A 57,671-nucleotide genomic window follows, 5' to 3' on the forward strand; every position below is an offset into this window, starting at 1 on the left:
TTTTTTCATGCTCTTGCCCTGGAGTTCATCTTTGCTTTATTATGATGGCTTCGTACATATCTAGTTTATTTGTGGACATAACTACTGCAGCTCCACATTTAAAGTTGTTTATATTTGATGTACTAACAATTGCCGCTATTCTTATGTGGCGTATTTTTTTAGGACGTAAAATACCGTACGGATTTTATTATCTTATTGTAGGGCTTTGTATCAATGCCTCACTGTTTATGGGCATGTATATTGATAATACTCTTTATGGCAATTGGGACTTTTGGTGGCTGTGGATGCTGTATGGTTTCTTTATGCTTGTTATTGATATTACGATGGCACTAATATTAATTATCAATAAAGACTTACTGAAGCTGGTTTGGTTAATTAAAAAATTAAAGACATCATCTATATCAAAGCTAAATTAGCGCATACGAGTTATGCGCTAACGCAGTAAATTACTATTGGGCACCACAGCCCAATTTAGTTTTTAGCGCTTTGACAATTACAGGGTCCACAAACTCGCTTACATCACCATTGTGACGTGCTACTTCTTTAACGAGTGTTGATGAAATAAATGAATTTCGCTCTGCGGGCGTTAAAAATACACTTTCTAAATCGGGGTTTAGGCGACGGTTCATATTTGCGAGCTGAAATTCATAATCGAAATCAGATACAGCCCTAATACCACGAATAAGCACATTAGCATTATGAGAGCGCGCAAGGTCAGCCAGCAAGCCTGAAAATCCGATAACTTTAACATTACCTAAATGACTCAAAATGGTATTAGCAAGTTCAACACGTTCTTCTAGGGTAAAGCAGGGTTTTTTACTTGGGTTGTGGGCAACAGCAACTAATACGGTATCAAACATTTTTGCAGCACGATGAATCAAGTCTGTGTGCCCATTGGTAAGCGGATCAAAAGTGCCTGGGTAAATTGCAGTAACGTTCATAATATTCACTATTTATTATTTTAGCGTTAGTTTAACAGTGTTTAGGGCACAAATCAGCTTTGCCCAAATAGATTATTTATTCAGTTCCTAATGATGGTTAAGGAGTAAGTGTGTTTTAATCGATAATATTTGTTTATACTGCGTGGTCTATTTTTAGTGTAATGTAGTGCATAAGATAATTAGAGTATTAGCGTATGAATACCAAGGATAAAATAATACACACCAGTATTTCGTTATTTAATGAGCAAGGTGAGCGTGCAATATCAACCAATCATATAGCGTCGCATTTAGGGATGAGCCCCGGTAATCTTTACTACCATTTTAAAAATAAAGAAGACATTATTCGTCATATATTTGCGTTATATCGCGATCATTTAAGTACGCAATTTAAACCTATCAACAAAAATGACGATGCATTTAACCACTTAACAGCTTATTTAGATTCGTTGTTTGAATTGATGTGGCGCTATCATTTTTTTTACGACAACCTCGGCGATATACTCGCCAGAGACGCTGATTTGAAGCAAGCTTACATTGATTTCCAACTCGAATTATTAGAACAAGTGCGAAAAATTATACTGGGGCTTCGCGACAGTGAAATGATTGCAATTGATGAGCAAGATGTCATTGATTTAGCCCATACGCTTAAGCTAACGGTTAGCTTTTGGACGCCTTATATAAAAGCCCGCAGGCCAAGCGGTACCCTTGCTGAGCAAGATATATATCACGGTATTTTAAAAGTACTTACATTGTTTAGAGCGTATAGTACTGATAAAAGTATCGATAAAATGAACCTGCTACGCGAAAAATACACCGAATTAGCACAACACGCGCAAACTGTTGCCTAATCGCTAGTCATTGGCTGTTTCCTAGACGCTGAATTTTTTGCTATAATCGCGCGCCAAATGCCTGGGAGCGCGAATTCCCGCAGTCTAAGAGTGAACTATGCTTAAATTTATCGTCAAACTACATCCTGAAATAGCCATTAAAAGCCGTTCAGTCCGTAAACGCTTTACTAAAGTGTTAGAAAATAACATTAAAATTGTATTGCGCCGTGTTGACGAAAAAGTACAAGTTAGAAATAACTGGGATAATATTTCAGTTGTTACAAAGCTTGAAGATGCGCAAGTTCGTTTAGATTTTATCGATAGCCTTAAACGCATACCTGGCATCGTTCAATTTATTGAAGTAACCGAAACACAATTCGAAACTCTTGATGATATTTACCAAAAAACAATAGCGTTAGTTGGGCATACAATTATAGGTAAAACCTTTTGTGTTCGTGCTAAGCGTATAGGTCAACATGACTTTACCTCAACTGATTTAGAGCGTTATGTTGGTGGTGGATTGAATCAACATATTGAAGGCGCAAGCGTTAAACTTAGCCGTCCAGAAGTAACAATACGTTTAGAAGTAAAAGACGACAAAGCTTACATTGTTTCGCAAACGCATTTTGGTATGGCTGGTTTTCCACTACCAACGCAAGAAGATGTGTTGTCGCTTATGTCTGGTGGTTTTGACTCTGGCGTAGCAAGTTATCAAATGATTCGTAAAGGCGCACGTACGCACTTTTTATTCTTTAATCTAGGTGGCGCAGCGCACGAAATTGGTGTTAAGCAAGCAAGTTACTACTTATGGAAAAAATACAGCTCTACACATAAAGTTAAATTTGTAACGGTTGATTTTGAACCTGTTGTTGCTGAAATTTTAGAAAACGTTGAAAACAGCCAAATGGGTGTTGTGCTTAAACGTATGATGATGCGAGCTGGAAGTGTAGTGGCTGAAAAGTTAAACATTCAAGCACTTGTCACTGGTGAAAGTATTGGCCAAGTATCTAGTCAAACATTAGCGAATTTAAGCGTGATTGACCGTGTTACTGAAACGCTTATTTTACGCCCGCTAATTCAAAATGATAAACAAGAAATTATTAATCTTGCTCGCCAAATTGGTACAGCTGAAATGGCAGAAACAATGCCTGAATACTGTGGTGTTATTTCTAAAAAACCGACAGTTAAAGCCAAGATTGAAGTAATAGAAGCCGAAGAAGAAAAGTTCGATTTTGATGTGCTAGATACCGTAGTAAATAACGCACGTATAATGGATGTGCGTGATATTGACGTTGAAGCCAAACAAGAACTTAAAGAAGCTGAATCGGTTGCTGATTTACCTGTAGGCTCTGTGGTAGTTGATATTCGTTCACCAGAAGAAGAAGAAGCTGCACCGCTAGAAATCGACGGTGTTGAAGTGGTGCATTTACCGTTCTTTCGTCTGGCGACTAAGTTTGGTGATTTACCAAAAGACACCGACTACTATTTATATTGTGACAGAGGCGTAATGAGCCAACTACAGGCACTTATGCTGCACGAACAGGGCTTCGAAACTGTAAAAGTTTATCGCCCGTAAAGTTAAAGCTTATGTAAGCGTGGTTTATACCACGCTTTTTTTTGCCTTAATTTTGACAAGTAACTCATCGTTGTAAGGCGTTGGAATACCGTGAAGTTTACCTTGCTGGCTAATATAGCCGCATATAGCTGAGATTTCAGTTTCTCTTTTATACGTTAGATCTTGCTGCATTGATGAGTAATTATTTGCGGTTAACTCCATTATTTTATAAGCGGTATTGAGTGCTTTAATTAATGGAATATTAAGCCCTTGAGCCTTTGCAATATTACATGCTTCAGTGAGTGCATTAAAAATTATTGTGTTGTACTTAGGTGCACGTAATTCGCCATTTCTTACATTACTTAAAGCGCTTAATGGGTTAATGGCAATATTTACGAGTAGTTTTTCAAAACGAAGCTGCTGAATGTTATTAGTAAATGTTAGGTTGGGTATTACTTTAAAAATATCAGCTATTGGCGCACTATTTTGAAGTGCTAGCTCATTACAGCCACCAATAACGCTTTGTCCTTCACCAGTGTGTTGCACAATATATTGGTTTGATTTAAAGCCCGCTATGCTTGTCGTTAAAAAGTAGAGTGCTTGATGGGTGTTTAGTTGGCTATTTACCTCATCAACATTACCCATTCCGTTATGCGAAAGTACAATAGAGCAATGAATTGGTAAAAATGGCTTTATTTGTGAAAACGCATCAAGTACTTGAAAAGCTTTAACAGTAAATAAAACAACATCAAATTCAGCAGCTTTATTTAGCTGATTTAATGAAATAAATTGAGCGTCAATTTTTTTAGAGGTCCTTTTACCTCGACTATAAAAGCGGGTATTTTTTGGGCTTTTACGAGTTAAAACACTGACATTATGCGATGCGCTTAAAAAGTGGCTAAGTAATAAGCCAATAGCACCATCGCCAACGATTAAAATATTAGCCATATGGGTTCTTTTTTCGAGATGTAAAAATTACTCTAAGTAAAAAGTAGCTTGCAGCACCTGCAAAATCAGCAAAAAAATCACCGAGTGATGCCTGCCTATACGGGAGTGCGTCTTGCATTATTTCTATAGATGCGCCATAGCCTGCCAATAAAAGTATTTGCGCATATAAAGGAAGTTTAAACGCTTTATCCATTATTATGGCTAGTATAAAAAAAATCCCAAAATGAGCGACTTTATCAACGTGAGGGAATAAATTTACAACGCCACCTTTTATTTCTTTAGCAAATAAAAGGGTAAAAGCCACAATGCTAATTAAAAAAATTGCTTGGTAAACACGCCTTGTCACGACAAATCCTAAAATCGCTTAAAAAAGAGACCGCAGTATATCAAACTAATTTAGTATCGCACCTGAACAAGATGCAGAAAAATGTAAAGAATTATAATTTTAGCGTTATAATTGCCACATAAAATTAAGATTAAATAGTTAGGAGAAACCAATGCCTTCATTTGATATTGTATCTGAAGTAGAAATGAACGAAGCTAAAAATGCGGTTGACAACGCCAACCGTGAGCTAGAGACCCGTTTTGATTTTAGAGGTGTTGATGCATCTATTGAATTAAATGACAAAACAATTAAATTAAAAGCTGAAGCTGATTCTCAAGTTATGCAATTGTTTGATATTTTGGCAAACAAAATCTCTAAGCGTGGTATGGATGTATCAAGCTTAGAGCTTCAAGATATTACTCGTGCAGGTAAAAATGTATTTCGTAACGTTGGCTTAAAGCAAGGTATCGAAAAAGACATGGCTAAAAAAGTAGTTAAGGCCATTAAAGACTCTAAAGTTAAAGTTCAAGCCGCTATTCAAGGCGAAGAAGTACGCGTTACTGGTAAAAAGCGTGACGATCTTCAAGAGGCTATGCAAGTAGTGCGTAGCGCTGAGCTAGGTCAGCCTTTTCAGTTTAAAAACTTTCGCGACTAAAGTACACCAGCTAGAACCTAGCTAACGAGTGTGTAAAATGTATTAATAAAAGCTAAGCAGCAATGTTTGGCTTTTTTGTGAGGTTATTTTTCGTATTTATCATAGATGAATCTATCTTTAGCTGTATAGACGTCCATTGACATTTATAAACAAAATACCCACAATAGCGGCATATTTTCAAGGTGCTTGCTAGCCACTTCATGTAATGATTTTTTTAGCAGGATAATCGGGAAGTTGGTGAGTTTTCATGATGACTACAAGCCCAACACTGCCCCCGCAACGGTAAAGTATTGCATGTTTTTATATGCTTACTGAGTCCGGAGACCGGCCTTGATGCAATCTTACTTACTTAAATCTTTGCGGTGGGCAAAGGTAGGGGACCTCATGTTAAACAAAACAACTCTAGGCGTTGCAATTTCTGCTGCGCTTTCATTTTCTGTGTCTGGTGCAGAGCAATCAATTGAAAAAATAACCGTTACAGCTAATAAGTTTGAGCAATCAATTAACGACGTTTTAGCGAGTGTAAATGTTATTGAACGTGCTGAAATAGAAGCTAGTAACGTACGCGATTTACCTACACTTTTAAGCACGCGAGTGGGTTTTCAGGTTAATCCAAACGGTGGTTTTGGTCAAAATACAGGTGTGTCACTTCGTGGTACGGGCTCTGGCGATACGTTGATTTTAATTGACGGTGTACGTACAGGCTCAGCAACACTAGGTCAAAAAGCATTAAATAATGTCCCTCTAAATAGTATTGAACGCATAGAAATTATTAAAGGCTCTCGCGCGGCTGTTTATGGCTCTGATGCACTCGCTGGTGTTATTAATATTATTACGCGTGAGTCAGATAACTTATCCCTAAGCGCTACATTTGGTTCTGACTCTTATCAAAATTATCAAGTTGCAGGCTTTGTAAAATCAGATGATATAACAACAGCATTTAACGCAGGCTTTGAAAAAACAGATAACTTTGATGTACTGCAAGGCGTAGCACCTGATGAAGATGGCTATGAAAATAAAAACCTTGGTTTTAAAGTTAACTACACCGATGCACATTACGGCGACTTTAAGTTATTAGGCCAATACAGTGAAGGCTATGCAGATTACGACAGTCGCTTTAGCCCAGCAGACAGTACGATTGAACGAGATGATTTTAAAAACTATCAACTTTCTGCAGGTTGGAGTAAAAACTACACTAACCAAACGCATAGTATTGATTTAGCGCTTTCAACAGATGATTCAGATAACACTTATGTTGATTTTTCGGTTGGGCCAACAATAAGTACATTTATAACTAAACGCACACAAATTGATTATAACGGCCAGTACCTGTTATCTAATGAACTTAACATTAGCGGTGGTATTAATTGGTACAACGATGATGTGTCGCATAGTTCGCAACTATTTGTTGAAGACAGCCGCGATGTACTTGCTGTGTTTGTAGGTGCTTACTACGATGCAGATAAAGTACTGGCTAATTTAACAGTTCGCCAAGATGATGACGAGCAATTTGGCGATGAAACAACGTATACCGCCGCTGCGGGTTATCATTTATCTGAAGATGCAACATTTCGTATAAGCCAAAGTACTGGCTTTAAAGCTCCTACATTTAACGATTTATATTATCCACTTTATGGTAACCCTGATTTACAACCTGAAAAATCAGTAAACCGTGAGTTAGGTTTGAGTGTAGATTTTGATATCGCGCAAGTTGATATTGCAGTATTTAGAAACGATATAGAAGATAAGATTGATTACGATGCAAACTTTGCATTGGCTAATATCGATGAAGCACGCTACGAAGGGGTTGAATTTAGCTTATCTCAGCAGTTTTTTGGTTTTGATAGCAACCTTAACTTTGCTTACTTAAGCGCTGAAGACGAAGAAACGGGCGCAGAGTTGCGTAATGTTGCTAAACGTACTTTTAACTGGGAACTTGCAAAACAGTTTGGTGCTTTTGATGCAAGCTTAGACATGCAATACCGTAGCGACCGACAAGGTGCTGTGACGCGCTTAGGCTCTTATACACTTTGGAACTTAGCGGGTAATTATCAAGTAAATGAACATATTGAAGTTTCGCTTCGTGTAGAAAACTTATTTGATAAAGAATATAACGCTGTTGATTCAAACGCTGATTTTACAACGGGTGAAGTGTATTACTACAACACGCCAGAGCGTCGCTTTTTTGCAGGCGCAAGCTACCAGTTTTAACGGTATTTATTAATATTAGAAAGCCCGACATATGTCGGGCTTTTTAATATTTAGCTAAGTTTAACTACTAAAATTAGCTAGTCAGCTAAGAACTCTTTAAATACGGTTTCAAACTTGTGTAACTTAGGTGCTATTAAAATACTACAGTAACCCTGCTGTGGATTTTCGTTATAGTAATCTTGGTGATAATGCTCTGCTGGGTAATACGTAGTGGCAGGGCTGACTTCTGTCACAATTGGCTCAGCGACATGGCTTTGCAGTTGAGCTATCACTTCGTTGGTTTGCTTAAGTTGAGCTTCATCGTGATAGTAAACCACACTTCTATATTGTGTGCCTATATCGTTACCTTGGCGATTCAATTGTGTTGCATCATGCAGTGTGAAAAACATTGCTAAGAGTGTTTCAAAGCTAACTACAGTCGCGTCAAATTCAATTTTAACAACCTCAGCGTGACCGGTTGTGCCTGAGCATACAGAATCATATGTTGGGTTATTTGTTTCACCGCCGGTGTAGCCAGAGCTTACGGTTAGTACGCCATTTACACGTCTAAATGCAGCATCTATACACCAAAAACAGCCGCCACCAAATGTTGCTACTTGCGTTGTTGAGCTCATAAGTATTCCTAAAATGTATATGGGGTTTAAAGGCGAGCATAAATTGTATGCGCCGCAACAACAAGGTTACGGCGCAATTAAGAGGCTAGATCTCTTCGAAAGGTTTTTCAGCGGCTTGTTTGTCTAATTTTTGCTGTAAAAATTCAGGTGATTGAGTGTTACGTGCAAGTGCATAATATGCAGCAGGTACAACAAAAAGAGTTAGTAGGGTCGATACAATAACCCCAGTAAACACGACTACACCTATCACCATACGGCTTTCAGCGCCGGGACCTGAAGCAAGTACTAAAGGTACCGAACTCATAACCGTAGTCAGCGAGGTCATAATAATAGGGCGCAAACGCTGAGTTGCTGCTTGCAAAATAGCTTCACTAAATTCAACGCCTTTATCGCGCAGTTGGTTAGTAAATTCTACAATCAAAATACCGTTTTTAGCACTTAACCCAATGAGCATGACAATACCTATTTGGCTGTAAATATTTAAGGTAAGTCCTGTAGCCCAAAGTCCGAACATAGCGCCCATTAAACCAAGTGGTACGGTAAGCATAATGACGAACGGATGCATAAAGCTTTCAAACTGCGCTGCCAGTACTAAAAAGGTAACGGTGAGTGCAAGTATAAATACGTAGGTCATCGCTGATGCGCCTTCGTAATAAAGTTGTGACTCGCCTTTGTAATCTACGGCGCCATCTATATCGTTTTCTTGCGCGGCTACTTCGTTTAAAAAGTTAAGCGCTTGCTCAAGCGTATAACCGTCGGCTAAGTTGGCGCTTAATGTAATTGCGCGCATACGGTTGTATCGGTTTAAGCGCGATGCGGTTGCTTCTTCTTTTAAGCTGATAAGGCTATCAAGTGGGACTAGTTCACCGCTTCGTGATTTAAGATATATATTTGAAATGTCAGTAGGGTTAGTAAAGTCTTCTTTAGTCCCTTTTAAAATTACATCGTATTCTTCACCACGGTCAATAAAGGTTGTAACACGGCGCTGGCCAAGCATTGTTTCAAGTGTACGGCCTACATCAGATACTGAAACGCCTAAATCAGCAGCCTTGTTTTTATCTATGCTGACTAAAAATTGCGGAAAGGTTTCTTTATAATCATGATCGATTCTCACTAAACCTGGGTTTTGTTCGGCACGCTTAATTATACGGTCACGCCAATCGGCAAGTTGAGCGTAATCATTACCTTGCAATACAAACTCAATAGGGCGAGATGAACCACCACCGCCAATACCACGGCGCATAATGGCAAATGCACGGACATCGGTAACTTCTTGCATTTTACCGCTTATTTCGTCCATTACTTCCCATGTTGAGCGTTTGCGTTTATCCCAATCGGCCATGCCAACAATTGCTACACCGCCGCTGCCACCCCAACCAGGTACTCGAACAAGTACGCGACTTAGCTCACCTGCTTGCGAGTAAGGCATTAAGCGTTCTTCAATTTTAGCCATATTAGCGGCGTTATTTTCATAACTTGCGCCCTCAGGGCCGCTCATCATAATAAAGAACGTGCCACGGTCTTCTTTTGGCGTTAGCTCAGAGGGAACTTGTAAAAACAACGAGTAACTAACAAAGCCCGCTAATAATAAGCTCACCATTAAGCCCCATTTACGGGTTATGTTGGTGGAGAGCGAATTACGGTAACTTACTTCAATTTTAGTAAACTGGCGGTCCATCCATTGGCTAAATTTATTTGGTTTGTCTGATACTTTAAGTACTTTAGAACACAAGGCTGGTGCAAGAGTAAGCGCTGTAACACTTGAGAAAAATACGGCAGCACTTACCGCCATTGCAAACTCAGTAAATAATGCCCCTATACGGCCATCCATAAACACCAATGGCACAAACACCGATATTAGTACAAGCGTGGTTGCGACAATGGCAAAACCAACTTCACGCGCACCTCTATATGCAGCTAGTAATGGCGGCTCACCCAGTTCAATACGACGGTGAATGTTTTCAAGCATTACAATGGCATCATCTACTACTAAACCAATAGCCAGTACTAAGGCAAGTAAAGTGAGTAAGTTGATTGAGTAGCCCATTGCTAATAAAAACATAAAGCTACCAACAAGTGCGACCGGTACGGTAACCGCAGGAATAAGCGTTGCTCGTATATTGCCTAAAAACAAAAATATAACGAGTACGACTAAACCCATAGAGATGGCAAGTGTGCTGTAAACTTCACTAATTGATTCTTTAATAAATACTGATGAATCGTAGCTGTCTTGAATTGTGGTGCCTTCAGGTAGGTTACGTTTGATTTTTTCAAGTTCACTGCGTGCGTTATCTACTACGGTAAGCGTGTTTGCTTTAGCTTGTTTTACAATTCCTAGGCCAATCATGTTGCGCCCGTTACCACGAAATAAGCTTTCGTCATCGGCAGCTTCTAATTTTACGTCGGCAACTTCACCTAAACGCACTAAATAACCTTCTTCACCGCGTTTAATAACAAGGTTTTTAAAATCGCGCTGATCTTTATAACTACGTGCAGTACGCACGGTAAAGTCGCGATCTATTGATTCTATTTCGCCGGCAGGTAATTCAACGTTTTCTGTACGCAGTGTATTTTCAATATCGCTTGAGGTAATACCGCGTGCAGCCATTGCTTGGCGGTTTAGCCAAATTTTCATAGCGTATTGGCGCTCACCACCAATACGCACGTTAGATACACCATCTACTACGGCTAAGCGGTCAACAATAAAGCGCTGCGCGTAATCAGAGAGCTGTAACGAGTCCATTGTTTCACTGTTTAATACAAACCAGGCGATTGGGCTTTCATCACTATTTGATTTAGACACTTCTGGTGGGCGTACCTGATCGGGTAAACTATCAAGTGCACGTGCTACACGTTCACGTACATCGTTAGATGCAGCATCTATGTCGCGGTTAATATCAAACTCAATGGTAATGTTTGAGCGCCCATTACGGCTCGAAGAGTTAATACTTTTAATACCTTCAATACCGGAAATTCGATTTTCTATTATTTGCGTTATTTTGGTTTCTATAATTTCGGCAGAAGCACCAGTGTATTCAGTGCTGATATTTACAATCGGTGTTTCAATATCAGGGTATTCACGAAGCGGTAACATCGTAAACGCAACTATCCCAAAAGTGAGAAGTAGTAAATTAATTACAATGGCAAAAACGGGGCGTTTAACGCTAGTATCAGTAATTTTCACGTATTACCCCTTTACGCTTACTTTACTTCCAGAGCGAATTTTTATTAGCCCTTCAGTAACAATTTGCTCGCCATCAGTTAAACCTTCGTCGATAGCAACCCAGCCATTATTTCTGCTTGCAACATGTACTTCAACTTTATTGGCTACTCCGTCTTGAATTTGAAAAACAAAGTGTTTGTCTTGTAAAGGGATAACCGCTTTTTCTGGCACCATTAAAGCTTGGTTGCTGCTTAGCTCAAGTGCTGTATTTAATAACATGCCAGGGCGAAGTAACCCTGATTTATTCGCAAAACTTGCAGTTACTTCAACACTGCGTGTTACCGAATCAATACGCGAGCTAATATGCGTTACCTTGCCGTTAAATGTCTGCCCTGGGTAGGCATCGTTTTGGGTAAGTACTTTCATGCCCATGTTTAATTGTGCTAAATATTTTTCAGGCACTTTAAAATCAACTTTAATAATACTAATATCATCAAGTGTGGTGATTATTGTAGCGTTGTTTACGTATGCACCGACTGATATTTCACGTTTACCTAGCAGGCCAGAAAAAGGGGCTGTAATAGTCATTTCATTTAACTTAGTTTTAGCGCTTTCTAGTTGCGCCTCTGTTGCATCAACGCGAGATAGCTGCTCTTCTAACAATGACTTTGCAGTTGATTGAGAGCGTGAGAGTTCGGTTAAGCGGTTGAGTTGACGTTTCTCTTCTTGTAAATTAATGCCAAGCTCTTTAACTGCAAGTTGTTCTTGCTTACTTTGTAGTTGCACTAATTTTTGGCCTTTACTAACTAAGTCACCGTCTTTAAAGTAAATATCTGTGACATAATCGTTTTGGGCACTTTTAATATAAACAGCTTGGTTAGCACGTGCACTACCAATGGCTTCTATCATTACCGCGTTTTCTTGTGATGTCACCGTATGCGCAGATACCTGAGTAGACATTTTAGATAAGTCGGCTTGTTCACCATGGCTTGACGGTAAATATAAGTAAACGCTAAATATCAAAAGTAGCGTAATAATAAATGGAAAAAGAGCTTTGCCTGATTGTCTTGAGTACATCGTTTTCATACCTGAAAATTAATTGTAAGTATTGTACGAAATAAGACCGGAGAAAGGCGGTTATGTGTCTCATAAATTTGTGCGTTAAGCGTAAAAGTTAATGATCCTGATGCAGTGTCCCTCTTTTGTTACATATAAAGTGGTAAATATATGAATTTTAAAACATCCTGTAAGGCTTGTATAACTGCCCGCAAAGTTATTTTATGGGCTATTATTATGTTGATATTTTATATGGTGTTCTATCAGCATGGATAAAAACGATAGAAACCATGTGAAATACAGGGCACAAGGCGCACGTAATGGCATCGAAATATTAATAGTGGGTGCCATTGGGTTGGTGCTTATTATGGGTTTTAATTTATTACGTCCAGATAAAATAAGTATTGTTGAAGTTTTTTTAGTGAGTGCTTGTATCGGTGCTATTTTTATTGGGTTTTTAAAAACCCAAGAACCCTTCTATAGTTTAGTATTAAGTGAATCTAAACTTATATATCAGCATAAGTATGGAGCATGGCACCTTTTTCAAAGTAATTTTAGGTATAGTGGTATACCTAAGGTTGAGGACGGGGTTGAATACATTGAGTTAAATACTGTGGGTATCAAAGTAAATGATATTGATGAGTTTTTAGCAAGTTTATCACCTAGAATTGCAGGGAAACTGCTAATAGAACAACGACATTTATTTATGCAAGCTGTTCAAAAACATTGCAAAAATGGTCATTGCCCATCAGAATGGTTAATAGAAGATACACAGTATATCTCTCAAAGGGGAATAAGCTATAATGGGCTTATAGCTATGTTTGCAAATAGAACAAAGCACCTTCAGCTGTTAACAGGTTATGATTTATTGTTACCTGCCAGTGTATTAGATAGAGATATTTGGGCGTTTAGTGCTAACTTAAATAAGTGGAAGCAAAACCCCAGTCAGTTTATAGCGACGCAGAGTAAATAACGTAAATACTCTAGTGCGGTAGTAGGAATAGTAATGAGTCAAGACAGATCCTTTTTAAAAAGTGGGCGAAATACCATAATACATAAAGATAAAAAACACGATTTAGTGATTGTTAACTCTGAAATTCATCCGCGAATTAAAGTAACACAAAATGGCCTAGAGCCTTTTAAAGAAGAGTTGCCAAAAAATCGACGTGATGCAAAAGATCGTTATTTAGAAATAGTGTATGTTGGAAGCCCAGACGTGTTTGGTGAAGAAAAACAGCTATTGTTCATTCAAGCCTTAGATGGGCGTGAATACAAAGTAGATTACAGTAAAATCGGTACTAAGTTGTTTGTACGTATTCATCAAGATACTTATATGTAGCACTTTAATGGCATCTTTATTGCTTATGATTACACTATAGTAATTATTTGACATAAAAGGTGCTTTGTATGAAAGCGTTTGCTTTAATTCCTCTTATTGCTTTGCTTTGCGCATGTGGAGGCGGTGGTGGCAGCGATGATGCCGATGTAGAATCATCTGTTAATGCTGGAAACGACTTACAAATTATTGAAAAAACCGATTTTTCCATTACAGCACAGGGTTCTCCTGCTGATGGAACTTTTACTTGGCAACAAGTAAGCGGTCCAAGCTTAGATGGCTTTCCGTTAGAGGGAGCAGAACAAACGCTCACCGCACCAGATGTAAAAACTGACAGTGAAATAGTTTTAAGAGTGAGCTATCAAAGCTCCGGCACTAGCGCCGTTAGTGACGACATTTCCATCTCAGTTAGTTCTAATAACCAGCTTCCCCTTGTTACTGTTACACAAACATCGCCTGAAACACTTCCTTCTGTATACAAAGACACGGTCACTTTAAGCGGTCTTGAGTCAAGCGATCCGGATGAAAATGGCCAAATTGATAGCTATTTTTGGCAATTGCTATCGGGGCCTGAGTTAAATATTGCGAGCTTTAATGAGTCAACACTCAGCTTTTCTCATCCATTGCTTGAAAGTAACGTAAATTTATCTTGGCAGTTAACTGTTATAGATGATGAAGGCGGTGAGGCAAGCACTCAATATTCAATGACCCTCAACAAAACAAATGAATTAGTGGATGCAAATGCGGGTGCTGATCAAAATATTGAAGAGTTTGAGCAGGTAACACTTGATGCAACTAGCAGTGAAACCGTAACAGATACATACCAATGTAAATGGCAACAACTTACCGGTAATACCGAAACATTAAGTAATAGTAATCAATGCACAACGACATTTTTTGCCTCAGATGTAGACACCGAGACCACATTGAGCTTTGAAGTAACGGTAACTGACTCAAAAGGACGTACAGACACAGATTCTTTATTTGTAGATGTATCGCCAAAAGCTCTCGGGCTTATAAATGATAGTGGTGTGGGTGAGTGTTATAACAATACCCAGCGTATTAATTGTGAAAGCGATGACTTTCCCGCGCAAGATGCAGAACTTGGCCGCGACAGCTTTGCAAACCGTTTGGATAAAGTAGGTAAAGGTAATTTAGCGTTTGATTATACGAAGTTAAATGAATTTGCCGATGAAGTGTCTGACACCAGCAATAGTTTTAGTTGTATTCGCGATAACGTAACAGGTTTGGTTTGGGAGGTGAAAAGTGTGGCATCTGGCACGGTACCAAATACTTCGTTACGTGATGGTCAAAATCATTATTTTTGGGATGTAGGCAACACGACCTTTACAGATACAAGTTCAGCTAATAGTACGTGCCCTGATAATACAAGTTGTGGTGTACAAAGCTATATAAACGAAGTAAATGACTTAGATTTTTGTGGCGGTACGAACTGGCGATTACCTAGTTATACAGAGCTTTTAGGTTTAATTGATTACGGAAAACAAGGTCAAAGTGTATTAATTGACGAGGCATTTTTCCCTAATATGCCAAGTGAAAGTGCATTAAGCCATTTACGTTACTGGACCTCACAAACAGCAGCTGATGGTACAAGTTTATCGCAAGCGTATATTATTGATATGAGTGATGGTAACGATCTTGCTTATCCAAAAGAAAATACTGCTTATGTACGTTTAGTTAGAAGTCGTTAGGAGAAAATAATGAAATTAAAATTACTCTATGCAATAGCAACTATAAGTTTGAGCTTTAATATTGCAGCGGCGCAAACGTGCTACGACGGTGCAGATACCACAACACCGACAGATAGATTTACTATAAATGCAGATGGCACAGTGTCTGATAGCGAAACTGGCCTTATGTGGCAACGCTGTAGTTATGGGCAGACTTACAATACAGAGACACAACTTTGTGAAGGCTCAACACCTTCTCTCACTTGGCAAGAGGCACTACGTGGTGCTAAAAATGATACAACCGCAGATTACGATGATTGGCAAATGCCTAACATTAAAGAATTGGCGAGTATTTTAGAGCACAGTTGCACAGAGCCGAGTATTAATGAAACTGTATTTTTTGGCACTAAGCTTCAAAATTATTGGTCAAATACATCGGGTGTGAGCACAATGAGCTCTGCATGGGTCTATCAGTTTGATAGTGGCCTAAATAGTTTGCATGCTAAAACAAGTAATGTGTATTTACGATTAGTGCGCTATGAAAAATAAAAAAGTGTAAATTTAAAGATATAAAGCGCAACTTTAAAACAGCTGCGCTTTTTTGTTTTTCATAAATTTACGTTATTTCAATAATAAAGCACTCACAGTGTTGTCACTTAGGGGCTTTTTTTGCCATTATAGGCCGTGATTTAATTATGAAGGAACATCACGGTGTATTTAAGCTATTTTGGCCTGAATGAAAAACCTTTTTCTATCTCGCCTAACCCCCATTACTTGTTTTTAAGTGAACGGCACAAAGAAGCCTTAGCGCACCTTACCTATGGATTGGGTGAAGATGGTGGCTTTGTATTATTAACGGGCGAAGTAGGCACCGGAAAAACCACGATCACTCGCAGTATGCTTGAGCAATTGCCTGAAAATACCCAAGTCGCAATGATCCATAATCCAGCACTTTCGGAGCTAGAGTTATTAGCCAGTATTTGTGATGAGCTTAATATTAGTTACGATACTAATAATTCGACGCTTAAAAGCCTTACCGATATTATAAAAAAGCATTTAGAGACTAATAATAAATCGGGTGGTCACACCATACTTATCATTGATGAGGCACAGTTACTTGCTCCTAATGTGCTTGAGCAATTGCGCTTGCTGACAAATATAGAAACCGATCATAAAAAGCTATTACAAATAGTGCTTGTGGGCCAACCTGAACTCCAAGAGCTTTTAAAGCGCAATGAATTAAGACAACTTGCTCAGCGAATAACAGCTCGTTACCATTTATTGCCGCTTACGCAAGGCCAAACCGTGGCTTATATAAAGCATCGTTTGCACGTTGCAGGGTGCGATAAAGGGATTTTTTCGATGGATGCTATGCAAGCAGTTCATCAATTAACGGGTGGTGTGCCGCGCCTAATGAACTTGGTGTGTGAACGTGCTTTAGTGGGCACATTTGCAAAGCAGCAGTTGATAGTTGATGGCGATATAATAAAAAAATCAGCACATGAATCATTACCAATGGATTTTGTAGCGCCAGTTAATGAAGCGAACAAGGGAACATCATTTGTATCATACAGCTTTGCTTTCGCTACTTTATTTGCCGTAGGTATTGGGCTTTCATTTATTTTATAGTTAGGTAAGTTATGTCTTATTTATTAGATGCGCTAAAGCAGTCGCAGCAATCAGATATGAGTGCTGAGCAGTACGACTTGCAATCAGAGCAGTTAAAACAACAACAAGCACTCAAGCGTTATAGACGATTAGCATTAGTTTTTGGTACAAGCTTAGGTGCTTTTATTGCTGTCGCTGGTGGCTTTACCGCCGGAAAGTGGTTTCAAAGTTCTACCTTATTAAACGCAGCGGGACCCGCTGTAATTAAGGTGGTGGAAAGCAAAAAATCATCGCCTAACAAAGACGTTAAAGAGGAAGATGCTGAAGCTGAAAAACAGCAAGTAGCTAAGTTAGAGCCTGCAAAAGTAGCTCCAACAAATACTGCAACAATTGAAGGTCAACTTGTGCATGTGCAAACCCCCAATGGTGTACAGCAAATGTTATTAACCCCAAATGGCCAGTATATTCCTATGCCGTCGAGCCAGATCACGAGCGCAGCAGGTTATAATCAGCAAAATATGCAACAAGTAATGCCGATTCAAAATTATAATCAGCCAGCGTTTAACCCACAAAATAATTACAATCCAAATAATGCACAAAACACTTCGGTATTCGGGCAAAATCAAAATACCGCTTCGGCTCAACTAGATATGAGTAAATATAAAGTACTGGGTAAGCCAATTAATGGTAGCAATCAATCTCAACAAGTGAGCTATCCTGAACTTGATGACGTGCCTACAACACTTAAAAATGCATTTGCGCAAGCGATACAAGATGTCGAAAAAAATCAAGATTATGAAGTTACTCAAGCATCAAAAACGTCATCACGTGTTGAGCCTGTGGAGCTACTGCCTGATGGTTTGCAATCAATGTTGCCTAGTATTAAATACCAAGCGCATATTTATTCATCCAGTGCTGATAAACGTTGGATAAAGTTAAATGGACGAGAGCTACATGAAGGAGAGAGTATTGGTGCGCTAACGGTTAGAGAAATAACACCAGAGCAGAGCGTCCTTGATTTTGATGGTTACGAGTTTAGTTTAAAAGCATTGCAAGATTGGCCGCAATAAGCGACCACTCTATGGCAGTATTGAATTTTTATAAAAACGTTCTAAATCAATATTATATTCTTTTGGTTTAACAGTTGATTCAAGGGTATCTAAAGTCTTTTTATTAGCTAAATCGATATCTTGTACTTCCGTATAACGGCTGTGTTTAGCGCTGTAAAATGTTTTTACTATCGGTTTTAGTGGCGATGCAGGGTTGCTTTCAGTCACTAGTCCGACTTTTTGGCTTGATAACCTTACTAAAGTCCCAACCGGGTGAATACCAATGCATTGAATGAATTTAGTAAGCAGCACAGGGTCAAAACTATCGGGGCAGCCTTCTTTTAATATTTTAAATGCTTTAATAGGTTCCATGCCAGCTTTATAAACGCGTTCAGCGGTTAATGCATCATAAACATCAACAATTGAGGCCATGCGCACATATTGGCTTATTTCATTGCCTTTTTTACCAAACGGATAACCTTTGCCATCCAAACGCTCATGATGCATACCAGCAATATCAACAGCGATTCCTTTTAAGCCAGACCCTTCTAAAATTTCTTTACTAAAAAGGGAATGTTTTTTCATTATTTCGAATTCAGCGTCGCTAAAACGACCCGGTTTATTGAGAATTTCGTCAGGTATTTTTATTTTACCAATATCATGTAACAAAGCACCTGTTGTTAATTGTTCGATAATCTCTTTATCTATTTCTAAGTGCTTAGCAAAAATACTCATTAAAATAGAAACATTAATAGAGTGCTCAAGTAAATAAGCATCTTTTTGACGCATTTGTGTAAGGCACGCTAACGCATCTTGATTTCTAAACACTGAATCCATAAAGCCACTTGCAAGCTCTCTAAAAGGGGCTATATCTATTTTTCGGCCAGCTTTTATTTCTTTAAATGCTTTGAGTTGAAGTGTTTTAGCTTCGTCATAAAGCTTTTTAGCTTTGCCCATTTCTTGTTCTGCACTGTGTGCTTTTTGCCAAGGGTCTCGTTTGATTTTTACTGCAGAAGTGCTTTCTGGCTCTTTTTCAGGAACTGTATTGACAAGGGTTTTATCAGGATCTATTTCTACTTCTAAGATCCCTGCTTTTTTTAGCTTATCAATATCCGCTTGAGTTTTAACCCAGCCTTGGCTTTTAACTTTAATGCGACCTGTTTGCTTAGTAACATGTTGTACAAACATACCAGGAAGTAATTGTGAAATAAGAATGGTTTTCAATTTAATAACTTATATAGTTTGACTAACTATAAAGTAACAAACTTTACGCTATTTACATAGTAAAAAGGCACCTTTAGGTGCCTCTCGTGTCTACTAAGAAATTAGTTTTCTAATTACTCATCATCTTCAACAAGCGTCATTAGTGATGTGTTACCACCTGATGCTGTTGTATCAATACTGATTGTTTTTTCAGTAATAAGACGTTTGATTAACGTATCGTAATACTCAGAGCTAATTACTGGTAAAATAGCACCTTTACGCTGTGCTAGCTGCTGGCTAAAGTAGCCTAAGCGAGACGAGCGAGCAGCAACTACTGCACCTGCTAAATGAGGGTGAGCCAAGATAGCTTGTAACTGATTAGGTTTAGCTACTTGGAAAACACCTTCAGCAACACCTGTAGAGATAAATTTATCTTTAAAGGCAACAGCTTCATCATAAAACAGCTCAGACGCTACAGTAATTACCGTATTACCTGCGGCAATAGCGGTAATGATAGACAATGCCCAGAAGTTAAATGATGTGCTCTTATCTGCATAACACACGACACAACCACGCGCTTCTAGATGAAGTGTATTAGACTCACCCGTTGGCCCAGGCAGGGTAGTAAATTTACGCATGTGCTTTTCAAGGCGGTTAAGCTGTGCACGAGCTTCTGATAGTGTTAATGCCAAATCGTCTGCTAAATCGTCGATAATTTCTACCGTCGCGATTTTAGCAAGCAACTGACGTACAGCCGAAACACGGTCATTTAGCGGTGTTGCACGCCAAATCTTTTCATCGCGCATTGAGTTAGCCATTAGCTTTTTAACTTGTTCATTTGCACCACTGTAGTGGTGTAAATCAAGTTCGTCTGGCGTCAGGTTTGTCATTTGCACGTTATCTGGTGATGCCTTTTCTTTTACTAAACGTTGAAGGTAGTTAGGGCCACCGGCTTTAGGGCCAGTACCTGATAAACCACGGCCACCAAATGGTTGCACACCAACAATAGCACCAATCATGTTGCGGTTAATGTAAACATTACCCGCACGTGACATTTTAGCAAGGTATTCACAGCGCTCTTCAATACGTGAATGTACACCCATTGTTAAGCCATAACCTGTGTTGTTAATTTGATCCATCACATCATCAAGTTCGCTCGATTTAAAACGCACAATATGAACACATGGGCCAAATACTTCACGTTTAAGTACTGATAAGTCCTTAATTTCATATAAACGAGGCGCAAAAAAGAATGCACCATTTAATGTATTATCAGGAATTTTGCACTCGTAATGCAGTGTTGCATTACCTTTTAAGTACTCAACATGGTCGTTTAAGTTTTTAAGTGCTTTTTCATCAATTACAGGGCCTACATCAGTTGATAGTAACGATGGATCGCCAATGTGTAACTCAGCTAGAGCCCCTTTAAGCATATCGATGATGCCATCAGCTACGTCTTCTTGAATAAATAGAACACGAAGAGCCGAACAACGTTGCCCAGCACTTTGAAAACCAGAACTGATCACATCGTCAACTACTTGCTCAGGAAGCGCCGTTGAGTCAACAATCATACAGTTTTGGCCACCAGTTTCTGCAATTAACGGAACTTGAATATCGTTACGTGCAGCAAGTGTTTGAGAAATTAATGTGCCTGTTTCAGTAGAGCCGGTAAACATAATTGCTTGAATGCGTTCATCAGGAACAATTGTTTTACCTACTTCACTACCACGAGCAATAACCGGTTGAACAACATGTTCAGGTAAGCCAACAGACAGCATTAGTTCAATTGCACGAAGGGCAATTAAGCTTGTTTGTTCAGCAGGTTTTGCTATTACTGTGTTACCTGTAACAATGGCAGCAGCCACTTGGCCTAAGAATATTGCAAGCGGGAAGTTCCACGGGCTGATACATAAAATAACGCCACGGGCTTCAAAGCGTTCATCTTGCGATAACTCTTCAGCGCGCGCCGCGTAGTAACGACAAAAATCAACCGCTTCACGCACTTCATCAATACCGTCTTGTGCTACTTTACCCGCTTCTTTAATACAGATAGCGACTAGTTCGTCGTGATGACGCTCTAAAATATCAGCAACGCGACGCAGTAAATTTGCACGTTCTTTTACTGATGTTTGCGACCATGATTCAAAAGCTGCTTCTGCGTTAGCCAGTAATACTTTCATCTCTTCGCCAGTTTGTAATTTAACGTGGCCGATGATTTCTTTATGATTCGCTGGGTTTTTAACGGCTAATGAGCCTTCAGGTACTTGGCTTTGCTCAATTAAATGCTCATTAAACCAGCTTTCAAGATTCTCTTTGAAAGGGGTAATAACGTTAATGTCGGTTAAATCCATGCCTTTAGAGTTAGCACGTTCTTCACCGTATAAATTAATTGGCATTTTAATTTGCGTATTATACTTGTTACGTAAGCCTTGTAATGTTTCTACAGGATCTGGTAATAGCGATTCAACAGGTTTAGATGTATCTACAATGGCATTTACAAATGATGAGTTAGCGCCATTTTCTAATAAACGACGAACAAGGTATGCAAGTAGGTCTTCGTGTTGACCAACTGGTGCGTATACTCGGCACTGAATTTTTTCCTCGTTTACGATTTGGTCGAATAATGACTCACCCATACCGTGCAAACGTTGAAATTCAAAACCTGTATTGTCGCCTTTGGCTACTTCTAAAATAGTCGCGGCAGTGTAAGCGTTATGTGTAGCAAATTGCGGATAAAGCACATCGCGCGCTTCAAGCATTTTAATAGCACACGCTTTGTAAGAAACATCGGTTGTGGCTTTACGTGTAAATACGGGGTAGTGATCCAAACCATCTTGTTGTGTGGTTTTAATCTCTGTATCCCAATAAGCACCCTTAACTAAACGGACCATCATTTTACGACCAACGCGGGTCGCAAGCTCGGTTAGCCATTCAATTACAAAAATAGCACGTTTCTGGTACGCTTGAACCGCTAAGCCAAATCCTTGCCAATCACCAAGATCTTCATCGCTAAATACCGCTTCAATTACATCTAATGAAATATCTAAACGGTCAGCTTCTTCGGCATCAACGGTAAAGCCGATATCGTATTTTTTAGCGGCAAGAGCAAGTTCTTTTAACTTAGGGACTATTTCTTCCATCACACGGTCTTTATGAGTGAACTCATAGCGTGGATGAATAGCCGAAAGTTTAACTGAAATACCAGGGCTCTTAATTGGGCCACGACCATTGGCCGCTTTACCAATTGAGTGTATAGCATTCATGTAGCTGTCAAAGTAACGCTTTGCATCTTTCATTGTGCGCGCGCCTTCGCCTAGCATATCGTAAGAATATACATAGCCTTTTTGCTCTGTATCGGCAGCACGTTCAATTGCTTCGTCAATGGTACGGCCCATAACGAATTGCTTGCCCATAATTTTCATAGCAAAATTTACGGATTTACGAATAACTGGCTCACCTAAACGACCAATGGTCTTTTTAAGCATGCCGAACTGTTGTTCTTTCGTTTTATCTGTGTAGTTAACCATTTTACCGGTAACTAATAATCCCCAAGAAGACGCGTTTACAAATAAAGAATCGCTGCTGCCTAAATGAGAGCTCCAATCACCTTTGGCCAACTTGTCGCGAATAAGTACATCTTGAGTTGCTTTGTCTGGTACGCGAAGCAGAGCTTCGGCCAAACACATTAATACAACACCTTCTTCACTAGAGAGTGAGAATTCATTTAAAAGTGCGTCAACACCGCCTTGTCCATCTTGCTCTTTACGAATGTTTAAAACAATCTGGCGGGCTCTTTCCCATGCACGGCTTCGTGCTTTTACGCCCACTTCTGCAAGCGGTAAAATATGATCGATAACCGCATTTTCGTCTATGCGGTAAAAGTCACGAATTTTCTGTCTAATAGGACAGTTAGTAGTTAAATCGCCGTTGAATAACATAAGCAACCCTCAGGAGTGTTTAGGATTTAAAGTAAAATTAATTACCAATAAATTATCAGTGATATTGTGAGTGCATTCTAATTAAAATTCCGCAGAATATGCTGGTTAAATTTCGCGATTTACGATAATTTACAGGGCATAAATTTAACTTATCCGCATAAAATTCTGTTATGACAATTCCAAATAGATTACGCATGCTAGATCGTATCGATTTAGCCATACTAGACGTTCTACAAAAGAACGGCAGAATTTCTAATGTTAACCTGGCAAAACAGGTTAACTTGAGCCCTAGCCCATGCCTTGATCGTGTTAAACGTTTAGAGCAAGAGGGCTACATAGAAGGCTATTATGCAAAACTTAGTGAAGCTAAGCTAAATCAAAGCTTAGTTGCTCATGTGCAAGTTTCGCTTGTTACCTCAAATACAGCCGTATTTAAAGTGTTTAGAGAGCATATTTTAAAAATTAAGCAAGTGGTTGAATGCGACATGGTTGCTGGTGGCTATGATTATTTATTAAAAATACGCGTGTCTAACATGGAAGAGTATAGACAAGTATTGGGGGATTTAGTTGATATACCGGGAGTCGGTACGCACCACACTTATATGGTGATTGAAAAAATTAAACAAGACGATGGTTTACTAATTGATATTTAGTTTGTTCTAAAATGTGTGAGCTTGCGGCTAAGCAGGCTCACACTTAAAACTAAATTAACTTTCTAAACCGTTTTTATTAATTGTAATAACGCGTTGAGGAAATGGAATTTCAATCTTAGCGTTGTTAATTGCTTTATAAACACCGCCGTTAATAGCCAGTTTGGTTTCGATAATTTTAGTAGTAGGCACCCAATATCTGTAGCTGATTGTAACACCGCTATCGGCAAAACGTTCAATACCGACCTGCGATAATGGGTTTTGCGCGACCAGTTTGTGCGCTTTAAGTACCTCTTCAATAAGACTAATGGCGCTATCAGAACATGCACTATAAGCTATGTCTATTTCACCTTTGACCAATGAGTAACTAAACGAGTTGTGAAGTATTTCGCCCACAATATGTTTATTTGGAATAGTAATTTCTACTTTTTCTTCATTGATTAAAATTGTGTAGCCAAGCTCAATTGTTTTAACTTGGCCGCTTACATTTTTAACTTCAATAGTATCACCAACAACAAAAGGTCGAGTGGCTATAATGGCAAGGCCTGCACCATAGTTAGAGAGCATTCCTTGTAGTGCTAAACCTGCACCTAAAGACGCAGCACCAATAGCTGCTACAAATGGCGTAACGCTGATACCTATTTTGCCAAGTGCAATAATTATAACCATTACAATTAGCAGTACTTTTACCACGCTACTGACAAAGTTAGTGAGCGTAATGTCAACATTATGGCGGGTCATTAACGCTGCTACAAATTTGGCAAGCTTTTGCGCTATCCACAAACCAATGAGGACGATAAAAATAGCACCGACAATTTGCATACTGTAGGTAACCATATACTCAGTAAGCATGGTGTAATATTTTTCAAACTGTTCGATTTCAGAACTGATCATAAAGCGCTCTATGTTAGGGCTATGTTGTATTTTTCCAACTATAGCAAAATGTTGACTAAAAATGGATATAACAGCGGTACTATAATCGCTGTTAGTAAAGCGCTTAGCGCCATTGCAACCGATGAGTAAGCGCCAACTTTTGGATGCTCGGCAATAGCAGCGGCAGTCCCAATTGCATGACAAGCTGTGCCCATGGCAACGCCTTGAGATTCGTGATTAAAAATATTAACGAGTTTAAAAAGCATAAAACCAAATAAAGCCCCAAGTAAACCAATAAAAATAACTAAAGCTGCAGCAAGTGAACTGATTCCACCCAATGAATCAGTGACGATTAAAGATATAGGTGTAGTGACACTGAGTGCGGCAACCGATGCACTTAGCTGCGCTGGCGCATTAAATAATATGCTTAGCAAAAATGCCACAACGGTTGCGTTAACAATACCTAAGCTACATGTTGCGACTATAAGTAATAGATTTTTTCGTACGTGTGTAAACTGCTGATATAAAGGAAGCGCTAAAGCGACAATTGCGGGCTCTAATAACCAGCTTAGCAATTTGCTGTGCGTGGCAAATTGCGTATAAGGCAAATTTAGATTAACGAGGAATAAAGCGATAATACTAATACTTAAAAATACGGGGTTGGTGAGCGATTTTAATACGCTGTTTTTTACACTTTGGTTTACGGCCCTTAGTGCTAAAAACAATGCAATTATAAAAGGAATACTTAGCCACCATAAAGTAGGCTGTAGCTCTGAAATAGCGGAAAAAGTAAAATCAGTCATTATTTTCTTTTCCCTTAAAGTACGCAATTACACTGCTAACAAGCAATAAGGTAGTTATAGGAACTAGCAACACAACTGATGCTAAAAATGCCCAGTGCGATTTTATAAGGCCGAGATGTTCAATAAATCCCACACCCGCAGGAATGAAAAATATAGGCATAATATTTAAAATAGGGGAGGCGCATGGTTTTACATGTTGCTCTTTTACAATACCCGATAAAAGTAAAACTAATAAAATAACCATAGCGAGTAACGGTGCAGGAAAGCTTCCACCAATAAAGTGCATAATGAGTTTAGCGCAGGCTAAACATAGTAAAATAATAGCGCTACTGAGCAGATATTTCATCAAAGTGGCTCACAGAAAAGATAAGAGCTTAACTTTAACAAATCAAACTCTTTTATGCATTGTCTACCAGTGCTTTGTATTTGCGTAGGTTATGTCCGCTTTTCCTTTTGCTTTAGCAATTGCTTTTTTAGTGTTTGGGTTTAGCAATAAGCGAATTTGGCTGAAGGTTTCTTTAGCGAGTATTTTTCGTTGGTTTGGTTTATAGCTAAGTTGTGTAACACGTTTAATAGCAGCAAGCGTATCGGGTGAGCGCTCGAGTAATGTATTGAGCATGTTTTGCGTGGCTTGTTGAGTATCATCGGTAAGCTGAGTAACCAAACCTAGCTCATTTGCTTGTTGTGCTGTGATTGGGTTTGCGTGGCTTGCAAGCCAAAGTGCTTGGTCACGCTTAACTAAACCGCTCATCATTACATTTGCGCCCATATCGGGGCACAGCCCCCAGCGTGCTTCCATAATGGCAAGCTTGGCATCAACATGAACAATCCTGTAATCGGCACCTAGTGCTATTTGTAAGCCCCCTCCTAAACAGTTGCCATCAATTTGTGCAATAACAGGAACGCTTAGTGACTGCCAGCCTAATACTACTTTTTGCGCTAAGTTTTGATTGCCAGGTAACCATTTGAGCAATAATTTTATAATATTCAATGGTGCCGCCATGACAGCTGATATATCAAGGCCTGCACAAAAATGCTCGCCATCGCCTTTTATTACTACAGCACGAATACTGCGATCTCTTTTTATGCTTTTAATGGCTTTGTTTAACTCTACAAACATTTGAAAGCTTAATGCGTTTTGCTTTTTTGCTCTACTAAGCGTGACGGTAGCAATGCCATGTTGTTTTTCTAGTTTTATCATTACACACTCCTCTGACCTGTTACTTGAGCTTATGTTGTTAAGTTAACTAAGTAAAGAGAGAAAGTTTTTACACAAAAAATGAATTAATTGAGTAATTCAAAGTCTTATATTGTTGATCTTGCTAATAACAATATAAATATTTCGAAATGAGTGCAGTGATGATAAAAAAGTAAGGTATTTAAGCGTTTTTTTATCTATATAGATGCTAGTTTTGTTATTATGATGTCACTTAAAAGCTTAGAGGTTAATCACTCATGTCTGGCCCACGTTTACACACGATAGAAGAAGCAACTCATCAAGCCTATGATATTTTTTTAGAGCTAGCGCCAAATAACTTGAGCGATAAAGATGTTGAAGACTTTAATCAATACCGAGAAGATCTTGGCTTTATTGAAGAAGATGAGCCAGATGACCAATGGCAAGATTTTGTGGCACTTGAAATTGAACCAGAGCACTTTATTCAAGTGTTAGTCGGTTTAGAATTTGAAAATGAAGATGCCTTATTTGCAAAAATTTTAATTAGTCGTGATAAAGACGCGCCGTTTTGTCATATTTTATGGAAAGAAAGTGAATAAGCCCATATTGCTTGTTTGTTTATAATTGTGTGCAAGAGAGCGTATTTGTGCGTAAGTATTTATTTTTAATTCTCTTATTGATTAGTAGCCCAAGCTGGGCTGTTGATCCTTTTGAAGATTTTCATGAATATGGACAGCTTTCGGATGAAGAGATCCATGAGTTACACAAAGGTGAAATGCTTTATGGGGATACTGAGTTTGGCTTTATTCTTAGCAAAGGCAACGCTAATTCGACCAGTTTTAAGCTCAAAGGTAATTTATATCAAGACTTTGAGAAGTGGCGTAATCAATTCAAAATAGACTCCCTTTATAAGCGCGATGAAAACGATGAAACAGGCGACAGCGATGTAACAGCTAATCGTGTGTTTGTCTCTGCACAGGGTAATTATAAAGTGGGTGTGAAAAACTCATCCTTTTTTATTTACGGCGATTACGAAGAAGATGAATTTAGCGGCTTAGATTTTAAAAGCACAATCGCAACCGGTTACGGTACTCGTGTATATCAAGGTGTTAAAAACAAAGTTGATATTGATGTAGGACCCGGTTTATATCGCTCCGTTGCTGATGAAGAATCAGATGTAAGTGAGGATGATATAAATAAAACGGGTTATTTAGTCAGAGTTGCAATGCAATGGGAGCGTTTGGTTTCTAAGCGAACTCGTTTTAATCAAGATGTCAGTGTAGAGCAATCGCTTTCGGGTCTTAATTCTCGCTTTAAATCAGAAACAGCATTAATAAGCCAAGTCGTTGGTGCTGTATCACTTAAGTTTGCGTATATGTACCGTTATAATTCAAAACCCGAGGATGATAAACTTAAGTTTGATTCAGAGCTTAGTGCAACCTTGGTTTATAACTTTTAAGTATTTATTTAATTTTAGAGAGTGTTATGTATCAGCATAAGCAGTATGCGGTGTTCATTTTTTTTGTATTAGCATGGATAGGCGGATTTGTTGCACTAGCGTGGAACTTATTAGGTGCAGATGGACCCTTAATGATATTTACTGGTATTTTAGTGCTGGTGGGCTTTTTGTTTCATGGCTTAACAGTAAAAGTTGATGATAATAAAATAAGTTGGGCGTTTGGGCCTGGTGTTGCTGGGCAAAGTATTTTGCTTAGCGAGATTACTGAAGTAAAAGCAGTACAAAATTCATATCGCCATGGTATAGGTATCCGTATTACTCACGATGGTTGGGTGTATACAGTATCTGGTTTTAGTGCAATACAGCTAACGCTTAAGGATGGCACTATGTATCGTGTAGGTACAAACGATCAAAAAGGTTTACTAGCCGCATTGAAAGAAAAGAAAGTATCAATAGCACTTCCTAGTAAGACAAAAAGCGAAACTGAAGTGGTTAAGCGCAACAATATGATATAAAAAAAGCGCCTTAGGCGCTTTTTTATCTGCTGTATACAATATTAGTGGTCGTGGCCACACCCACCTTCGCCATGTACGTGGCCGTGAGTTAATTCGTCTTGTGTTGCATCACGCACTTCTAGAATTTCTACATCAAAGTTAAGTGTTATACCTGAAAGCGGGTTATTACCATCTACAATCACTTCTTCATCTTGAATATCGATGATCATTACTGATTGGTCGCCATCATCTGTTGATGCACGAAATTGCATGCCAACTTCAATTTCCATACCTTCAAACATTGATTTAGGTACCGCTTGCATTAGGTTGTCGTGGCGCTCGCCGTAACCTTCTTCAGGTTCAACCTTTACGCTAAGCGTGTCGCCTGGTTGCTTGCCCAGCAAAGCATTTTCTAGGCCTGAAATTAAATAGCCTGTGCCAATGATAAAGTGTAGCGGCTCACCACCGAACGAGTTATCAATGCTATTACCATCATTATCCATTACCGAATAATGCATTTTTACCACTTTGTTTGCCGCAACGATCATAGTCATTCCTATTTATTCATCTTCAAGAGAGTAGGGTAGAGGCAGAATGCTTAGCTCCACCTGAGGTGTATGTTTTGCACGAAGTACCTGAGTTACATCAGTATCGTTTGGCAACACAACGAGGCCTGTTAGTTTACTTGTTTGCTCATCAAAACTTTGCGTTATAAGTTTACCCGCACGGCGCCAGTTTTCGCCTAACTGGGTTTCCAGATCAAGCTCTGAAAGTAGCCCTTCGCTTTGTCCTGAAACGATATACATTGCGCGTTTATTCTTACCAAGGTATTTCATACGGGCCACAGTTTCTTGACCTGTATAACATCCTTTTTTAAAGCTAATGCCACCAATAGCTTGTAGGTTAACCATCTGCGGAACATATTCCCCAATAGCTTCACTACTTAATTGTGGTTCGCCGGCTAAAATTGCTGCTTGTTTCCAGGGCGCATCGTTATCAAGAGTCGATATATTATCAGGAATACTAAATTTGCTATCAACCATCAATAACACGCGATTATCTGCTAACTTTAATGCTTTACCATAACTCAAGTCGCACGCAGTAGCATCGTCTTCAAATGTTATACTAAGCTGAGCAAGTACGTCTGTTAAGTCATCGCCGATTAAGCCAATTAAACGCTCAGAGGAGACATTTATATCGACCTTTGCAAATACAGCGTATTTTTTAAGTTCAACTAACGACTTTTCTACTTCGGCTGCGCTACCTGTAAGGTAATAGTTATCTTGATAAGAAAATAATTTAAATACACCCCAAAGCTTTCCTTTGGCACTGCAATGGCCAGTCCATAAATAGTTACTGCTGGTTAATTTATTGAGATCTTGAGTAATTTGCCCGTGCAAATAAGATAATTTATCAGCACCGCTAAGGCTAATAAGTTGATGAGATAACGGACATGCATAAACGCTCGACATAAAAACCTTCTTTGCAATATAAATGAAGTGACATAATAACGCAGTTGTTACGTATGGTACAGACAAGCGCTAATTGGCGTGGATTATTATTTTAATCGGCGATTAATAGCTGATAAGTTGACACGCATTTGTTAAACTCGAGTCAATTAAGTATGAGGTTTAAAATGGTTGAAATTCATAGTAAAGCACGTATTCGTTGGGCTTGCCGTCGTGGCATGTTAGAGCTAGATGTTTTGTTTATGCCGTTTGTAGAAGAAGCATACGACTCTTTGAGCACAGAGCAGCAAGCTATCTTTCAGCGTTTGCTAACAGAAGAAGACCCTGATTTATTTGCATGGTTTATGGGGCATCAAGAGTGTAAAGATGAGCAGTTAAATACAATGGTTTCACTTATTTTAGATAGAGTTCGTGTATAGATTTACAGTTACAGATAATAAAGCAGACCATAAACCAGTTGTGGTCTTTTTTTGTATGCTGGCTTTGATATTATGCTTATTTTTAAGTTCTGTACTGGCAATGCTTTTTTGTGTTGTAGTAAATACAGTGGCTGGATTATTTGTTTGGCGAAAAGTTTTAGCTGCTCACCCGATACGGGGAGTTGTTATTTTAGAGCCAAACCTATTTAGATTTGAAAGTCAGTCGCTAAAAATTCAAGGTGAAATAAGTACTCAAAGTCGCATACTTGGTAGCAGTGTATGGCTTTATATTAAAGGCTTTAGTAAAAACCATTGGCTAATTATTTCAGCCAATGGAGTTAACGAACAAAGCTATGCTCGATTAAAACGTGCAACACTTAGCGCTATTAGTGGCGCTGCGGGGTCAAAATAGTTGGTGTTGGATTTTCGTTTTGCTCAGGGTAATCAATAGTGTAATGAAGGCCACGGCTTTCTTTGCGTTCCATTGCACTTCTAATGATTAATTCAGCTACTTGCACTAAATTACGTAGCTCCAACAAATTATTACTGACTCTAAAATTAGCATAGTAGTCATGTATTTCTTGCTGTAATAGTTCAACTCGGTGCAGTGCACGCTCTAAACGCTTAGTTGATCGAACAATACCAACGTAATCCCACATGAATAATCGTAGTTCATGCCAGTTATGGGTAATTACAATTTCTTCATCGGAGTTACTAACTCGGCTTTCATCCCAATACGGAAGTGCTATAGGCTCTGGCGCATGCTCTATTTTACTTAAAATATCTTTTGCAGCAGCATGGGCAAACACAATACATTCAAGTAATGAGTTACTTGCCATGCGATTTGCACCGTGAAGGCCTGTATAAGCTACTTCACCCACAGCGTATAAATTATCTAAATCGGTTTTTCCGTTAAAATCGGTCATTACACCGCCGCAAGTATAGTGGGCAGCGGGGACAACTGGGATTGCTTCTTTGGTTATATCAAGCCCTACACTTAAGCATTTCGCATAAATAGTAGGAAAGTGCTCAATAATAAAATCTTTATCTTTGTGGCTAATATCTAGGTAAACACAGTTTGCGCCGAGGCGTTTCATTTCAAAATCGATTGCGCGTGCAACAATGTCGCGTGGAGCAAGTTCTTCACGCTCATCAAAGTCTTTCATAAAGCGAGTGCCGTCAGGGCGTTTTAAATAAGCGCCTTCACCACGCATAGCTTCAGTAATTAAGAAGTTTTGTAATTCAGGGTGATATAAACTTGTTGGATGGAACTGATTAAATTCCATATTGGCCACTTTACAGCCCGCCCGCCACGCCATTGCAATACCATCGCCACTTGATACGTCAGGATTTGAGGTGTACAAATACACTTTACTTGCCCCGCCGGTCGCCAGAGCAACAAATTTTGCCGAAATGGTTTCTACCTTTTTAGCTTTTTTGTTCCACACATACATACCGTGAATATGCGAAGCTGTTTTTTCGGTGTTTTTATCAGTAATTAAATCAATCGCGTTGTATTGCTCTAAAAGTGTAATATTTTTATGCGCTTTTACTTGGCTTATTAATGTAGTTTGTACTGCTTTGCCAGTCGCATCAGCTGCATGCAAAATACGACGATGGCTATGACCGCCTTCGCGCGTTAAATGAAAGCGCTCTTTGCCTTTACTATCAAATTCCATATCAAAAGGCACGCCTTGATCAATTAACCATTGCAGGCAATCATGGGCGTTGCTTGCAGTGTAGTGGACGGCTCCTCTGTTGCACAAGCCGCCGCCAGCATCGAGTGTATCCTCTACATGGGATTCTATGCTGTCATTTTGTTTATCAAATACAGCAGCTATACCGCCTTGAGCATATAATGTAGAGCCTTCTGTCAGAGCCCCTTTACTAATTACGGTAACGTTACAAAAATTAGCTAAAGATAAAGCTAGTGATAAGCCTGCTGCGCCGCTACCGATAATAGCGACATCAGCAATGTGGTGTTTATTTTGGTTCATGTCAGAGGTACTTTGCGGTTACAATGCTCGTATAGAGCAATATTTGTTTTCAATATCTGTAGTTGTATCATATTTGTCATATTACTACGTAGTGATTTTAATAGCCTAACGCTGTTATTTATGAACTATTTTATAAAAAAATAATATTAAACAGAACTTTTTATTCATGTAGAGGTCAGAGTATTTGTGAACAATAGCGACACTATGAATAACAAGCAAAAATCAGACATAGGAGTACCGGCTCGAATGAGCGAGCAGGAATTAGATTTAGCGCTAGTAAAAAGGGTTCAGCAGGGTGATAAAAACGCCTTCAATCTATTAGTAAAGAAGTATCAAAATAAAATTGCAGGTTTGATATCACGTTATGTATCAAACCAAGGTGATATTGCAGATGTAGCACAAGAAGCATTTATAAAAGCTTATCGTGCACTTCCAAACTTTAGAGGTGATAGTGCCTTTTATACTTGGTTATACCGTATTGCCGTTAATTGTGCTAAAAATTACTTAGTAGCACAGGGCCGTAAACCGCCAGCAAATGATATCGACGCTGAAGAAGCTGAATTTTATGACTGTGCGGATTCGATGCGTTCAAATGCATCCCCTGAAAATCTACTTTTAAGCGAAGAAGTACGCGCTGTTATTTTTAATACGATTGATAGTTTGCCTGAAGATCTTAAAACTGCGATAACCCTAAGAGAAATCGAAGGGATGAGCTATGAAGAAATAGCAGTGGTCATGGATTGCCCTGTCGGGACGGTGCGTTCGCGTATCTTTCGTGCCCGAGAAGCAATTGATAACAAATTAAACCCATTAATAGGCGAGTCTTAGTATGACGAAAGCACACCTTAACAAGTTAGATAACGAAGTGTTATCGGCATTACTTGATGGCGAACAACATCTAACTGATGCAAAAATTGCAGAGCAAGATGTAACCACGTTTGGCCGTTATGCGTTAATTGGTGATGCAATGCGTGCTCAAAAAAATAATAATGACATACATATTGATATTAGCGATCGCGTTGCATTAGCATTAGAAAGCGAGCCTGTTTATGCTGACTTCAACCAGCCAAACACAGAGCCTCAAGCAGTCACTGAAACTGTAAAAAATAATGTAGTTGCTTTTAATTGGCGCAAACCTGTTGCCCAACTAGCGATTGCAGCAAGTGTGGCAATGTTTGCTATTGTGGGCGTTAATACACTTCCGCAAAGTAACAATCAGCAGCAAAGCGAAATCCCTTTACTGCAAACTACCCCTTTAACAGGTATGGCTTCGCCAGTAAGTTACTCATCTGAGCCAGCGCTTGAAAATGCTGAACAAGGCTTACGTGAATTGCAGCAACAACGTATTGGCGCATTAGTTTTAGAGCATCAACGACAAGCACGTGTTGCTAACTCGCTTCAAACAGCGCAAAATAGTATAAAAGCGCAAGAGGAAAAAAACTAATTAAATGAAAGTAATCACTTTTATTCTGTCGTTGGTAGTTAGCTTTACTGCATTTGCCAACGATATAAATCCTGCCAAAGATTTATTACTTAAAATGGCTAATGCCGTACATAACCGTAATTTTGATGCTTCATTTGTGGTTGTTAAGGGTAAAACAATGGAACCATATCGTTGGATCCATGCCAAACAAGGCGACACAGAGCTTGAGCATTTAAGTTTACTCAATGGCGCAGGCCTTGAAATGGTTCGTGTTAATAATCAAGTCACTTATTTTGAACCGCAGTCAGAGCCATACTCTCTTAAAACTGATTCGATTGCAGGCCCCATTCCTGAAGTGTTATTTAAAGACATTGAGCGCTTGAGCGCACATTATGATTTTGTAATGGGTGGTAAAGGGCGCATTGCAGGGCGTGCGGCTCAATTAGTTCGAATTGAATCCAAAGATGAATTCAAATATAACTACTGGATTTGGCTTGATATGGAGTCGTCTTTACTTTTAAAAGCAGCGTACGTGAACCACGAAGGTGAGGCGCTTGAACAGCTACAGTTAACTCATGTTAGTGTTACTGAACAGCCTGCTAGTATGCTGTTGGAAGTACTCAATCGTAACTTTCCAACGCCTCTACCAGAAAGTGATTTAGGTGGTGCAGAGAACACAGCAAAGAATTGGAGTATAAACTGGTTACCTGATGGCTTTGAATTATTAAAATCTGACAGACATAAACTCGATTTAAATAATGAGTTAACAGACTATTATTTGTTTTCTGATGGTTTTGTTGAGATCTCTATATTTATACAGCGACCTTTACCTGGTAAGCGTTTAAGCGGTGCATTAACATCTGGTGCAACGACGGTATATGTGCATAATGGCGGTAATTTTGATGTATCGGTTGTTGGTAATGTACCGAGTATGACCGCAAAAGCAATTGCAGAGTCAGTTACCCGCGCACTATAGGCGATTCCGTAAGGATTGTTATGATTGAACAAACCCTCACAGTTGTGGCCCTTGATGGCCACATTGCTTATTTAGAAGCACAGCAAAAACAAGCTTGTGAAGGCTGCAATGGTCGTTGCGGCTCACAAGTGTTTGGCAAGTTATTCGGCACCGCAAAAAAAACCTTTCCATATAGATTCGACTTACCAGTCGAGGTCGGTCAAAAAGTTACTTTGTCACTTGATGATAGCCTCGTTGTTAAACATGCTTTTGCTGTATATATGTTACCTTTATTTTTAAGTCTAACGTTTGCATTTATTGCTTCTGAGTTACTTTTAATGGCCGAAGGTTGGCAAATCTTAGCGGCGGCTTTAGGTGGCATTACTGGATTTTTTATTGCTAAAACTCGTGTTAAATCACTTAAGCACGATATAAAAGTAATAAAAATTCATCCAATTAGTATCCCTTTAACTCAAATAGATGGTGATTGACGCCAATTAAATGTAAAATTGCCGTTTTATACCAAAGTAACTTGGAAATACAGGGAATTGTGGTTTTTAAAATTATTTTATCTGACTGACTTATTTAAGTTTATTAAGCATAACTTATTGTTATTCATTAAATAAAATGATTATAACCCATCTTAAAAAGCGTGAGCTAAGTCTGTAATTTACAAACTGAGCTTATGGCATCCTAAAGCAAGTATTTTCAAGTCACTTAGGTATTCATATTTAGTCCATTAAAATAGAAGTATAGAATCCAGTTTATGAAGCATATCCGTAATTTTTCGATCATCGCCCATATTGACCATGGTAAATCGACCCTTTCAGATCGTTTGATCCAAGTTTGTGGCGGTTTAACCGACCGTGAAATGCAAAAACAAGTTTTGGATTCAATGGATATTGAGCGCGAACGTGGTATTACCATTAAAGCGCAAAGTGTAACGTTGAATTACAAAGCGAACGACGGCGAAACCTACCAACTTAATTTCATTGATACTCCAGGACACGTTGATTTTACGTATGAAGTGTCGCGTTCTTTAGCTGCATGTGAAGGTGCGCTACTCGTTGTTGATGCAGGCCAAGGCGTTGAAGCACAAACACTAGCTAACTGTTACACCGCTATTGAAATGGAATTAGAAGTAATTCCAGTACTTAATAAAATCGATTTACCGCAAGCAGACCCTTTACGTGTTGCAGAAGAAATTGAAGAGATTATTGGTATTGATGCCCTAGATGCTGTGCAGTGTAGTGCTAAAACAGGCGTAGGTATTGCTGAAGTACTTGAAATGATTGTTAAAGATGTTCCGCCACCAGTAGGCGACAAAGATGCACCTTTACAAGCACTTATTATCGATTCTTGGTTTGACCCATACCAAGGCGTTGTATCACTAGTGCGTATTAAGCACGGTGAATTACGCACTGGCGATAAAATAAAAATAATGTCGAACGAGCATATCCATACTGCCGACCAAGTGGGTGTGTTTACACCTAAGCAAACCAACACCGGTATTTTAAGAACAGGTGAAGTAGGGTTTGTTATTGCGGGCATTAAAGAGATACATGGTGCGCCAGTAGGTGACACTATTACTCATCAAAAAAATGCAGCTCCACTTCGCTTACCTGGCTTTCAAAAGATTAAGCCTCAGGTTTATGCGGGTATGTTCCCAATTGCATCAGATGAGTATGAATCATTCCGTGATGCACTTAACAAGTTAAGCCTAAACGATGCGTCGTTATTCTTTGAACCAGAGAATTCAACCGCACTAGGTTTTGGTTTCCGCTGTGGCTTTTTAGGCATGCTACACATGGAAATCATTCAAGAGCGTTTAGAGCGTGAATACGATATTGATTTAATAACAACTGCACCTACGGTAATCTATGAGATAGTTACTAAAGAAGGTACATTTCAGATTGATAATCCGTCTGATCTACCTGCTGTAAACGATATTGTAGAGATTCGTGAACCAATTGTTGAAGCAAATATTTTGGTACCACAAGAATACCTAGGTAATGTTATTACCTTATGTATTGAAAAACGTGGTAGTCAAACAAAAATGACTTATCACGGTAAGCAAGTAGCTGTTACATATGAGCTACCTATGGCTGAAGTGGTCATGGACTTTTTTGATAAATTAAAATCTACAAGCCGTGGTTTTGCATCGCTTGACTATAACTTTAAGCACTTCCAAACATCAGACATGGTGCGTGTTGATATTTTGATCAACAGTGAACGTGTTGATGCGCTTGCGATTATTGTTCACAGAGATGGTGCACAATCTCGTGGTCGTCAGTTAGCTGATGCATTGAAAGAACTTATTCCACGTCAAATGTTTGATATTGCGATTCAAGCAGCGATTGGACAGCATGTTATTGCACGTACCACAGTCAAGCAATTACGTAAAAACGTAATCGCTAAGTGTTATGGCGGTGATGTGAGTCGTAAGAAAAAATTACTTAAAAAGCAAAAAGATGGTAAAAAACGAATGAAGCAAGTAGGTAATGTTGAAGTGCCTCAAGAAGCGTTTTTAGCTATTTTAAAAGTTGGTAAATAAAAACAAAGGATTATAAATGGCTGGTTATTTTTCAGTTTTATTGGTGCTATTAACTTTGAGCTCAGGCTTAATATGGTTAATAGATCACTTACTGTATGCACCTAAAAGGCAAGCGCTTTTAGATATAGCGCAAAAGTCTGCAGGTGCGCCGTTAGATGACGAAACAGCTGCATTAATAGCACCAGAGCCAGTAATAACAGAAACGGCAAAGTCGATTTTTCCGATGATTGCTGCGATTACTATTTTTAGATCATTTATCTTTGAACCGTTTCAAATTCCATCGGGTTCAATGATGCCTACGCTGCTAGTTGGTGATTTTATTTTAGTGCAAAAGTACTCATATGGAATAAAAGACCCTGTTTGGCGTACCCAATTAGTTGATATGGGTGAACCTGAACGTGGTGATATTGTTGTTTTTAAATATCCGTTAGATGAAAAAGTTGACTATATTAAACGTACAATAGGTTTACCTGGCGATAAAGTTGTTTATCGTGATAAACGTTTATATATTCAGCCTAATTGTAAAGAAGGCGAAACCCAGCAGGGTGAGCTTTTATGTAATGAATTCAATAAAATTGATTTTAAATTAATTAATGATAACGAATTTAAACAAGGCCCAATGCCTCTAGCTCGCGTAAATGAAAATTTAACAACAGTTACGCATGATATTTTAATCAACCCACAAGCGCCTGAAAGAAAAGGGCGTTATTACCAGCAACCGGGCACGCCTTCTGATGAATGGACTGTTCCTGCTGATCATTATTTTATGATGGGTGATAACCGCGACAACAGCCAAGATGGTCGCTTTTGGGGCTTTGTACCAAAAGAAAACTTGGTGGGTAAAGCTGTCTTTATATGGATGAGTTTTGAATTTGAGAATGGCCCTGATGATATTTTACCAGGATGGGTTCCAACTGGTGTTCGCTTTGAGCGCCTAGGTAATATTCAGTAACAATGAAAAAAAATGTAACAGAATTATATGACAAAATTGGCTATGTATTTACTGATCAAGGTTTACTTGAGCAGGCAATGACGCACCGCAGCCACAAAGGTCAACATAATGAGCGACTAGAATTTTTAGGTGACTCTATTTTGAGCTTTGTGATTGCTAATGCACTTTATGCCAAATTCCCTAAAGCGCGTGAAGGTGATTTAAGCCGTATGCGCTCAACACTTGTACGAGGTCAAACTCTTGCCGAGTTTGGTCTTGAATTTGGCTTGGGCGATTATTTACGCTTAGGTCCGGGTGAGCTTAAAAGTGGCGGATTCCGTCGTGAGTCAACGCTTGCCGATGCAGTAGAAGCTATTATTGGTGCTGCATTTTTAGATTCAGGTATCGACCGCTGTGGCGAGCTTATATTAGCGTGGTATGAATCTCGCTTGGATGCTATTTCACCAGGGCTTAATCAAAAAGATCCGAAGACCCTGCTGCAAGAGCATCTACAAGGCCGTAAGTTGCCTCTTCCAGGTTACACTGTGGTTGATACTAAAGGCCAGGCACACAATCAAACATTCACGGTTGAATGTATTGTTGATGGAATGGATAGCATAATTTCTGTTGGTAGCTCACGCCGCAAGGCTGAACAAAAAGCTGCCGAAAAAGCATTGAAGATAATTAAAAATGAATCTTGATACCCTAATACAGCCTCGTGAAGGTGATGTAGATACGTTTTGTGGCATGGTCGCAATTGTAGGACGTCCAAATGTTGGTAAATCGACTTTACTCAATGAGATCATTGAGCAAAAAGTAAGTATTACCTCACGTAAACCACAAACAACGCGCCATCGTATTATGGGTATTCATACCGAAGGTAAACATCAAGCTGTTTACATCGATACGCCAGGGCTACACGTTGAAGAAAAGCGTGCTATTAACCGCTTAATGAACCGTGCAGCGTCTAGCTCAATCGGTGATGTAGAGCTTATTATATTTGTAGTTGAAGGCACTCACTGGAATGCTGATGACGACATGGTACTGAACAAAGTATCGCAAAGTGGTAAGCCGGTATTATTGGTTATTAATAAAATAGACCAAGTTAAAGACCGCGATCTTGTATTGCCTCATATGAAGTGGTTAGGCGATAAGTTTGATTTTGTTGGTATTATGCCTGTGTCTGCAAAACAGGGAAAAAATATAGACTTAATCAAAGCTGAAGTAACTAAGCGCTTACAACCGTGTGAGTTTTATTTTCCGGATGATTACGTCACTGACCGCTCAATGCGCTTTATGGCGGCTGAAGTTATCCGTGAAAAATTAATGCGCTTCATGGGTGAAGAATTACCGTATTCTGTTACTGTTGAAATTGAACAGTTTAAATGGCAAGACAACGGTATTTGGCATATCAACGGATTAATTCTTGTTGAGCGCGAAACACAAAAACGCATGGTTATTGGTAATAAAGGCGAAAAGCTAAAAACCATTGGCCGTGAAGCCCGTAAAGACATAGAGGAAATGCTTGATAACAAAGTATTTTTAGAGCTTTGGGTGAAAGTTAAATCTGGTTGGGCTGATGATGAACGAGCACTACGAAGCTTAGGTTATGGTGAAGACTAAACCAATAATTAGTATTATCTATGGATAGCGACTTCTACACTGCTTATTTATTGCATCGACGTCCTTACAGTGACTCGCAAGTAATGCTTGATATGCTTGTAGAAGGCGTTGGGCAACTTAGAATGATTGCACGCATTAGTGGCCGCCAGGCCACTAAACATAAAGCTCAGTTACAACCTTTTCAACCACTACTTGTCCATTACAGTGGTAAATACGATCTAAAATACATCAATAAGTTTGAGCTACATGGCACACCACTTTTTTTAAAAGGTGATGAGCTTTATTGTGGCTTTTATTTAAATGAATTAACTAACCGAATAGTGCCTATTAATGAACCTATAGAACAGGTTTTTCATCTTTATAAAACGCATTTAGAAAACCTAAACAGTGGAGCTAATTTACAAGCTGTGCTTCGCTCATACGAGTTTCAATTATTAGAGCTACTTGGCTATGGCGTCGATTTTAGTTTTGATGCCAGTGGTGAACCAATAGACGAGACGCAAACGTATAGTTACTTTCCTGAGTTTGGTTTTTTAGTGCAAGAAGATACGCGTTCTGGCTTTAGCGGTTTACAACTAAATGCGATAGCAAATCATGACTTTAGCCAAACTGATGTGTTATATATGGCAAAACAATTAAGTCGATATTTATTAAAGCCTTTGTTAGGTAATAAGCCATTAAAGAGCCGTGAGCTTTTTAGTGCTTCTCAATAATCGTAATTTTACAGGTAAAATAATGAAAGATATTCTTTTGGGTGTAAACGTTGATCATATTGCAACGCTTCGCCAAGCGCGTGGAACTACATATCCAGACCCTGCTCATGCAGCCAGTGTTGCTGAGCACGCAGGCGCCGACGGCATTACAATTCACTTACGTGAAGATCGTCGCCATATTCAAGACCGCGACGTTTACGTGATGGCTAAAACGATTCAAACACGTATGAATCTTGAAACAGCTGTTACCGATGAAATGATAAAAATAGCGCTTGAAGTAAAACCTGAGTACGTGTGTTTAGTACCTGAAAAGCGCGAAGAATTAACAACCGAAGGTGGCTTAGACGTAGCCGGTAATATAGATAAAATTAAAGCCGCAACAAAAACGCTTACTGACGCAGGCATTAAAGTATCGTTATTTATTGATGCAGATAAAGTGCAATTAGATGCAGCCAAAGAATGTGGTGCTCCTTATGTAGAGATACACACAGGCGCGTATGCTGATGCAACAAATGATACCGATTTACACAAAGAGTTAGAGCACATTCGTGAAGGTGTTAAATACGCAGCGAGTTTGGGGCTGATTGTTAACGCGGGACATGGACTTCATTATCATAATGTAAAACCGATTGCAGAAATGCCAGAAATTTACGAGCTTAATATAGGTCATGCTATCATTGCTCGCGCCGCGATTGATGGATTGGAAAAAGCAGTCCGCGATATGAAACGCCTAATGCTTGAAGCACGAACTTAAGTTATTTTAGTTAAAAAGACACGCTTATTATAGCGTGTCTTCTTTAGATTTTTCAGCTGATTTTGAATCGAGAAGTAAGCTTTCAAGTTCATCTTGTAGCTCAAAAAGCTCTGGTTCTATACTCTCAAGTATACATTCGCTCTTAAGTGATGTTTCGATGGTCTCTGCCAATGACTTAAGTCTTGGTACACCTGTGTAACAACACGCTCCATGGAACTTGTGGACAATGCTTAGCACTTGTTTACAACTGGTATCATCAATTGCTTTTGCAAGTAAGCTAAGTGTTTCAGGTATGCTTGATAACAGCATGTTGAGCATTTCAAGAGCAAGCTCATTTTTACCACCAGCACGTTGCAGTGCTAATGCCCAATCTATACGATTACTTTCGAAAGGAGCAGGGCTTTGTGGTACTTCATTTTTGGTTTTATCACGATTAACAGGTGTCTGCGGGCTATGTTCGCTGATTATCTGTTTCAACATGTCTTCATCAATAGGCTTGGTTAGGTAACCTTTAAAGCCATCTTTAAGTAGCTGCTCTTTTTCGCTATTCAGTGCATGAGCAGTTACTGCAATGATTGGTGTATCTTCGTTTAGAGATGACTCTTGAATAAGTTTACATGCAGTAATACCGTCCATAATTGGCATTTGTATATCCATAAAGATGACATCATATTTATGGCTTTTACTTAAACTATAAGCCTGTGAGCCGTTATGAGCGGTTTCTATTACTTCAATCTGTTCACTTAATAAAGTATGGAGAAGCTTTAAATTAGCATCGTTATCATCAACGACAAGTACTTTAAGTGGAAGTAACTGGTGTTCATTCTGCTCAATATTATGAACAGGGTGGTCTAGTCTGTATGGTGCTGCAAGTACTTCACACAGTTTTCGGTGGTTAAGTGGTTTACTTAAACACGCATCAGCACCACTGCCTATAAACGCTTCTCGCATATTGTGCGAAACTGTATTTAACATTAAATATAAGTAGTCAGTCGATTCGCGAACTGATTTTACATAGCTTTTTAATTGCTGCATATCATCAACAGAAGCCATGTGACCTATTAAGCAAATATCGTATTTATGCTCTTTATTTGTTATAGCGTCTAAAAAACTGGTTTCGTTAAAGCAGGCTGTAACTGATGTTTGCCACTGTGTTAATAACGATAGAACAGCGTGATGAGTATGCTCATGCGGTTCTAAATATAAAATACGTTTACCAATGAGAGATTTACTCGGTAAATCGTTGGTAAATACGTGATTCGGTAATCTAAATATACTGTTGAATGTGAAACACGTGCCGTTACCAGGTGCTGAGTTGAGTGTTATTCGGCCATTCATTGCTTCAACAATATGTTTGGTAATGATAAGCCCCAAGCCCGTGCCACCGAACTTTCGAGTAATACTCGAATCAGCTTGGCCAAATGGGGTAAACAGTGAGTCTTGTTTATTCATAGGAATACCAACACCCGTATCAGTTACTGAGACTAATAGAGAAGCACGCTCTTCATCAAGTAATCGGTAACTTACATCTACTTTTATAGAGCCTTTTTCAGTAAATTTTATAGCGTTACTTAATAAGTTTATAAGTATTTGTTTAAAACGAGTTGGATCGCCAGTTAAGTCATCAGGGACTTGTTGATTAATATAAATAGATAATTCAAGTTGCTTATCATGAGCACTCGGAGCGAGCAATGTCATTACTTCGTTTATGGCATCCCTAAGTTGAAACTGAATTGATTCAAGTTCCATTGCACCGGCTTCTAATTTAGAAAAATCTAAAATATCACTAATAATCGTCATCAGGCTATTTGCAGAAAGTTCAATTGTGTCTAAATAGTCTTTTTGGTGTTTATTTAGCGGTGTTTTATAAAGTTGTCGTGTAAAACCAATCACCCCATTTAAAGGGGTACGTAGTTCGTGACTCATTTTAGCTAAAAAATCAGACTTAACTCTGTTGGCATCTTGCGCTTCTTTTTTTGCCATCGTGAGCTGGATATTTTGAGTTTCGTACTGCTCTAATGTTTCACGATAATCACTGGTTGCTTGATCGATGTTTTTTTGCATTTCATCTTTTTGCATTACCATTGTATGGGCTATCGTATTTAAACCTTCCCGCAATAGTTCAAACTCACCGATCATGGTATCAGTTAGTCCCGTATTTCTTTTTCCTTCAACCAACTTGTCGGTGGCAAGTACGAGTTTATTAAGCGGCGTCATAAACATACGACTAAGTCTTAATGCTAAAATAGCGGCAAACACCAAAGATAGAATAATAACAATACCGCTTATTAATAGCGCACGTTGCTGGCCTATTACAGCTTGATCTTTATTTAGCTGTAAAATAACCGTGCCTAAAGGTGATTGTAATTGACTCGGTTCCCATTTCAAATCTTGGCTAGTGTGATTGAAAATGGGGGTAAAAAACGTGACGAGTTCATCTGACTTTTGCACTTGAGTAGTATTTAAGTTTTGCATTGCTTTTTGATTAATTAACTTATCAAAAGAGCGATGATAATTACTGGTCATGATGAGCTGATTATTATCATCAAAAATGGCAATCGATTTTACTGTGGGTGAGTGCTTATTATGAGTATAGCTAATTAGTCGATTAAGTAGTTGTTTGTTTTTTTCTTGTAGTGGTTGTTCAAGCGCAATTGCTAAAGGCTCTGAAATAGTAGTCCCTTGTTGATATAAAATTTCATCAAGCTCAATGTAACGATTTATTGTAAAATACCCACCAAGTAACAATCCAATGATCACCGTCGGGATCAGGGTCAGTGTTAAAACAGAATCGCGTAAGCCTAATTTGGTCATAATGGAAGCATTTTTATCATTATTAGTATCCTTTGAGTATATACGGATCAACACCTATTCTCAAAGCATCTACCATCGTTGAAGATCAATTGTTTTAACCAATAATTATTTAAGGTAATGCCAAATGGCACAAATTTTTAAAGCTAAAAAACAGCCGCTACAAAAAAAGTCAGTGGTACTTGATATAACAGCAATGGATCATCAAGGGCGTGGTATAGCTAAGCATAATAATAAAGTGTGTTTTGTTAGTGGTGCTTTACCTAACGAACAAGTTAAAGCAACAATAATCGATGATAAAGCCCGCTACAGTAGCGCGGCAACGCAAAAGATTATTAAAGCAAGTGATGCACGCGTAACCCCTTTTTGTGAACATTATAATCACTGCGGTGGCTGTCAATTACAGCATTTAGAGACAAGCCAACAAGTCATTGAAAAACAAACGGCGGTTAACCAGTTATTTGAAAAGTTCGCCAAACAAAAAAACTTAAATTGGGAGGCGCCATTATTAAGCAAGTCAACGCATTACAGGCGCAGCGCCCGTATTGCTGTTATGTTTGATAAAGCGGCTAAAAAAATACGCGTGGGTTATAGGGCGAGTGGTTCTAAAAATATTGTTAGTATTAACCAGTGTGCAGTATTGAGTGAAGCATTCGCAGATGTATTTACACTTTTTGATAGTTTAATTAATCAACATAAGTCGCTGCACAGTATCAGTCATTTGCAATTGTGTGAAAGCGACGAGCACAGCTTTGTTGTTATTCGTCATACAAAAACAATCCCCGACGAGTTTAAAATATTAGTCGAGCAGGCTACTGCAAGTCATAAATATGAGATTGTATGGCAAAGTGAAAGTGACGTGATTGAACATTCACACTTTGCGATGCCGTATTATTATTTAAAAGAATTTGATCTTAAGTTTGAATTTGGTTTAGGTAATTTTATCCAAGTAAACGCGCAAGTTAATCAAGCTATGCTAAAGCAATCCGCAGACTGGCTTAATTTAAATGGCGATGAAAGCGTATTAGATTTATTTTGCGGCATTGGTAACTTTTCACTCGTGTTGGCAAAACAAGCAAAAACAGTTATTGGCGTAGAAGGTGTTACTTCAGCGGTTGCAATAGCGGCTCAAAATGCGCAAACTAACTCTATTACCAATGCCGAGTTTTATTGCTTTGATTTAACGCAAAAAATACAAAATGCGCCGTGGTTTAGTAAAGATTTAGATGTATTAGTGTTAGACCCATCTCGTACTGGTGCAATGGCTGTTTTAGAGCAACTACCTTTAAAGCAGTTTAAAACAATTTTATATGTCTCTTGCGACCCTGTTACTTTAGCCCGTGACAGCGCTATTATTTCGCAAGCAGGCTTTGAGCTTAATAAAATAGGGCTAATGAATATGTTTCCTCATACAGGACATATCGAAACTATGGCGTTATTTCAACGGAGGTAAAGCGCATTATGGTAGCTACACGTCAATCACATCAGCAAGTTGAAACAGGTGATTTTGCGACTCGTCTTAAAGTACTCAAACTTTGTGCTGAAAAGGCGGAGATGCTTAATCAAGCGCAAGCACTGTGTGTTAACAGTAATAGTCAGAGTCGACAAAACACAGCCATTGAAATGGTTGAGATTTTAGTTGAGTTAAATCTTGATGCTGAATCGTTAGCGACGGCGTATTTAACCCCATATTTTTTAGATGGCTTAGTGCCTTTAGAAGTGATCGAAGAGCAGCTAGGCAGTAATGTGGCCATACTGCTAACAGGCGTTGCGCAAATGGCGACTATTAGCACTTTATCGCATCAAGGCAAAGGCACGGTGCAAGTCGATAACATTCGAAAAATGCTGTTAACCATGGTTGAAGATGTCCGTGCAGTGGTTATCAAGTTAGCTGAGCAGGTTTGCCATTTACGTAACGTAAAAGATGCTGGCGAAGAAGATCGCGTTATTGCTGCAAAAGAAACTGCCGATATTTTTGCCCCACTAGCTAATCGACTCGGTATTGGGCAATTAAAGTGGGAGCTTGAAGATTTATCGTTTAGGTATCTTCGTCCTGATATTTACAAAAATATTGCTAAGCAACTCGATGATAAACGTTTAGCACGCGAAGCTTATATGGAAGATATGGTGGAGCAAGTCAAAAGCCGTTTGAGTGAAGCAGGCATAGAGGCTGAAGTTTACGGTCGACCTAAACACATTTACAGTATTTATAAAAAAATGGCGCAAAAAAACTACGAATTTGATCAACTGTTTGATATTCGTGCTATGCGTATTGTGGTTGAGCGCTTGCAAGACTGCTACGGTGCGTTGGGTATTGTGCATACCAATTGGCGTCATCTTAATAAAGAGTTTGACGATTACGTCGCGACGCCGAAACAAAACGGCTATCAGTCTATTCATACCGTGGTATTTGGCCCTGAAGGTAAAACTGTAGAAATTCAAATACGTACCCAAGATATGCACCAAGATGCAGAGCTGGGTGTGGCAGCGCATTGGATATATAAAGAAGGCGCATTACCAGGGCGCGGCTCGGGTTATGAGCAAAAAATTAGCTGGCTACGTAAATTACTGCAATGGCAAGAAGAAGTAGTTGATGGCGGCGATTTAGCTGAAGAGCTTAAAAATCAGGTGGTTGAAGACCGCGTATACATATTTACACCCAGTGGCGATATTATTGATTTGCCACTTGGCGCTACACCGCTTGATTTTGCTTATTATATTCATTCGAACGTTGGCCACCGCTGTATTGGTGCAAAAGTATTTGGCAAAATAGTGCCGTTTACGCATCAACTTACAACGGGGGATCAAGTAGAAATACTGACACAAAAGCAACCTAATCCGAGTAGAGATTGGTTAAACCCGTCACTAGGTTACATTAAGTCATCGCGTGCAAGAGCTAAAATACATCATTGGTTTAAGCAACTTGATCGCGACAAAAACTTAAGTGCTGGTAAAGAAATACTTGATAATGAACTGCAAAAATTAGGTTTAAGCTATAAAGCTCTAGAGCCGGCAATAAAGCGGTTTAACTTTAAAGAGCTTGACGATTTAATGGTTGCCATTGGTGCGGGTGATGTACGCCTCAATCAAATGCTAAATTTTGTTACCGACCGCACAGAAGACGAACCGGTAATTCGTATTAAAGCACCCAGTAAAGTAACGGGTGATAAAAACGGCATTGTAGTTGATGGCGTTGGTAGTTTAATGAGCCATGTTGCAAAATGTTGCCGCCCTGTACCTGGCGATGAAATTATCGGCTATATTACGCAAGGGCGTGGTATTGCGGTGCATCGTGAAGATTGTGACTCATTTAACCACCTTAAGGCACAACACCCAGAGCGTGTTATTGCAGTGAGTTGGTCAGACGATATTAGTGGTTCATATGCACTAAGTATTAAAATAGAAGCAACCGATCGTTCAGGGCTAATACGCGATATAAGCTCAGTACTTGCTAACGAAAAAGTCAACGTACTTAATATGAATGTAAATACAGTTGAAGATAATCAGTTAGCAGTGTTCACAATGCAAATAGAAGTACATGACTTATCGGGTACTAACCGTGTTCTTTCTAAGTTACACCAAATTGAAGGTGTACACGATGCCAAGCGTGGTCATTAACCATGAATGATAATGCAGCGCTTACACAACTTCTTAGCATAATAAACACACTGCGAGATCCCAAGGGCGGTTGTCCGTGGGATCTCAAGCAAGATTTTAAATCTATTGTGCCGCATACATTAGAAGAAGCATACGAAGTTGCTGACTGTATTGAGTCAGGCAACTTAGGTGAGCTTAAAGGTGAGCTCGGTGATTTGTTATTTCAAATCGTGTTTTATGCCCAACTAGCTCAAGAGCAAAACCTATTTGATTTTAATGATGTAGTTGAGCAATTAAACAGCAAATTGATCCGTCGTCATCCACATGTATTTGCCGATAAAAAAGTACTCACTGCTGAGCAATTATCGCAGCAGTGGCAAGCAATAAAAGCGCAAGAACGCAGTACCAGAGCAAAAAGCGAATCACCTTCCTTTTGGCAAGATATTCCTGCAAATATGCCAAGTTTAAGCAAAGCTAAAAAAATCCAACAACGCGTGGCTTCTCTTGGTTTTGATTGGCCAACGTATCATGGTGCTCTTGATAAAGTGAGCGAAGAGGTGCTTGAAGTAAAAGAAGCGATTGAACAGGACCCTTTGTCGGATCATACCGCAGAAGAACTTGGCGACTTACTTTTTGCAACCGTGAATGTAGTACGCCATGTAAAACGCGACCCTGAGCAACTTCTTCGCAGTGCCAATGATAAGTTTTCAACGCGCTTTGAAAAAGTCCAAGAGTATTTAAACGCACAAGGCAAAAGTTTAGATACTGCCACCTTTGAAGAAATGGATCGCGCATGGGATGCGATTAAAAAATTGTAATTAAATTATGCACATTTTTTGTGCGCACATTTGCTATTTTTAGCTGGATTGATAAGCCGTGTTTTGGTACAATTTCGCCCCGTCTTGATGATATACCCTTAGGCTCTTCTTTGGGTGTTATATTCCTTTTAATTCCTGATATTCTAGGGTTCGCATGAGTACAAAATTTATCTTCGTTACTGGCGGAGTTGTTTCTTCGTTGGGTAAAGGTATTGCAGCAGCATCGTTGGCAGCTATTTTAGAAGCCCGTGGTTTAAATGTTACCATTTTAAAGCTGGATCCTTACATCAACGTTGACCCAGGCACAATGAGCCCAATTCAACACGGTGAAGTATACGTTACAGAAGACGGCGCAGAAACTGACCTTGATTTAGGTCACTATGAGCGTTTTATTCGTACCAAAATGACTAGTCGTAATAACTTCACACAAGGCCGTGTATACGAAGACGTATTACGTCGTGAGCGCCGTGGTGAATACCTAGGTGCAACTATTCAGGTTATTCCACATATCACTAACGATATTAAGCAACGTGTATACGACGGTGCTGAAGGTTATGATATTGCTATTGTAGAAATTGGCGGCACAGTAGGTGATATAGAATCACAACCGTTTATTGAAGCAATTCGTCAGATGGGAACTGAAATTGGTCGCGAACGCGCGCTATTTATTCACTTAACGTTAGTGCCATTCTTAGGCCCTGCCGGTGAAGTGAAAACTAAACCAACTCAGCACTCTGTTAAAGAGTTACGCTCAGTCGGTATTCAACCAGATATTCTTATTTGTCGTTCTGACCGTAAACTACCAAATAATGAGCGTGCAAAAATCTCATTATTCACAAACGTAGAAGAAAAAGCGGTTATTTCACTGCCAGATGTAGACAGCATCTATAAAATTCCAGCATTATTAAAGTCGCAAGAATTAGATAATTTTGTATGTCGTCGTTTTCACTTAGATCCACCAGAAGCTGATTTAGCTGAGTGGGAACAAGTACTTTATCAAGAGTCTAACCCAACAGGTGAAGTGACAATTGGTATGGTTGGTAAATACATTGAATTACCAGATGCGTACAAATCGGTTAACGAAGCATTAAAGCATGCGGGCCTTAAAAACCGTTTAACAATTAATATCGAATACGTAGATTCACAAGATCTTGAAAGTAAAGGTGTTGAGTTACTCTCGCATTTAGATGCTATTTTAGTGCCAGGCGGCTTTGGCGGTCGTGGTGTTGAAGGTAAAATATTAGCGGCTAAATATGCGCGTGAAAATAAAGTGCCTTACTTAGGTATTTGTTTAGGTATGCAAGTAGCGCTTATTGAATATGCACGAAATGTTGCAGGCCTTAGTGATGCAAACTCAACCGAGTTTAATGCAAAATCTGCAGCACCTGTTGTTGGTTTAATTACTGAATGGCTAGATGCAGAAGGCAATGTTGAAACGCGTGATGCTGAATCTGATTTAGGTGGCACAATGCGTTTAGGCGCTCAAAAATGTCATTTAACACCAGGCTCTAAAGTACATGAAGTATACGGTAGTGATGAAATTGTTGAGCGTCATCGCCATCGCTACGAAGTTAACAACAACTTTGTAGAGCAATTAGAAAAAGCAGGTTTAAGCTTTACCGGTTTATCAGAAGATAAAAAACTGGTAGAAATTATCGAAAATAAAGATCACCCTTGGTTTATTGCCGCGCAGTTCCACCCGGAATTCACGTCAACCCCACGTGATGGTCACCCGCTATTTGAAGGGTTTGTAGCAGCCGCTCATATCCACCAAAAAGCGTCATCGTAATTTAAAAAGGCCGTGCATATTGCACGGCTTTTTTGTTTTAAGGGCTGACTAATACCAATTTTATTAAAAACATGAGCATTGTATCGCATTAAATAACTCACTCACTGCGTTAAAAATTACTCATATAGAACAACTATATGTCATAATTTCTGCCTTGTTATTGAGCTATTTTCTTAGCGCTATAATAGCTCACTAATTTAATGCAATTGGTATAAACTATATAAAACATAGTAAAGTTAGTCGAACTCACCATTTTGGGAATATAGAGGAATCAAGATGTCAAAAATCGTAAAAGTAATAGGTCGCGAAATTATGGACTCGCGTGGTAACCCAACTGTTGAAGCTGATGTACATTTAGCTGATGGTTCATGGGGCCGTGCTGCAGCACCTTCTGGTGCATCTACAGGTACTCGCGAAGCATTAGAGTTACGTGATGGTGACAAAACGCGTTATTTAGGTAAAGGCGTATTAAAAGCAGTTGGTTATATCAACAAAGAAATTGCTGACGCTTTAGCTGGTCAAAATGCATTGGAGCAAGGTACTGTTGATAAAGTAATGCTAGATTTAGATGGTACCGAAAATAAAGAAAAATTAGGTGCCAATGCAATCTTAGCTGTATCACTAGCAACAGCAAAAGCAGCTGCACAATCTAAAAAGGTTGAGCTTTATGAACATATTGCTGACTTAAACGGCACGCCGGGTGTTTATTCAATGCCACTTCCAATGATGAACATCATCAATGGTGGCGAGCATGCAGATAACTCGGTGGATATTCAAGAGTTTATGATCCAACCTGTTGGCGCTACTAACTTCCGCGAAGGTCTACGTATGGGCGCTGAAGTATTTCATAGCCTTGCTAAAGTACTTAAAGCTGATGGCCATTCAACAGCAGTTGGCGATGAAGGTGGTTTTGCGCCTAACCTTGCATCTAACGAAGCGGCTCTTGCTGCAATCAAAGTAGCTATCGCAAACGCAGGTTACGAGCTAGGTAAAGATATTACTTTAGCGATGGATTGTGCAGCTTCTGAGTTTTACGACAAAGAAGCAAACATCTACGACCTTGAGGGTGAAGGCAAAAAATTCACTTCTGAAGAATTTAACTTTTTCTTACAAGATCTTACTGAACAGTACCCAATCGTTTCTATCGAAGATGGTCTTGATGAGTCTGATTGGGATGGCTTTGCACATCAAACTAAGCTAATGGGTGATAAAATCCAATTAGTAGGTGATGATTTATTCGTAACAAATACTAAGATTTTAAAACGTGGTATCGACAACGGTATTGCTAACTCAATCTTAATTAAGTTTAACCAAATCGGTTCTTTAACTGAAACGTTAGCAGCAATTAAAATGGCTAAAGACGCTGGTTTCACTGTTGTTATTTCTCACCGTTCTGGTGAAACTGAAGATTCAACAATTGCTGATTTAGCAGTGGGTACTGCTGCAGGTCAAATTAAAACAGGTTCATTGAGCCGTTCTGACCGTGTTGCAAAGTACAACCAATTGCTACGTATTGAAGAGCAATTAGGCGATAAAGCACCGTACAACGGTCTTAAAGAAGTTAAAGGTCAGTAATTCTATTTTATATAGAATCTAATTTTTAATTTTAGATGATAAAATCCTCGCACAAGCGGGGATTTTTTATGCCTGCTACTTTTATTCAAAGAGATGAAAATAAGTTGTAGGCGTTAAGCTTGCTGACGCGCACGCAGTGCTAAAAGGAAGATTCACAAATAATAACTCTTTGTTTAAATCTTACTACTTTACAGAGCACTCAAAGCTGAAATTGCTGTTTTAAAATCTCGCCAGTAAAACTGGTTTTTAGATAAAAGCCACGGGGCAGGGTTTTTATTATTTGCCCATTAGGGCCAATGGCATCAGTGACTATTTTGCTATGGGCCGCTTTTGGGCGTATTTGCATTGCATCGCCTAAATGGCCCGATATTTCGTCAATTCGGCCAAGTGCAATTAACTCCATTTGCTCTTCCCAGTCGCGCTGTAATAAAGCGTCCTGCTCAGGTGTGGGTTGCCATAAAAAGCCACTGCCGATTGTTCTATCAAATGGAGCAATATCACGCTCGCTTAAAATAGGTAGCCATAAAACGTGATTAAGCTTTTTGCGAACGCTGCTGGTATGCCACGTCATCCCCGTCACGTTCATTAGTGGCGTTACAGATACAAATGTTGTTTCCAGTGGTTTCCCTTTATAAGAAATAGGGAGTGTTTTTAGCTCTATGCCTAAATCTTCAAAATCGGGTAGTGGTTTAGAGCCTGCAGTTGCACCTAAAACGTATTCTATTAATTGTCCCGTCCAGCCTTTTTCTCGCAGTAAATCGTCAGGCGTTTTAAAGTTATACTCATTGGCTAATTGGCCAAGTGTCAGGCCTGCAATATTATCAACCCGCTTTATTAGGTCATTAATTGAATGTGGTTTTGTTGGTCGCATATCACTAATTTGAGTTGAATAAATACCCTTGTCATGATAGCAAATCAGCTAAGCCGTGGATATCTTTGCGTTTGTGTGTTTTTTGTACATGAGGTGTTTGCTGTAATTTTACACACGCTAAAAAGTGAGCGAATTAACTTAAGTAACTGAACTGCTTTGTAATTTTGTGTTTTATAGTTCAGCTTTAATTAAGTGAGATTAGAGTTGCAGGGATAAATACAGATGTATGAACAAGTTTATCCACAGATTCTGTGGAGAAAGTCAGTTTTTAGATCTCATATTGTGGATTTGTTTGCAAAATGAGCGTGTTTTACAAAAGTTATGCACAAGCTGTGGGTAAGCAGAGTAAAACTCGTAATAGTATTTGCCGTATTGCGGGTTATGTGGAACAATCATAAAAAATCGACTTACAAATGAGGCACTAAGGTGATTGATGCCGAAGGTTTTCGTGCCAATGTCGGAATTGTAATTTGCAATAATCAGGGACAGGTGTTTTGGGCCAGACGCTATGGTCAACATTCTTGGCAATTTCCCCAAGGTGGTGTTGATGATGGTGAGACAGCAGAACAAACCATGTACCGCGAGTTACACGAAGAAGTAGGGCTGCGACCAGAAGATGTAGAAATAGTCGCAAGTTCAAAACATTGGTTACGCTATAAATTACCCAAACGATTAATCCGCCGAGACTCTAGTCCGGTGTGTATTGGGCAAAAACAAAAATGGTTTTTACTAAAATTACGCTGTAAAGACGAAGATGTAAATTTACTTAAAACCCATCATCCTGAATTTGATGATTGGCGCTGGGTAAGTTATTGGTATCCTGTAAGACAGGTTGTATCGTTTAAACGGGATGTTTATCGACGAGTAATGAAAGAGTTTGCTCCTTTCGCCATGCCTTTTAATAAGAGAGAACAACAGAAAGATCATTGGCGAAGTAAAAGGTAGTAATTTCTCGATACAATAAAGGAGCAGGGTATGCTGGCTACACTGAGATCTATTGCGGAGTCTGTATCGCGGCAAGCGAATTTAGACAGCGCATTAGTGTGCTTTGTGCAAATGGTGAAAGATGCCATGAAAACCCAGTGCTGCTCCATTTATTTTGCAGATTACAGCCAAGACAATTTTGTACTTATGGCAACCGAAGGACTAAACCCCGATGCGGTAGGTAAGTTTAGAATTGGTTTTACCGAAGGTTTAGTTGGCCTAGTAGCGCAACGCGAAGAACCTATTAATATTGCATTTGCTAAATCGCATCCGCGTTTTAAGCTCTCCCCTGAAGTAAATGAAGAAGGCTACAACGCTTTTTTATCTGTACCCGTTGTTCATCAAAAAAAAGTATTGGGTGTTATTGTCGTTCAACAAAAAATGGCGCGTGTATTTAGCCAAGATGAAGAGTCATTTTTAATTACGCTTTCTGCTCAACTGGCTTCACAGTTAGCACATGCCGAAATTAAAGAAGTTTTGCGCCAAGATGAATCATCTCATCAAACATCGGTATTAAAAGGCGTATCGAGTGCGCCGGGTATCGGTATTGGACAGGCATTTGTACTTTTGCCTAAACTTGATTTTAAATCGATTGAACTCAAAAAAGATCATGATACAACAGAGCAACGCCGTTTGTTTACACAAGCCGTAGCTGCAACGCGTAAAGAATTTAGTACCCTTTCGATGACGCTAAGTGATTCTATTCCGCACGAAGCTCTTGCTGTATTTGATGTTTACCAACAGCTGCTTGATGCAAAAAGTTTAGGCCACAATGTAGAAATGCAATTACAAGAAGGCTGGTGTGCTAAAAGTGCATTAAAAATTGTAATAGAGCGTTTAATATCTCAATTTAATGCCATGCAAGACCCTTACATAAAAGAGCGCGCCGTTGATGTTAAAGACATTGGCTTGCGGGTACTGCATCATCTTGTAAATACCGAACATGCTGTTAAAAATTACCCTCCCAATACAATTTTGATTGCCAATACGTTAACACCAGCAATGCTTGCAGAAGTACCAAAAGGGCATTTAACCGGTGTCGTTAGTGTAAATGGCTCAGCAAATAGTCACGCGTCTATATTAACGCGTGCAATGGGTATTCCTGCTATTTGGGGTATAGAGGATTTACCTTTATTGCAGTTTGACGGTAAATCAATGATTTTAGATGCATTTGCAGGGCGTTTATACATATCGCCATCGCAAATGTTAATGGATGAATACACCGAATTACAGCATCAAGATAATCTACTTAATAATCGCTTTTTAGCAGAGCAAGACTCAGAATCAATTACGCTTGACGGTGAGCATGTTAGCTTATTATTGAACGCAGGCCTTGAGCTTAATACCGAGCAAAGTAGTTCACATATTTGTGACGGTGTAGGGCTTTATCGAACCGAAGCGTGGTTTATGCAAAAAGGTCAGTTTCCTTCGCAATCAGAGCAAGAAAATTGGTATCGAGAAGTACTAACTAGCTATCATCCCAATCCTGTGGTTATGCGAACATTAGACATAGGTGGCGATAAGGTTCTTGATTACTTTAACATAACCGAAGAAAACCCATTTTTAGGTTGGCGTGGTATTCGTATCAGCCTTGATCACCCTGAATTGTTTTTAGATCAACTCAAAGCCATGCTTAAAGCCAATATAGGTTTAGGTAATTTAAAAATAATGCTGCCAATGATCAGCGGAACCGAAGAAGTAGACGAGTCACTCGCATTGTTTGAGCAGGCTTATTTTGAGCTAAGTGAAAAATACCCAGAACAACAAATAGAAAGACCCGATATAGGTATTATGCTTGAAGTGCCATCAAGCGTATTTATGCTGCCAGAGTGGTCTAAAAAAGTTGATTTTTGCTCCGTAGGCAGTAACGATTTAACGCAGTATTTATTAGCGGTAGATAGAGCAAATGCCCGAGTTGCTGAGTTGTTTAATCCCTATCACCCTGGCGTACTTAGAGTGCTTAATAAAATAGCCTGCGAGTGCGAACAGTATGAGTTACCTTTTAGTTTATGTGGAGAGTTAGGCGGCGATCCTGAAGGTGCAATACTCCTTATTGCTATGGGATACAGACGTTTAAGCATGAATCTATCATCACTTAATAAAGTTAAGTGGGTACTTAGACGTTTAAGTGTAAGTGATATGGAACAATTACTAACTGCATGTTTGGCGCAGTCGACTGCAAAGCAAGTACTGCGTTTAACACGTAATTTTATGTTAGAACATCACTTAGGTGACTTGTTTTACACGCCAAAATAACTAAGTGCGTCGAATTAATTTAAATACGAAGATGCTATTAGTTTTATAATCCTTTAATATATAAGTCTCCAAAGGGTATTTGAGATTACTATGTATGACTTAGGTTTGTTAGTCGCAAGCTGCGCACTACTAGGCTGTATTGTCGGGTTTTTAGCGGGTTTACTAGGCATTGGCGGCGGTTTAATTATTGTCCCTGTACTCAGTGCGTTACTGCTGTCATTTAATGTAACCTCAGCAGATCATGTATTAGTGATTGCTATTGCAACGTCACTTGCTTCTATTTTATTTACCTCCACCTCTTCAGCGTTGGCTCATCATAAAAATGATAATGTGCCTTGGGCAATTGCGCCTTGGGTTATGTCGGGTGTGGCTTTAGGCGCGCTTATTAGCGGCTTTGCAGCTAGCCTTATTCCAGAGCAAATATTGCGCACTGTGTTTTCTGTAAGTGTTGTATTTATAGCAGGGAGAATGGTGCTCTCAACTCGTAATAAACCAATGTCAGAAAAACCGTTACCAGCAGGTCCTATTTTAGGCGGGATTTCGGCAATAATGGGCGGGTTATCAGGTTTAATAGGTATTGGTGGCGGCGCATTAATAGTCCCTATGCTTAATTATTTTTCGGTTGATATAAAAAAAGCAATTGGTTGTGCCGCAGCCTGCGGAATTGTTATTGCATTATTTGGCTCTGTTGGCTATGTCAGTGCCGGCTGGCACGTGACTGATTTAGAACATGGTTTTGCAGGATTTGTGTATCTTCCTGCGTTATTTGGTATTGTATTAACGTCGTGGTTTGTTGCACCTATTGGTGCTAAAGCAACTCATTATTTACCTGTTAATACAATTAAGAAAGTTTTCGCGGTGCTGCTTGTAGTTATCGCAATTAAAATGGTTTTTAGCTAAAGGTTTATTTTTATGGCACTTGAGTTTCCTCAAATCGATCCAATAATTTTTTCAGTTGGGCCACTTAGCGTACGTTGGTACGGCTTAATGTATTTAATAGGTTTTGCATTTGCGATGTGGTTTGCAAATCGTCAAGCGTCAAAACCAAACTCTGGTTGGACTAAAGATCAAGTTAGCGATTTACTGTTTTACGGCATGTTAGGGGTAATACTAGGCGGGCGTATTGGCTACGTATTGTTTTACCAGTTTAGTTACTTTATAGAAAACCCACTGTATTTATTTAGAATAGATCAGGGCGGCATGTCGTTTCATGGTGGAACACTTGGCGTTATAACCGCCGTCGCAATTTTTTCGTGGACGCGCAAAAAATCGCTTCTTCAAGTAGGCGACTTTGTTGCACCATTGGTTCCTGTAGGGCTTTTAGCCGGACGTATTGGTAACTTTATAAACGGTGAGTTATGGGGCCGAGTTACCGACGTGCCATGGGCAATGGTATTTCCAACGGGCGGGCCGCTTGCGCGTCACCCATCGCAATTATACGAAGCATTTTTTGAAGGCTTAGTGCTTTTTTTAATCTTGCAATGGTTTATTAAAAAGCCTCGTCCGGCAGGCAGCGTTGCCGGTGTGTTTTTATTAGGTTATGGCGTGTTTAGGTT

The 57,671-nt window shown here is 39.2% G+C and carries 53 protein-coding genes and 1 riboswitch (1 of these 54 running past the window's edge); of the genes, 36 read left to right on the forward strand and 17 right to left on the reverse strand.

Annotated elements, in window-relative coordinates; all coding sequences use genetic code 11:
- On the forward strand, nt 1-416 hold a 416-nt coding region (locus DC53_RS13410), incomplete at its 5' end, for a hypothetical protein (protein WP_033028975.1).
- A 33-nt stretch (nt 417-449) separates the two neighbouring features.
- Here the strand turns inward: DC53_RS13410 and coaD are convergent.
- A complete protein-coding gene (coaD, locus tag DC53_RS13405) occupies nt 450-941 on the reverse strand; it encodes a pantetheine-phosphate adenylyltransferase (protein ID WP_033028976.1) in 492 nt (163 codons plus the stop codon).
- A 194-nt stretch (nt 942-1,135) separates the two neighbouring features.
- On the opposite strand from coaD, the gene DC53_RS13400 reads away from it, so the two are divergent.
- Nucleotides 1,136-1,789 (forward strand): TetR/AcrR family transcriptional regulator, encoded by a 654-nt coding sequence (locus DC53_RS13400; RefSeq protein WP_007377837.1) that lies wholly within the window; start codon nt 1,136-1,138, stop codon nt 1,787-1,789.
- 97 nt (nt 1,790-1,886) lie between these two features.
- On the forward strand, nt 1,887-3,344 hold the full coding sequence (gene thiI, locus DC53_RS13395) for a tRNA uracil 4-sulfurtransferase ThiI (protein WP_033028977.1): 1,458 nt from the start codon (nt 1,887-1,889) through the stop codon (nt 3,342-3,344).
- Between the two features lie 24 nt (nt 3,345-3,368).
- On the opposite strand, the gene DC53_RS13390 is transcribed toward thiI, so the two are convergent.
- A complete protein-coding gene (locus tag DC53_RS13390) occupies nt 3,369-4,271 on the reverse strand; it encodes a ketopantoate reductase family protein (RefSeq protein ID WP_033028978.1) in 903 nt (300 codons plus the stop codon).
- Complete coding sequence (locus DC53_RS13385) at nt 4,264-4,617, reverse strand: VanZ family protein (protein WP_007377834.1); 354 nt, start codon at nt 4,615-4,617, stop codon at nt 4,264-4,266. Before DC53_RS13385 ends, DC53_RS13390 begins: the two co-directional genes overlap by 8 nt.
- A 151-nt stretch (nt 4,618-4,768) precedes the next feature.
- Here DC53_RS13385 and DC53_RS13380 point away from each other — a divergent pair, with 151 nt between their 5' ends.
- Both DC53_RS13380 and DC53_RS13375 read left to right on the forward strand, forming a co-directional pair.
- Nucleotides 4,769-5,251 carry a YajQ family cyclic di-GMP-binding protein gene (locus DC53_RS13380; protein ID WP_007377833.1) on the forward strand — a complete coding sequence of 161 codons (483 nt, stop codon included), beginning with the start codon at nt 4,769-4,771 and terminating at the stop codon, nt 5,249-5,251.
- 163 nt (nt 5,252-5,414) lie between these two features.
- A riboswitch (cobalamin riboswitch) is annotated at nt 5,415-5,598 on the forward strand.
- A gap of 37 nt (nt 5,599-5,635) precedes the next feature.
- Entirely contained in the window at nt 5,636-7,462 is a 1,827-nt protein-coding gene (locus DC53_RS13375) for a TonB-dependent receptor domain-containing protein (RefSeq protein ID WP_033028979.1), read from the forward strand.
- A 77-nt stretch (nt 7,463-7,539) separates the two neighbouring features.
- On the opposite strand, the gene msrA is transcribed toward DC53_RS13375, so the two are convergent.
- The 3 genes from msrA to DC53_RS13360 form a co-directional block, all read right to left on the reverse strand.
- Entirely contained in the window at nt 7,540-8,076 is a 537-nt protein-coding gene (gene msrA, locus DC53_RS13370) for a peptide-methionine (S)-S-oxide reductase MsrA (RefSeq protein WP_002958750.1), read from the reverse strand.
- 85 nt (nt 8,077-8,161) lie between these two features.
- Nucleotides 8,162-11,260: an efflux RND transporter permease subunit gene (locus DC53_RS13365; protein WP_033028980.1), complete on the reverse strand. Its 3,099-nt coding sequence runs from the start codon at nt 11,258-11,260 to the stop codon at nt 8,162-8,164.
- 3 nt (nt 11,261-11,263) lie between these two features.
- Nucleotides 11,264-12,316 (reverse strand): efflux RND transporter periplasmic adaptor subunit, encoded by a 1,053-nt coding sequence (locus tag DC53_RS13360; protein ID WP_033028981.1) that lies wholly within the window; start codon nt 12,314-12,316, stop codon nt 11,264-11,266.
- A gap of 247 nt (nt 12,317-12,563) precedes the next feature.
- Between DC53_RS13360 and DC53_RS13355 the strand changes: the two genes are divergently transcribed.
- The 6 genes from DC53_RS13355 to DC53_RS13330 all read left to right on the forward strand — a co-directional run bounded on the left by DC53_RS13355 (nt 12,564) and on the right by DC53_RS13330 (nt 18,000).
- Nucleotides 12,564-13,268 carry a DUF2982 domain-containing protein gene (locus tag DC53_RS13355; RefSeq protein ID WP_033028982.1) on the forward strand — a complete coding sequence of 235 codons (705 nt, stop codon included), beginning with the start codon at nt 12,564-12,566 and terminating at the stop codon, nt 13,266-13,268.
- Nucleotides 13,269-13,301: 33 nt separating this feature from the next.
- Nucleotides 13,302-13,634: a hypothetical protein gene (locus tag DC53_RS13350; protein WP_007377553.1), complete on the forward strand. Its 333-nt coding sequence runs from the start codon at nt 13,302-13,304 to the stop codon at nt 13,632-13,634.
- A 68-nt stretch (nt 13,635-13,702) separates the two neighbouring features.
- Nucleotides 13,703-15,343: an Lcl C-terminal domain-containing protein gene (locus tag DC53_RS13345; RefSeq protein WP_007377552.1), complete on the forward strand. Its 1,641-nt coding sequence runs from the start codon at nt 13,703-13,705 to the stop codon at nt 15,341-15,343.
- A 9-nt stretch (nt 15,344-15,352) separates the two neighbouring features.
- Nucleotides 15,353-15,871: an Lcl C-terminal domain-containing protein gene (locus DC53_RS13340; protein ID WP_007377551.1), complete on the forward strand. Its 519-nt coding sequence runs from the start codon at nt 15,353-15,355 to the stop codon at nt 15,869-15,871.
- 162 nt (nt 15,872-16,033) lie between these two features.
- Nucleotides 16,034-16,951, forward strand: a complete 918-nt coding sequence (locus tag DC53_RS13335) for an ExeA family protein (RefSeq protein WP_007377550.1) — start codon at nt 16,034-16,036, stop codon at nt 16,949-16,951.
- An 11-nt stretch (nt 16,952-16,962) separates the two neighbouring features.
- Nucleotides 16,963-18,000, forward strand: a complete 1,038-nt coding sequence (locus DC53_RS13330; protein ID WP_033028983.1) for a general secretion pathway protein GspB — start codon at nt 16,963-16,965, stop codon at nt 17,998-18,000.
- Between the two features lie 9 nt (nt 18,001-18,009).
- On the opposite strand, the gene DC53_RS13325 is transcribed toward DC53_RS13330, so the two are convergent.
- The gene (locus tag DC53_RS13325) at nt 18,010-19,203 is read right to left on the reverse strand and encodes a cyclic di-GMP phosphodiesterase (protein WP_033028984.1); all 1,194 of its coding nucleotides are present in this window, start codon (nt 19,201-19,203) and stop codon (nt 18,010-18,012) included.
- Nucleotides 19,204-19,316: 113 nt separating this feature from the next.
- Complete coding sequence (gene putA, locus DC53_RS13320; RefSeq protein ID WP_033028985.1) at nt 19,317-23,120, reverse strand: bifunctional proline dehydrogenase/L-glutamate gamma-semialdehyde dehydrogenase PutA; 3,804 nt, start codon at nt 23,118-23,120, stop codon at nt 19,317-19,319.
- A 170-nt stretch (nt 23,121-23,290) separates the two neighbouring features.
- Between putA and DC53_RS13315 the strand changes: the two genes are divergently transcribed.
- Nucleotides 23,291-23,773 carry a winged helix-turn-helix transcriptional regulator gene (locus tag DC53_RS13315; RefSeq protein ID WP_033015324.1) on the forward strand — a complete coding sequence of 161 codons (483 nt, stop codon included), beginning with the start codon at nt 23,291-23,293 and terminating at the stop codon, nt 23,771-23,773.
- Nucleotides 23,774-23,827: 54 nt separating this feature from the next.
- On the opposite strand, the gene DC53_RS13310 is transcribed toward DC53_RS13315, so the two are convergent.
- The 4 genes from DC53_RS13310 to DC53_RS13295 all read right to left on the reverse strand — a co-directional run bounded on the left by DC53_RS13310 (nt 23,828) and on the right by DC53_RS13295 (nt 26,647).
- On the reverse strand, nt 23,828-24,664 hold the full coding sequence (locus DC53_RS13310; protein WP_007377545.1) for a mechanosensitive ion channel family protein: 837 nt from the start codon (nt 24,662-24,664) through the stop codon (nt 23,828-23,830).
- Nucleotides 24,665-24,702: 38 nt separating this feature from the next.
- Complete coding sequence (locus tag DC53_RS13305) at nt 24,703-25,446, reverse strand: LrgB family protein (RefSeq protein ID WP_033028986.1); 744 nt, start codon at nt 25,444-25,446, stop codon at nt 24,703-24,705.
- A complete protein-coding gene (locus DC53_RS13300; protein WP_007377543.1) occupies nt 25,439-25,792 on the reverse strand; it encodes a CidA/LrgA family protein in 354 nt (117 codons plus the stop codon). The genes DC53_RS13305 and DC53_RS13300 overlap by 8 nt, the downstream gene beginning before the upstream one ends.
- Before the next feature lie 63 nt (nt 25,793-25,855).
- Nucleotides 25,856-26,647, reverse strand: a complete 792-nt coding sequence (locus tag DC53_RS13295) for a crotonase/enoyl-CoA hydratase family protein (protein ID WP_033028987.1) — start codon at nt 26,645-26,647, stop codon at nt 25,856-25,858.
- Between the two features lie 254 nt (nt 26,648-26,901).
- Here DC53_RS13295 and DC53_RS13290 point away from each other — a divergent pair, with 254 nt between their 5' ends.
- Genes DC53_RS13290 through DC53_RS13280 form a run of 3 tightly spaced genes read left to right on the forward strand, consistent with a single transcriptional unit; the run spans nt 26,902 to nt 28,597 of the window.
- Entirely contained in the window at nt 26,902-27,222 is a 321-nt protein-coding gene (locus DC53_RS13290) for an HI1450 family dsDNA-mimic protein (protein ID WP_007377541.1), read from the forward strand.
- 47 nt (nt 27,223-27,269) lie between these two features.
- Entirely contained in the window at nt 27,270-28,082 is an 813-nt protein-coding gene (locus tag DC53_RS13285; RefSeq protein ID WP_007377540.1) for a DUF481 domain-containing protein, read from the forward strand.
- A 26-nt stretch (nt 28,083-28,108) separates the two neighbouring features.
- Complete coding sequence (locus DC53_RS13280; protein WP_007377539.1) at nt 28,109-28,597, forward strand: hypothetical protein; 489 nt, start codon at nt 28,109-28,111, stop codon at nt 28,595-28,597.
- A 41-nt stretch (nt 28,598-28,638) separates the two neighbouring features.
- Here the strand turns inward: DC53_RS13280 and DC53_RS13275 are convergent, their stop codons facing one another.
- Together DC53_RS13275 and ygfZ are read right to left on the reverse strand one after the other, a co-directional pair.
- Entirely contained in the window at nt 28,639-29,124 is a 486-nt protein-coding gene (locus tag DC53_RS13275) for an FKBP-type peptidyl-prolyl cis-trans isomerase (protein ID WP_007377538.1), read from the reverse strand.
- 12 nt (nt 29,125-29,136) lie between these two features.
- Complete coding sequence (gene ygfZ, locus DC53_RS13270) at nt 29,137-30,048, reverse strand: tRNA-modifying protein YgfZ (RefSeq protein WP_033028988.1); 912 nt, start codon at nt 30,046-30,048, stop codon at nt 29,137-29,139.
- A 164-nt stretch (nt 30,049-30,212) separates the two neighbouring features.
- On the opposite strand from ygfZ, the gene DC53_RS13265 reads away from it, so the two are divergent.
- A complete protein-coding gene (locus DC53_RS13265; RefSeq protein WP_008134821.1) occupies nt 30,213-30,464 on the forward strand; it encodes an FAD assembly factor SdhE in 252 nt (83 codons plus the stop codon).
- A 55-nt stretch (nt 30,465-30,519) separates the two neighbouring features.
- The gene (locus DC53_RS13260) at nt 30,520-30,876 is read left to right on the forward strand and encodes a hypothetical protein (protein WP_007377535.1); all 357 of its coding nucleotides are present in this window, start codon (nt 30,520-30,522) and stop codon (nt 30,874-30,876) included.
- On the opposite strand, the gene nadB is transcribed toward DC53_RS13260, so the two are convergent.
- Nucleotides 30,851-32,461: an L-aspartate oxidase gene (gene nadB / locus DC53_RS13255; RefSeq protein ID WP_033028989.1), complete on the reverse strand. Its 1,611-nt coding sequence runs from the start codon at nt 32,459-32,461 to the stop codon at nt 30,851-30,853. The genes DC53_RS13260 and nadB overlap by 26 nt on opposite strands.
- A gap of 246 nt (nt 32,462-32,707) precedes the next feature.
- On the opposite strand from nadB, the gene rpoE reads away from it, so the two are divergent.
- The 10 genes from rpoE (at nt 32,708) to pdxJ (ending at nt 41,414) form a co-directional block, all read left to right on the forward strand.
- Entirely contained in the window at nt 32,708-33,289 is a 582-nt protein-coding gene (rpoE, locus tag DC53_RS13250; RefSeq protein ID WP_007377533.1) for an RNA polymerase sigma factor RpoE, read from the forward strand.
- 1 nt (nt 33,290) lies between these two features.
- A complete protein-coding gene (locus DC53_RS13245; RefSeq protein ID WP_033028990.1) occupies nt 33,291-33,905 on the forward strand; it encodes a sigma-E factor negative regulatory protein in 615 nt (204 codons plus the stop codon).
- Nucleotides 33,906-33,909: 4 nt separating this feature from the next.
- Entirely contained in the window at nt 33,910-34,860 is a 951-nt protein-coding gene (locus DC53_RS13240; RefSeq protein ID WP_033028991.1) for a MucB/RseB C-terminal domain-containing protein, read from the forward strand.
- 20 nt (nt 34,861-34,880) lie between these two features.
- Nucleotides 34,881-35,330, forward strand: a complete 450-nt coding sequence (locus tag DC53_RS13235; protein ID WP_033028992.1) for a SoxR reducing system RseC family protein — start codon at nt 34,881-34,883, stop codon at nt 35,328-35,330.
- 275 nt (nt 35,331-35,605) lie between these two features.
- The gene (lepA, locus tag DC53_RS13230; RefSeq protein ID WP_007377529.1) at nt 35,606-37,393 is read left to right on the forward strand and encodes a translation elongation factor 4; all 1,788 of its coding nucleotides are present in this window, start codon (nt 35,606-35,608) and stop codon (nt 37,391-37,393) included.
- Nucleotides 37,394-37,409: 16 nt separating this feature from the next.
- On the forward strand, nt 37,410-38,345 hold the full coding sequence (gene lepB / locus DC53_RS13225; protein WP_033028993.1) for a signal peptidase I: 936 nt from the start codon (nt 37,410-37,412) through the stop codon (nt 38,343-38,345).
- Nucleotides 38,346-38,347: 2 nt separating this feature from the next.
- Nucleotides 38,348-39,025, forward strand: a complete 678-nt coding sequence (rnc, locus tag DC53_RS13220) for a ribonuclease III (protein ID WP_007377527.1) — start codon at nt 38,348-38,350, stop codon at nt 39,023-39,025.
- On the forward strand, nt 39,015-39,947 hold the full coding sequence (gene era, locus DC53_RS13215; protein ID WP_033028994.1) for a GTPase Era: 933 nt from the start codon (nt 39,015-39,017) through the stop codon (nt 39,945-39,947). The genes rnc and era overlap by 11 nt, the downstream gene beginning before the upstream one ends.
- A 20-nt stretch (nt 39,948-39,967) precedes the next feature.
- Nucleotides 39,968-40,660, forward strand: coding sequence for a DNA repair protein RecO (recO, locus tag DC53_RS13210; RefSeq protein ID WP_007377525.1), 693 nt, complete (start codon nt 39,968-39,970; stop codon nt 40,658-40,660).
- Nucleotides 40,661-40,682: 22 nt separating this feature from the next.
- Nucleotides 40,683-41,414: a pyridoxine 5'-phosphate synthase gene (pdxJ, locus tag DC53_RS13205; RefSeq protein WP_033028995.1), complete on the forward strand. Its 732-nt coding sequence runs from the start codon at nt 40,683-40,685 to the stop codon at nt 41,412-41,414.
- Nucleotides 41,415-41,441: 27 nt separating this feature from the next.
- Here pdxJ and barA read toward each other — a convergent pair whose 3' ends face one another.
- Complete coding sequence (barA, locus tag DC53_RS13200; RefSeq protein WP_033023737.1) at nt 41,442-44,228, reverse strand: two-component sensor histidine kinase BarA; 2,787 nt, start codon at nt 44,226-44,228, stop codon at nt 41,442-41,444.
- Between the two features lie 124 nt (nt 44,229-44,352).
- Here barA and rlmD point away from each other — a divergent pair, with 124 nt between their 5' ends.
- The 5 genes from rlmD to eno all read left to right on the forward strand — a co-directional run bounded on the left by rlmD (nt 44,353) and on the right by eno (nt 52,004).
- Nucleotides 44,353-45,678: a 23S rRNA (uracil(1939)-C(5))-methyltransferase RlmD gene (gene rlmD / locus DC53_RS13195; protein ID WP_033028996.1), complete on the forward strand. Its 1,326-nt coding sequence runs from the start codon at nt 44,353-44,355 to the stop codon at nt 45,676-45,678.
- Between the two features lie 8 nt (nt 45,679-45,686).
- Nucleotides 45,687-47,843: a GTP diphosphokinase gene (relA, locus tag DC53_RS13190; RefSeq protein ID WP_008134814.1), complete on the forward strand. Its 2,157-nt coding sequence runs from the start codon at nt 45,687-45,689 to the stop codon at nt 47,841-47,843.
- A 2-nt stretch (nt 47,844-47,845) separates the two neighbouring features.
- Nucleotides 47,846-48,640 (forward strand): nucleoside triphosphate pyrophosphohydrolase, encoded by a 795-nt coding sequence (gene mazG, locus DC53_RS13185; RefSeq protein WP_033028999.1) that lies wholly within the window; start codon nt 47,846-47,848, stop codon nt 48,638-48,640.
- 154 nt (nt 48,641-48,794) lie between these two features.
- Nucleotides 48,795-50,429, forward strand: coding sequence for a CTP synthase (gene pyrG, locus DC53_RS13180; RefSeq protein WP_033015319.1), 1,635 nt, complete (start codon nt 48,795-48,797; stop codon nt 50,427-50,429).
- Nucleotides 50,430-50,705: 276 nt separating this feature from the next.
- On the forward strand, nt 50,706-52,004 hold the full coding sequence (gene eno, locus DC53_RS13175) for a phosphopyruvate hydratase (RefSeq protein WP_033029005.1): 1,299 nt from the start codon (nt 50,706-50,708) through the stop codon (nt 52,002-52,004).
- A 199-nt stretch (nt 52,005-52,203) separates the two neighbouring features.
- Here the strand turns inward: eno and mutH are convergent, their stop codons facing one another.
- The gene (gene mutH / locus DC53_RS13170; protein ID WP_007377516.1) at nt 52,204-52,875 is read right to left on the reverse strand and encodes a DNA mismatch repair endonuclease MutH; all 672 of its coding nucleotides are present in this window, start codon (nt 52,873-52,875) and stop codon (nt 52,204-52,206) included.
- A 426-nt stretch (nt 52,876-53,301) separates the two neighbouring features.
- Between mutH and rppH the strand changes: the two genes are divergently transcribed.
- From rppH to lgt, 4 genes are all read left to right on the forward strand, one after another.
- Nucleotides 53,302-53,820 carry an RNA pyrophosphohydrolase gene (gene rppH, locus DC53_RS13165; protein ID WP_033029011.1) on the forward strand — a complete coding sequence of 173 codons (519 nt, stop codon included), beginning with the start codon at nt 53,302-53,304 and terminating at the stop codon, nt 53,818-53,820.
- A gap of 30 nt (nt 53,821-53,850) precedes the next feature.
- Complete coding sequence (gene ptsP, locus DC53_RS13160; RefSeq protein ID WP_007377514.1) at nt 53,851-56,115, forward strand: phosphoenolpyruvate--protein phosphotransferase; 2,265 nt, start codon at nt 53,851-53,853, stop codon at nt 56,113-56,115.
- Nucleotides 56,116-56,205: 90 nt separating this feature from the next.
- On the forward strand, nt 56,206-57,015 hold the full coding sequence (locus DC53_RS13155) for a sulfite exporter TauE/SafE family protein (protein ID WP_033029013.1): 810 nt from the start codon (nt 56,206-56,208) through the stop codon (nt 57,013-57,015).
- A 12-nt stretch (nt 57,016-57,027) separates the two neighbouring features.
- Nucleotides 57,028-57,671, forward strand: the 5' portion of a protein-coding gene (lgt, locus tag DC53_RS13150; RefSeq protein ID WP_007377512.1) for a prolipoprotein diacylglyceryl transferase. The gene runs 160 nt beyond the window's last position; the window shows 644 of its 804 coding nt (coding positions 1-644); it begins with the start codon at nt 57,028-57,030; its stop codon lies off the right edge, out of view.

It is taken from the genome of Pseudoalteromonas fuliginea, from assembly GCF_000690055.1.
Classification (GTDB): domain Bacteria; phylum Pseudomonadota; class Gammaproteobacteria; order Enterobacterales; family Alteromonadaceae; genus Pseudoalteromonas; species Pseudoalteromonas fuliginea.

Bases quoted from the DNA above. Each gene is read 5' to 3' on its own strand.
- era (WP_033028994.1), top strand. From the start codon at position 39,015: ATGAATCTTGATACCCTAATACAGCCTCGTGAAGGTGATGTAGATACG.
- ygfZ (WP_033028988.1), bottom strand. From the start codon at position 30,048: ATGTCGAGCGTTTATGCATGTCCGTTATCTCATCAACTTATTAGCCTT.
- rlmD (WP_033028996.1), top strand. From the start codon at position 44,353: ATGGCACAAATTTTTAAAGCTAAAAAACAGCCGCTACAAAAAAAGTCA.
- DC53_RS13260 (WP_007377535.1), top strand. From the start codon at position 30,520: ATGCTGGCTTTGATATTATGCTTATTTTTAAGTTCTGTACTGGCAATG.
- DC53_RS13355 (WP_033028982.1), top strand. From the start codon at position 12,564: ATGGATAAAAACGATAGAAACCATGTGAAATACAGGGCACAAGGCGCA.
- msrA (WP_002958750.1), bottom strand. From the start codon at position 8,076: ATGAGCTCAACAACGCAAGTAGCAACATTTGGTGGCGGCTGTTTTTGG.
- DC53_RS13390 (WP_033028978.1), bottom strand. From the start codon at position 4,271: ATGGCTAATATTTTAATCGTTGGCGATGGTGCTATTGGCTTATTACTT.
- DC53_RS13400 (WP_007377837.1), top strand. From the start codon at position 1,136: ATGAATACCAAGGATAAAATAATACACACCAGTATTTCGTTATTTAAT.
- DC53_RS13330 (WP_033028983.1), top strand. From the start codon at position 16,963: ATGTCTTATTTATTAGATGCGCTAAAGCAGTCGCAGCAATCAGATATG.
- DC53_RS13240 (WP_033028991.1), top strand. From the start codon at position 33,910: ATGAAAGTAATCACTTTTATTCTGTCGTTGGTAGTTAGCTTTACTGCA.
- putA (WP_033028985.1), bottom strand. From the start codon at position 23,120: ATGTTATTCAACGGCGATTTAACTACTAACTGTCCTATTAGACAGAAA.
- DC53_RS13380 (WP_007377833.1), top strand. From the start codon at position 4,769: ATGCCTTCATTTGATATTGTATCTGAAGTAGAAATGAACGAAGCTAAA.
- mazG (WP_033028999.1), top strand. From the start codon at position 47,846: ATGAATGATAATGCAGCGCTTACACAACTTCTTAGCATAATAAACACA.
- eno (WP_033029005.1), top strand. From the start codon at position 50,706: ATGTCAAAAATCGTAAAAGTAATAGGTCGCGAAATTATGGACTCGCGT.
- DC53_RS13295 (WP_033028987.1), bottom strand. From the start codon at position 26,647: ATGATAAAACTAGAAAAACAACATGGCATTGCTACCGTCACGCTTAGT.
- relA (WP_008134814.1), top strand. From the start codon at position 45,687: ATGGTAGCTACACGTCAATCACATCAGCAAGTTGAAACAGGTGATTTT.
- DC53_RS13375 (WP_033028979.1), top strand. From the start codon at position 5,636: ATGTTAAACAAAACAACTCTAGGCGTTGCAATTTCTGCTGCGCTTTCA.
- DC53_RS13235 (WP_033028992.1), top strand. From the start codon at position 34,881: ATGATTGAACAAACCCTCACAGTTGTGGCCCTTGATGGCCACATTGCT.
- nadB (WP_033028989.1), bottom strand. From the start codon at position 32,461: ATGAACCAAAATAAACACCACATTGCTGATGTCGCTATTATCGGTAGC.
- lepA (WP_007377529.1), top strand. From the start codon at position 35,606: ATGAAGCATATCCGTAATTTTTCGATCATCGCCCATATTGACCATGGT.
- pyrG (WP_033015319.1), top strand. From the start codon at position 48,795: ATGAGTACAAAATTTATCTTCGTTACTGGCGGAGTTGTTTCTTCGTTG.
- DC53_RS13345 (WP_007377552.1), top strand. From the start codon at position 13,703: ATGAAAGCGTTTGCTTTAATTCCTCTTATTGCTTTGCTTTGCGCATGT.
- DC53_RS13360 (WP_033028981.1), bottom strand. From the start codon at position 12,316: ATGTACTCAAGACAATCAGGCAAAGCTCTTTTTCCATTTATTATTACG.
- pdxJ (WP_033028995.1), top strand. From the start codon at position 40,683: ATGAAAGATATTCTTTTGGGTGTAAACGTTGATCATATTGCAACGCTT.
- mutH (WP_007377516.1), bottom strand. From the start codon at position 52,875: ATGCGACCAACAAAACCACATTCAATTAATGACCTAATAAAGCGGGTT.
- DC53_RS13265 (WP_008134821.1), top strand. From the start codon at position 30,213: ATGGTTGAAATTCATAGTAAAGCACGTATTCGTTGGGCTTGCCGTCGT.
- DC53_RS13300 (WP_007377543.1), bottom strand. From the start codon at position 25,792: ATGAAATATCTGCTCAGTAGCGCTATTATTTTACTATGTTTAGCCTGC.
- DC53_RS13275 (WP_007377538.1), bottom strand. From the start codon at position 29,124: ATGATCGTTGCGGCAAACAAAGTGGTAAAAATGCATTATTCGGTAATG.
- recO (WP_007377525.1), top strand. From the start codon at position 39,968: ATGGATAGCGACTTCTACACTGCTTATTTATTGCATCGACGTCCTTAC.
- DC53_RS13290 (WP_007377541.1), top strand. From the start codon at position 26,902: ATGTCTGGCCCACGTTTACACACGATAGAAGAAGCAACTCATCAAGCC.
- DC53_RS13310 (WP_007377545.1), bottom strand. From the start codon at position 24,664: ATGATCAGTTCTGAAATCGAACAGTTTGAAAAATATTACACCATGCTT.
- DC53_RS13340 (WP_007377551.1), top strand. From the start codon at position 15,353: ATGAAATTAAAATTACTCTATGCAATAGCAACTATAAGTTTGAGCTTT.
- DC53_RS13305 (WP_033028986.1), bottom strand. From the start codon at position 25,446: ATGACTGATTTTACTTTTTCCGCTATTTCAGAGCTACAGCCTACTTTA.
- barA (WP_033023737.1), bottom strand. From the start codon at position 44,228: ATGACCAAATTAGGCTTACGCGATTCTGTTTTAACACTGACCCTGATC.
- DC53_RS13245 (WP_033028990.1), top strand. From the start codon at position 33,291: ATGACGAAAGCACACCTTAACAAGTTAGATAACGAAGTGTTATCGGCA.
- ptsP (WP_007377514.1), top strand. From the start codon at position 53,851: ATGCTGGCTACACTGAGATCTATTGCGGAGTCTGTATCGCGGCAAGCG.
- DC53_RS13155 (WP_033029013.1), top strand. From the start codon at position 56,206: ATGTATGACTTAGGTTTGTTAGTCGCAAGCTGCGCACTACTAGGCTGT.
- rpoE (WP_007377533.1), top strand. From the start codon at position 32,708: ATGAGCGAGCAGGAATTAGATTTAGCGCTAGTAAAAAGGGTTCAGCAG.
- rnc (WP_007377527.1), top strand. From the start codon at position 38,348: ATGAAAAAAAATGTAACAGAATTATATGACAAAATTGGCTATGTATTT.
- DC53_RS13315 (WP_033015324.1), top strand. From the start codon at position 23,291: ATGACAATTCCAAATAGATTACGCATGCTAGATCGTATCGATTTAGCC.
- thiI (WP_033028977.1), top strand. From the start codon at position 1,887: ATGCTTAAATTTATCGTCAAACTACATCCTGAAATAGCCATTAAAAGC.
- lepB (WP_033028993.1), top strand. From the start codon at position 37,410: ATGGCTGGTTATTTTTCAGTTTTATTGGTGCTATTAACTTTGAGCTCA.
- DC53_RS13350 (WP_007377553.1), top strand. From the start codon at position 13,302: ATGAGTCAAGACAGATCCTTTTTAAAAAGTGGGCGAAATACCATAATA.
- DC53_RS13280 (WP_007377539.1), top strand. From the start codon at position 28,109: ATGTATCAGCATAAGCAGTATGCGGTGTTCATTTTTTTTGTATTAGCA.
- coaD (WP_033028976.1), bottom strand. From the start codon at position 941: ATGAACGTTACTGCAATTTACCCAGGCACTTTTGATCCGCTTACCAAT.